This is a genomic window from Flavobacterium chilense, assembly GCF_001602525.1.
GTDB lineage: Bacteria > Bacteroidota > Bacteroidia > Flavobacteriales > Flavobacteriaceae > Flavobacterium > Flavobacterium chilense.
This window is the reverse complement of the sequence record NZ_LSYT01000002.1, coordinates 519,043-576,713: the sequence shown is the minus strand read 5'-3', so window position 1 is coordinate 576,713 and position 57,671 is coordinate 519,043. Positions and strand designations below refer to the sequence as shown.

The following is a 57,671-nucleotide window of genomic DNA, read 5'->3' as shown; positions in this document are numbered from 1 at the left end:
TGTCCAGATGTTCCTGTATTAACTGTTATAGATGTTGTTCCTGCTCCACTAGTAATACTCCATCCCGTAGGAACCGTCCAGTTATAACTAATTGCATTAGCCACGGGACTAATACTATATACCTGTCCGGTAAGTGACGGACATTGGGTAGCTGTTCCAGAAATTGCACCTGGTGTAGCCGGTGCAGCCGGACTTGTAATAAATGTAACTTCATTACTATCATTAAAAGTACAGGTTACTCCTACTGCATTAGTAGTATTAACAGTAGCTATTCGTTTATATTTTGTTACAATATTTGAACCTGTTGCATTAGGAATTGCAGGAGGATCATATGTTCTTGAATTACCATTAGAAGGCACATTAGTGTATGCACTGCCATTTGTTGAAACCTGCCATTGATAATTAATGTATGGATTATCTATTTCTGTGCCAGCATCATTGTACCTAAAAGTACCGTCGATTACGGCAGGATCTCCTCCAGCACAAAAATTAACTGTTGCAGGAGCAGTGATTATATTTGCTGTTGAATCGAAAGGGTCGATCTGAAAACTTACCTGATTATTACCTGTATTTTCATAATAGTCAAAAACCAAATCAGCATTGGCTGGTAAATTAACCAGAATATAATAATAATTTGTAGGCGATTGTTGTACCCATCTGTCAAAAACGAGTTTACTGTTTATATACAAACGTACTCCATCATCTCCTAAAATTTTGACTACATAACAACCTGCTGGTCGAGTAGATCGCATACGATAACGCACAGCAAAATTGTGTGTAAGTATACTAGCTCTTATATTTCCTTCAGAATAAACATTGAAACAAGTGGTATCATCATCTCCTCCAAAATTAAAACCTGTTGGAAACTGCTCAGAACCAACATCATAATATCCTGCATAATTAGCAGGCAAACCAGTAATAAAAGGAGTTGTAGTTTCAGAAAGTGTTGCGGGCGAAGGGTATCCTCCAGGTGGTGTTGCACCAGTAAAATTATAAATATGACCTTTCCATGTCCCTGTCCCAAATGCAGTTTGAGAATCTATAGTACTGTTATCCCCTACTGAGTTTAGAGTAAGCGTAATTGTCGATGTTGTAGTATCAGATGTAGTTGAACAATTATTATTCCTTAACAATAGAACTCTAATTTTTCCTGAAAGTGTTGCTGTCCATGTGATGCTAGCACCATTAGTACCATTGTTTTGGGCTAAATATGCATTACCAGTTGCATCATCAAATACTCCCAGAGATTCAATATTGCTACCTCCTGAACTTCCCCAAATATTCGGTACTGAAAAGGTATAGTTATATCCTTTTATTACATTTACAACAACATACCGTTGTGCGGCTACAGATCCAACTGTAAGAGGGTTCGTACCATCAATACAAAAAAACTGGTCAGCTCCAACTTTAGTTGTTCCTGCAGGATATGTTGTACACTGCCCATAGTTGTTTGATACTATGAAAAACATTCCTATGCAAAGCAGTTTTACACTTGGAATAAACGATTTTCCTGAAGAAGAAAAGGAATTTAATTTTAATAAAAAGAATGATCGAACGAACAAAAGTAGTTTTAGAATCATACAGATAGTGGTATTTATTTTTTGTTTTTGGGAATTGCATTTTTCTTACAAAAAAAGTGCTGATATTTAATATTTTACGCTTTTTCCGTTACTCTTGTTTTGCATTTTTATTTCAAAAAATAAATTCTATTTTTTTTGGAATCTTTTATTTACAAAAATAAAATTTAAAAAAAATAGACAAAACTTACCTCAACTACATCAAAAAGATAACTATCTTAATTTCAACACCTAAAAGAATATCCATTCTTTTTTTAAGAAATTACACTTCAAATAAACTATAAAAAAGAGTGTTTCGCAAGTCTTTTTTTTGAAAACATTGCTTTTCCGACAAACAACAAAAATATCCGACAAAATACATCATTTTAAAAATTATAAAAATGTTTCAGAAAAAAAAACTTACTTTTTAAAAGCTCGTTTTTTGATTTTTTGCATAAAAAAATCCATTTACAAGTATGTAAATGGATTTTTTTAACTGAAAAGTGAATTATTTAATAAATTATTTTTTTTGTTGAAGTATTGTTGTTATCTGAAACTACCTTTATCAGAAGCATCTGATGACTTGATTTTAAAGTACTTATTCTTAAAATATTAGATGAAATACCAGTTTCTTTATAAACCAATTGACCCGTTAAATCATAAACAAAAACTGTCTCAATATTTTCATCTCCAGAAGAATTAATTGTGATGATTTTGTCTTTTACCGAAACTTTCAAATTCTGACTTTTTTCTTCATTTTCTATTACCCCTAATGTAGCATTTGTATAACGCAGAACAAATCGATCTTTAAAAGTTCCTGTTGCTGATGTAAAAGTATAATTACTTGTACTCAGATCATGAATAACATTCGTCATTTTATCTTCAATATAAATCGCATGATTACTTAAATCTCCTTCTGCATGGTCTATTGCGATTGTAAAATCACCGGCAATTGTACTTCTATACCCTAAAGGAACGAAATCTGTATTTTGAAATGGTAATGCACGTCCCTGAATTACAAAATCAGTTCCGTTATTAATACTATAAAAATCTAAATATGGATTACCATCAAAAGTTTCGCCATCATACCTATTTTCATTATCATTTGTTGCCCCATCAATATAAGCTACCAACAGCTGTTTAAACGCTCCTCCATCATTTGTCATATTTAACCATAAACGATGTGTCTCTAATTCTGATTGTTTTACAGTATTTCCATTTTTAAAAAACTGACTATTATTTGTTCCTCCTAATCGCATTGCATTAGTGAATGAAATGGTTCCCGCAGCATTCGCACTAGCAAAAAAGGACTGTCCTGCTGCAATTTTACCTGAAGGGGTTGCATTATTATTGCCTGCATTTCCAGAAGGTGCTGGCGCGGTCCCTACACCACCACTAAGGTTGTAACTGGCATAATCATTTGAGTTATATTGATATGCCCCTTGTAAAACAACCGGAGTATTATGAGTCCAAAAATAAAGGGTTCCATCTAAAAATGTATTGGCTCCTAAAAAAAGATCTGCGTTTAAAGCCGAAGGATATGGATTTCCTACCAGATAAAAATTACCTGCTGAAACGGTCTCTCCTGATATGTTACCATCATTAGGCACCCCAATAAAAGAAGCAGTATAATCTGACTTTACAGTACTAGAGTAGTTTTGCGGACTACGAATAATATACCCCTTACCGATAACCATATTTGTATTGGGATCTATTGACGCCCATGCTCCATTATTAAATGCAAGATATTTATCACTTAAAGTTAGTGGAGAAACATCTACTAATCTTTGAGGATTAACTGGTGATGACCAATACACAAAATCTCCCAGAATAATTTGTGAACTAGTACGCATGTAAACAATATTACCTGTATTAACAGCATTTGATGTTTGTAACAAACTAGCATTATTTTGAAAAGTTAATGTTCCTCCATTATTTGTTAGTGCATTTGATAAAGTCATTGTATCTGAGGATTGAATCAGAATATTTACTCCAGAATTTACCGTACAACTACAGCCATTAATATTTCCTGCACCTCCGCCAGCAGAAGTAAAATTCCCTGCAAAGACAATATTCTGGTCTACTGTTGGTGTTCCGTTTGACCATGAAGTAGTATAAGTATTTGTAACCAATCCTGGCACTATTGCATTAGCAGAGTTTAGCGAAGTACAAGTTCCATTGCTAACTGTAAAAGTATATGTATTGGCAGAAAGTCCACTCACATTCGCTATTGTTCCTGAATAGGGTTTTACAATAGCTCCCGGATACATTGTGAGCGTTCCTCCGGAAGGAAGTCCGCTAAGAGCAACGGCACCTGTAGGCACAGCACAAGTTGGCAATGTTATAGTTCCTATTATGGGCGCACTTGGTAAAGGATTTACAGTTACAGTTGTAAAAGCAGAATTTGCAGTAATACAAGTTCCATTTTGTACGACAGCTCTGAATTGAGTAGTCTGTGTTAACGCTCCCGATGTATAAGAAGTAAGCCCCGCAGTAGCGGCGATATCAGTCCAGGCTGAAAAAGGACTAATAGAATATTGCCATTTAACAACTGTACCTGTTTCACCTGACAAAGCTAAAGTCGCACTTGTAGAACCACTACAAATTGTTGTACCTCCTGTTACACTTCCTCCTACACTTGCTCCTGACACTGTTAGACTTGCAACATTTGCTGTACTAATTGTAGAACTACAGGTGCCTGATGCAAGGTTTGTTATTGTTATAAGACTTGTTCCCACAGTTGTTAAACCTACAGCTGTAAAATTTCCTGTTCCGGCTGTAGTAACCGTCATAGCAGCAGTTAAACCTATAGCTGACGGGTTACTACGATTGTAAGTTACAGTATAATTACCAAGAGGTAAAAGAGCTGCACTTGAAGTTAATACTACTGAAGAATTTCCGTCAGTTGCACAAGCGTTACCAGCTGTTGTTCCCGTAATGTTATAAGTAGGGCAGGTATAGGTTATTTTGACCTGACCACTAGCGCCTATACCTCCAATTTGAGGAGATCCAGAAGCTGAATTTATAGCTCCGCTACCTCCACCTCCGGGAGCACTTCCCGGATTTCCGGGACTATTTCCTAAAAGTAAACTTGAAATAGCGGCACCACCAACACCACCGGTAGGATTAGCACCATTACCTCCTGCACCTGAAGAAAGACCTAATGTTAACAAAGCCGAGCTACCGTTTCCTCCTCCTGAACCTGCAGTTTTTGTAGTACCAAATGAAGCAGTAGTAGTACCACCAGAACCTCCCGATGGTGTATTTCCAGTTGTATTTGCAGATCCTCCTGCTCCACCGGCAGCTAGAACTACTGCCTCGTATCCTGTAATAGTTGAACTTCCGCCACTTGCTCCATCGGTAAGAGTTCCTGATGTTTGTCCTGCAACAACAACATTTAAAGTTGCGCCAACTCCTACCGTAATAGTTCCAGAAACATATGCACCACCACCACCACCGGCTCCTCCTCTACCCAGAAGTAAACCGGCACCACTTGCTCCACCACCGGCACCACCACCGCCCCATGCCTGAACAGACATGCTTGTAACTCCTGCAGGAACTACTAAAGAACCATTGGTTGTAAATGTAGTAGTGGTCTGAGACCATGAATAAATACTAATAAAAACGAATAACAAAGATAGTTTTAGTCTCATAATAGTAGGATTTAAGATTAAAAACAATAATTCTTCTGCGCTATTGATAGGAAATATTAAAAAAAAAGATTTTTTTTGCGACTTGAAGCTTAAATCTAAATTCCATTTTTATTTAAAAAAGCGCTACATCTAAGTTACTGAAATAAAGATACTTATAATATAAAAAGTGATATTTACTTACAAAAATTGTATTTCCTGAAATTATTTAACTTAGTTTTCCCAAAAAATTACTCTTTTAGTTGTATATTCTTACTTTTTGTAAAAAAAAGACAAAATTTTATCATTTCTAAAATTCAATACTCTAAACCATGATAAACCAAGAAGTTTTGTTAAAATTAGAACACTTTTGCGCCTATCAGGAGCGATGCCATGCAGAGGTTGTTACTAAACTATATAGTTTAAAAATCACACCCGATGAAATTGATGCTGTCATAGTGAGACTTATAGAAACTAATTTTTTAAATGAAACCCGCTTTGCATGCAGCTTTGCCAGAGGAAAACACCGTATTAAACATTGGGGAAAAATCAGAATTACCAATGAGCTTAAAATGAGACAAATTTCAACATTCAACATTGCGCTAGCACTAAAAGAGATATCAGCAGAAGAATACGAAACAACTTTTCAAGAACTTTCAGAAAAATGCTGGAATAGTATCCAGGAAAAAAACACGCTAAAAAAGAAAAAGAAATTCTGCGATTATATGTTACGGAGAGGATATGAAAGTTTTCTAGTTTACGACAAAGTTACTTTTCTCGAAAAAGAAATTTAATAATTTGAGATTTAAAAAAAGGTCAAAAAACCCACTAAATTTTCTTACTTTCTGCAAGTTCATTTTTTCGTTTATTTTGAAGAATAATCATCTTTCCTCGCTTTTTTTGAATAAAAAACTCAAAAAATCTTAAAATCAAGAGCTTAAATTGCGATTTTTCTTATATTTAAAAACTCCATTTTATAAGAAATAACATAAATTGACAATTTCTATAGTGTCTTTTATCGAGTATTTTAACATTTCATCGATTATATCCCCATTCTCAAAACCTCCATTTATTCAAACCCGTAGATGTATCTATATTTGCGCTGGCGTGAAGTACTATGCCAGCATAACAAGTTGATAGAAAACATTTAACATGAAAAAAATTTTACTTTTATTTTTATTTTTACCGTTTTTAGGATTTAGTCAGATTGACTTGGTAAAATGGAATGCTGCGAATGCTAATACTTTGAGTCCAACTTATTTAGTTTCTACTGTTACTTCCCAAAACTTATATTCAAATAACGGGATAAGTCTTAGTTATATTTCAAATAACAGCACAGATACTTTCTTTCAAACAGGAAACTGGCCAACTCCTGCAGATAATGGCGGTGAATATAATCCATCAAAATATATTCAATTTACAATAAAACCAAACACTGGCTACAAAGCTGACTTAAGCACTTTTACCTTTCAGGTAAGATCTGGTTCAGGGAAATTTAGAGTTAAATATTCTAAAGATGCTTCTTTTGCCACTGGAGTGAAGGATTTAATTACTGAAACTACAACTCCAAGTTCATGGACAACCTATAGCCCAGGTTTTTCGGCAGAAATTAATCCGGTATTAGAATCTGAAACTGTTTATGTTAGAATTTATTCATACAGCACCTACAACACTTTTGAAGTAAAAACAGGTACTGATACCAGCAATATTGTACCCCTTATCAAAGGAACCATAACAAGTTTTGACTCTTCCAAAATAATGGCTATCAATGACTATGTAAGTACAACAAAAGAATTAGCTGTAAATATTAATGCATTAAACAATGATGTTAAAAAAGAAACTGTTACATCCTTAACACTTTCTACCACTCCTCCTGCATCAGAGGGGACTGCACTTATCAATCCTGATAAAACGATAACTTTTAATCCTGCTCAGGGATTTACAGGAACATCTACTTTCAATTATACGATATCAGGACCAACAGGAACTTCTACAGCGACAATTAAGGTAACTGTTTCTGATCTTACAAATGATAATTTATCACTTTGGAACGGAGCTTCATCAAGCTATAATCCTGTTACCAATGCTTATGTCAACTCAAATTCACCAGTAACAACAACAGGAGCATCACTTAATTATATTTACCAAAACACTACAACAGCTTTTTTTCAAACAGGAAATTGGCCAACTCCACAGCAAAATGGAGGTAGCTATGATCCTAATAAATATATTCAGTTTAAGATTAATCCCGATTCGGATCATCAATTAAATCTTAAGCAATTTAATTTTGTTTACAGAGGGAACGGGAAATTTCAGGTACAATATTCAAAAGACCCTAACTTTGCTACAGGAGTAAAAGTTTTAATTCCAGAGACTAATAGCGCTTCATCCTGGGCAACTCTAACTAATAATTTAGCTACAGACATAAGTCCGGTTCTTGCCAATGAGACTCTATATATTCGATTCTATGTATATAGCACTAATAATACTTTTGAAATATTAAATGGAAATGGAAATAGTGTTGGGCCAGTTATCACAGGAACTGTAAAAGACATTAATACCTTAACAGCAAATAATGATGCTATTTCAACTCCTATAAATCAGGCAGTAACAGTACCAATTCTGTCAAATGATGTTATTGGTGGTTCTGCTTTACAACAAATAACAGTAACACAGCCAACAAACGGAACTGTAACGGTTAATGGTACATCAAGTGTAACTTTTACGCCTTCCAGTAGTTTTACAGGAACGACTTCTTTTACTTATACCTTGCGAAATGCTAATTCAAATTATTCATCAGCGACTGTTGGTGTAACAGGAACAGCTGCAGTTTGCTCTGCAACTCCAACAGCAGGAACTAATTACTGGAAAGGATTTGTATATACTTACACTGGAAATACGCCGGCAACAACTACTTATGTTGGATCTGTAGCCGAAAAAGCAATTTTTGACCGTAATGTAGGCGACGGTACAATTACAGGTGACTCAAGTGTAGAAGCAAATAACTTTTGTGGTACTGTTCCTAATGATAAGTTTTTTGTTCGTTATTTAATGAAAGCAACAACAACGGCTGAAACTTATAATATCACAATTGGTGGTGATGATGGAGTAAGATTGTACATTGATGGAACATTGGTTCCTTTTACTCCTGCAAATTCATGGACGGATCATAGTTATGTTACATATTCTGCACAATATACTTTTACTGCCGGTACACATGATTTTGTTTTAGAATATTATGAAAATGCTGGTTCTTCAAGAGTGTCATTTACTTATGGTGCGATAAAAGGCACTAATGCAACTCTTGCGTTTGGAGACAACAAATGGAATGTTTACGGTTTCAACTTACCAGATATATCATTGCCATCTGCTGCTTATGCCGGAACTTATGTTGACAATAATTTAAATATAAATACACAGGCATTTTGGGATAGAACCAAATCTCCATCTTATTACTCTGGCTGGCAAGGTGCTCCTATGAATGTGGACCAATTTGCAATTACATACAAGCGTCAGGGTTTTCCTTGTGGTCGCTACCAGATACAATTAGTAAATTGTGATGATGTTGGTGAAATTTACATTGATGGTGTAAAAGTATTTACCCAGGCAAGTTATACTAATACTGCAGTATTAATAAATGGCGGACAACAATATACTTTAAACAAAAATTCTAAAGTTGAAGTACGTCTTAGAGAAGATAATGGAGATGCTACTTTAGCTATTAATTTTATCGATGTGCCTTTTAATTATGATGGATCAACTGCTCCACCAACAGATTCGTCTATTATAATAAATAACAATCTTACATTATCAAATGATTTGCAAGTTTGTTCTTGTACAGTAGCCGCCGGAAAAACGCTTACAATTGCTACAGATAAAGTTCTTACTGTACTTGAAAACATTACTGTAAATTCTACTGGTAAAATAGTGGTTCAAAATAGTGGTTCTTTGGTACAAACAAATAACAATTCTACTTATACTGGTGACGCAACTTCATTTGAGTTATACAGAAATACTACTCCTGTAAATCGATTTGATTTTACATATTGGTCATCTCCTGTATCTGGTCAGACTTTATATAATTTATCTCCAAATACTCTATATGATAAATACCTTGAGTATGACTCATCAATTGATAATTGGAAATATTTAGAAGGAGGAAATTATGTTATGCAACCCGGAAAAGGATATATTGTTAGAGCACCTTCGTCTTATGCTGTTAGTGGCAATCCTCAGGTTTTTCAAGGAAAATTTGCCGGAGTACCAAACAATGGAATATTATCGACTCCTGTAACAAATAAGGCAGGTAATACTAGTACAACTAATTTATTGGGTAATCCTTATCCTTCAGCTCTAAATGCAGATCAGTTTTATGCAGATAACAGCTCTCTTATCAAAGGTACTTTTTACTTTTGGACACATGCAACTACTGTAATTCCGGATTCAAATGGTTATTACTCATATAGTGCTTCAAATTATATTTCTTATAACGCCACTGGTGCGACTGATACCGGAGATACTACAAACTGTACTACTTGTGGCGGAAGTAAGGCTAATGGAAACATTGCTTCTGGTCAGGGATTTTTTGTTGAAGCTAAAACTACAGGAAATGTTGTTTTCAATAATGCATTAAGAGTAAAAACAACAGCCAGCAATAACCAGTTTTCTAAGACAGCAAAAACTGCTACTGTAGAGAAAAACAGAGTTTGGCTGAATCTTAAAAATAATGAAGGAGCTTATAATGAAATGCTGTTAGGATATGTTACCGGAGCAACAAATGAACTGGATGATGCTTATGATGGTGATTCTTATGCATCAGGAACGGCTTTGTACTCTATTTTAGAAGATCATAATTTGGTCATTCAGGGACGTGCCCTACCTTTTGAAGAAGAAAAAGAAATAATTCCTTTAGGATACACTACAAGTTCAGCTACTCAATACACTATAGGTATTGAAAGTGTTGATGGACTTTTTCAGGATAAGAATGTTTACTTATTAGATAAAACTAATAATACAACAACAAATTTAGCCAGTCAAAGATATACGTTTACTACTGATGCAGGTACATTTAATGATCGTTTTGTTCTTTCATTTTACAAGAAAACGCTTGGAACTGGGGATTTTGAAAATGTTAAAGACGGTATTTTAGTTTCGGTAAAAAACAAAGTTATTAATGTGGTTTCATCTAAAGAAAGCATCAAGGATGTTACTCTTTATGATATAACAGGAAAACAGCTTTATAACAAAAACAAAGTTGACAATACCGAATTACAAATTCAAAACCTGTCATCAGCCAATCAGGTTTTATTGGTAAAAATCACTCTGGACAATGGCTTTATTACAACTAAAAAGATAATTTTTAATTGATATAATATAAATCAAATGTAAAAATCCGACAACGCAAGTTGCCGGATTTTTCACGTAATAGCAATTCTAAATTTTATAAAATATCCCCCTATAATATTCAAAAATGTACCTTTTTTAAACCCTTTTAAATTACTAGTTTGTCTATTACTAACCCTTGGTAAACTAAAATCAACCAACCTTTTTATGTCCCAAAAATCGCTTATTTCATTACATTCTTCTTTATTAAAAAAATCAATCCTGTTCTTACTTCTATTCTCTTCAAAATCTTACAGTCAGGTAGTTACCATTACAGAAATTCATACAGACTGGAAAGGATACTGGAAGTCTAATGCTATTACCGGAACAGGAAACCGACCTGATGATTATAATAATTTATTGGCTTTTAAATGGAATAATATTATTTATTCTACCGGAGTTGACGATAACACACTAACTACTAAAGGAGTAGTTTTCAGTTCTCAAAAGTTCAGATCTTTAAAAATAGGTAGTTTAGGATTAAACAGTAGTACCTATCTTTTGCAAGGCTCCATGATTGACAAATCTGCAACAATGGCAATTTTAGATCCGGCATTAGCGGGATCAGTTGCAACCGGTGCAGAACTGGCTTCCAGACTTACTGATGGTTCTAATGGTTTATCATTAGGAACAGGTGTTGCCAACATAAAAGCCGGTTCTGCCGAATTTAAAATTGGAACAAACAATCTAAACTTGCTTGGCATAGATGATGGTACTCCTGATTTAATTATAACACAAGTTGCAGATCCAGGGACTGTAAGCCAGGCTGATATTTTTAAATTTGTGGATATAAATGGAAACACAATCGGAAACGAAATATCTGTTGCATTTGGAGCTGTTGCTGCCGTAGGAACTTATAGTTTAGATTTGTTTAAAGCAGATGGAGGCACAAATGGTTTTTCTCCGGCATCTACAAGAGATATCAGACTGGTAGGAATTGAAACAAAAGCTTTTGGTATTACAAGTTCGAATGCTGCTCAGGTAGACCGTTTTGTAATTAATTTTACTGGTAGTTCAGATTGTGCTTTTATTGCTTTTAATACTAACTCATTAAAAATAGCCGAATTAAGTTTAATTAAAACAGGTTCTATGTCATCTTGTGGGAAAGTTGGAGATGAGATAACTTATACTTTTGATGTAAAAAATACTGGAGAGGTACCTATTAGCGATATTTATATTACAGATCCTCTGCCCGGAATGATCATTTCCGGAGGTCACTTCTCTTCTTTGGCGCCAAACGCCACAACAACATTTACCGGAAAATACAAAATAACTGCTGCAGATGTTACTGCTGGTAAAGTAGTCAATTCAGCAAAAGTTACCGGAACAGATCCTTCATTAAATATTGTAGAAGATATTTCAGGTAATACCTACACAGACAATATACCTACTACAACCAATTTACTTGCACCGCCTACTATTGGTACTATTACTCATGCCTCTTGTAATAGTTTAGGAAAAGTAGTTTTAGGTAATTTACCTTCTGGAAGCTGGATACTAACACAAAGCGGAACATTTTCAGCCACAATATCTGGAAGCGGAACATCTTTTACAGTCGAAGATCTGAGCGCAGGGACATATAACTTTAGAGTAAAAAATAGCAACGGTTGCGTTTCCCCAGCTACATTGGATGTTTCCATCAAAGATTTCTCATCTACAACCTGGGATGGTAATACATGGCTTGGCGGTGCTCCGGATGCCAGCAAAAATTTAATTATTAATTCGGTTTCTCCTAATCAGCCATTTACAGGAGATACTACAGGGTGTTCGTTAACCATTAATCCGGGTGTAATTGTAACAATTCCAACAGGAGTAACGTTAACCATTACTAATGCAGTAACCACAAATGGCCAGTTAATTTTTGAGAACAATTCCAGTTTAATACAAACAACTAATACAACCAATACGGGCAACATTACTTACAAACGTATAGCTCCAAAAATTCGTCAGGCAGATTTTGTATACTGGTCAACACCTGTGAATCCACAAAAGTTAATCAATGTTTCACCTAACACACTTTCAGACAAATATTATGGTAATGATGGTATGAATTGGGTTCAAACTGACCGAAACACAAATATGGTGGTTGGAAAAGGTTATATTATTCGTGGTCCGGAATCTTATTCTAACACTGCCAAACAAGATTATGAAGCTTCATTTATCGGAGTCCCAAATAACGGAGATTTACTAGGGGAATCTTTAAACAGTGACAAGTATTATCTGATAGGAAACCCATATCCATCAGCTTTAAGTGTAGATAAGTTAATTGATGGAAATACAATTTTAAACGGGACTGTTTATTTATGGACTCATAATACTCCTGTTAACCCAGTGGGATATTATCAATATAACACTAATGATTATGCCAGTTACAATCGTACAGGAAGTATTAGAACAGCAGCTCCAACAGGTAACATTGCAGGAAATAATAATGATAAACCAAACGGTTTTATAGCAGCCGGACAATCTTTTTTTGTTAGTACACTTTATTCAGGGCAAGTTATTTTTAAAAATTCAATGCGAGAGGGAGGAACAAACAACAATCAGTTTTTCAAGCCTGCTCAGGCTGCAAAAGAAACAGGTCTTGAAAAAAATCGTATCTGGTTAAACATGACAAATACAGAAGGCGCTTTCAAACAATTATTAGTAGGTTATGTAGAGGGCGCAACCAATAACTATGAAAATAAATTTGACGGAATAAGTTTAGACGGAAATCCGTATTTGGATTTTTACAGTATCGTTAACACCGATAAATTTGCAATTCAGGGACGTGCCCTCCCATTTGCTGATACTGATCTTGTCGCATTGGGATACAGAACCACAATCGATGGTGATTTTACGATTTCGATAGACGAAGTTGATGGAAAAATGAACAATCAGGCTATTTATATCGAAGATAAAACAACTGGTATTATACATGATTTAAAACAGAGTAATTATACTTTTAAAACAACAACAGGAACTTTTACAGATCGATTGGTATTGCGATATACAAACAAAACATTAGGAACAGGAGGTTTTGAAAATATTGAAGACGGTATCTTAGTTTCAGTAAAAAACAAAGTTCTCAATGTAATCTCATCCAAAGAAAACATCAAAGAAATTACTCTTTATGATATATCAGGAAAACAGCTTTACAGCAAAAACAAGGTGGGCAGTACAGAATTAAAAATTCAAAACATATCCTCAGGTAATCAGGTTTTATTGGTAAAAATTACCCTCAATAATGAGTTTACAACAACCAAAAAAATCATATTCGAGTAATAAAAACAAATCAGATCTCATAAATAGATTGTTTCAAAAGTCGAAACAATCTATTTATGTATTTCTTAGTTCTGCAGGAGCATTTAACAAGTAGAAATCATATTGTTATCAACATTTAAGTTCTATAGTAACGTTTGATTTTGACATCGTTTTTGAACAATCTGACGCACCTAAATCAAAACATCATGGCTTCTCAACCAGAACACTCACCGCATTTCCTCCAAAACCAACAGCATTCACTAAAATCTTTTTAAGTGGTCTTGTTTGTTTTTGTTGTTTCCCAAAAGGAACTCCAATAAAAGTATCCTGCTGAAACATAAAAAGAGCCAATTCTAAGCTCAATATTCCGGATGCTCCAAAAGTATGTCCAACCTTCCATTTATTAGTCGTTAATAAGGGCAATTTAGATCCAAAAACTTTTTCAATAGCACGCAATTCTGTTAAGTCTCCTTTTATTGTTCCGGGAGCATGCATAACAATTGCATCAACAGTTTGTAAATCTATTTCTTTTAGTGCCATCATCATTGATTTCTGAAAACAGGTCGCTTCTGCAGAAATCGAGATATTATGCTCTAAAATCTCTGTTGCATAACCAACACCTGCAATAAAAGCAATTGCATTTGATTGTTCTCCCGCTTCTAAACAACAAACCGCAGCTCCTTCTCCTAAAATCATTGTATTCTGCGTTTTCTCAAAGTCAAAAGCAAGATTTGGCCAGGGTTCTTTCTCCTGATCAATTCTTGAATAAATCTTAAGTGCCCGCATTTGAGCAATTGTAAAATCAGTCAGAGGAGCTTCACTTCCACCTACTAAAAATTTATTTGCCATTCCGGATTTTAGCCATGCTACTCCATTTAATAAAGCATGAAGCGCTGTTGAACAGGTTATAGAATGTGAAATTTCAGGCCCAACACTTTGCAAATCATGCGCAATCCAGGAAGATATATTTCCTAAGGTTGTAGTGGGCGATGCCAAAGTCTGTGCTTTTCCGGTATCGATGTATTCTTTATAGTGTTTTTCGAATAAGTCTGTGGCTCCACGAGAAGATCCGATATTGATTCCAAAAACAGCATCTGAATTCCATCCCGCTTGCTGAACTGCTTTTCGTGAAGCTGCAAGAGCAAACAAAACCGAATCATCCAGAAATTTATATTTAGAATCTGACTCACGGATTTCAGTTACAATTTGCTTCGATTCAGTACTTAAAGCTGCTACCGAAGTTTCCTGCTGATCCAGGAATTGCCTGGAAAAACAATGTTGATCGTCAAGATATTTATTCCAGATTTGCTCAGCATTGTTTCCTAACGGAGAAATGGATGAAAAAGCTGTTATGGAGATTTTATTGTTCAATGTAATGTTTTTACTGTAACGTTCAGGTTTTAAACTGAACTTATTTTTACTTCTATAGTTTATATTTACTATACCATTTCTATAGCTTCTTCGATAATCGAATACACTTTTTGAAGTTGTTTATCTGTCATAATATACGGAGGTAAAATATATACGATATTCCCAACCGGACGCAAGACAACTCCTTTTTCGATAAAGAAATTATAGAGTTTTGTTCGCATGGAACCATAATAACTTTCCTGTGAATCAGACTTTATTTCAACTGCAAAAATAACACCCAACGTTCTTGCTGTAACTACTTTTGAATGGTTTTCAATTTTCTTCTGAAAGTTTAAATGACTTGCATTAATTCTTTCAATATTTAATTGCATCTCCTCTGTTTGCAATAAATCAATGCTTGCTAATGCTGCTGCACAACCTGTTGGATTGGCTGTAAAAGTATGTCCGTGAAACAATGCCTTATTAATATCATCATCATAAAAAGCATCAAAAACCTCCTGAGTAAAAGTGGTTATTGCCATTGGGATTGTTCCTCCGGTTAAAGCTTTAGACAAACAAATCATATCCGGCTCTTCAGAAACATAATCCATTGCAAAGGTTTTACCTGTTTTACCAAAGCCTGTCATGACTTCATCGGCTATGGTTAAAACATTATTTTCTTTACAAATCCTGATCAGTTTTGCTAAAGCTTCCGGCTCATACATTACCATTCCGGCAGCTCCCTGCACTAAAGGTTCAAATATAAAACCTGCACAATTATGATTTTGAATTACATTTTTCAAGGCATCAAAACTTTCCTGTTCCTGCCCTTTTACCGGAACCGGAATTCGGACAACATCTATAAACATTCCCTGAAAAGCTTGTGTGTAAAAGGAAATTCCGCTTGCTGCCATTGCTGCAAATGTATCGCCATGAAAAGCATTTTCGAAAGCAATTATAGTAGTACGTTTTTCATTTTTATTGAAAAAATATTGCAAAGCCACTTTTATCGCAACCTCGACAGCTGTTGAACCATTATCCGAAAAGAAAATTTTTTGTTGGTTTTTCGGTAAAATCTCCATTAGCTTTTCTGCTACTTTTATGGCTGGTTCATGTGTAAAGCCTCCAAACAAAACATGTTCTAAAGTGGTCAGCTGTTTGTAAATTGCATCTGCAATAAATTTATTACTGTGTCCAAACGGATTTACCCACCAGGATGCAATTGCATCGATATATTCTTTACCATTTTCATCCCAAAGCAAAGCGCCATCGCCTCTGGAAATTGCAATTGGAACTTGTGCCGTTTTATGCTGTGTATAGGGATGCCAGAGATATTGGCTGTCTTTTTCTGTTAAAGTCATATCTAACGAAATGTTTTTTGTGAGATGTGAGATGTCTTACGTGAGCTAAAATCAGTTTACATCTTACAAATCACGTTTTTACAATTTTAATACGTTTTCACGAAACAAATCCGCATATTCACGAATTACATTTTGATCAAAATAAGGTTCTTCATCAATTCTTCCAATAGCTTTTATTCCGGTTTTATTTTGAATGATGTCTTCTGTCGATTTGTTTTCGCTTCCGCTAAAGATAATTCCCGCAACTTCAAAACCTCGATTTCGAATAGCTTCAATAGTCAATAAAGTATGATTGATACTTCCTAAATAATGCCTGGAAACGACAATAATTTTATAATCAGGCTGAATCAGATCGATAATAGTTTTGGTATTATTTAAAGGAACAAAAATTCCGCCAGCACCTTCGATTACTAAATGATTATCGGTTATTGGTTCCTGAATTTGTTTCAGATCAATTGTAATGTTGTCAATTTCTGCTGCCAAATGCGGACTTGCAGGTGTATTTAACTTGTAGCTGTTCTCAAAAATTTTAGTTTTTTGATTTGAAATTCCTGCTTTAATCTTATGACTATCTGAATGATCCAGATCTCCTGCCTGAATTGGCTTCCAATAATCAGCTTCCAGAGCTTCAACAATAATAGAAGAAGCAATTGTTTTTCCAACATCTGTAGAAATTCCTGTAACGAATATTTTCATAGTCTTTCGTTTCGCAAAGATTCCAAAAAGCTCAAAACACCACAAAGAATAAATAATTTTGTGAGCCTCTGCATTTTCACTGCGAATCTTTGTGTAATAATTTAATGAAACAAAAATACCAATAAAAACAACAAACCCATCAATTATGATGGGTTCTGTTTTATTCTTCTTTTAATTCGTCTATAACTTTTTTAATTTCTTTGGCATATTTCCCATAAAAATAGTGTACCCACCATTCCAGTGCCAATCCCATGAATAGTATAGAAAATGTAACTATAGTAAAAACGCTAATCAATTGAGAATTACTAAAATTGTTTATCTGAAATCCCGGATCCTGAGAAAAATCATTATATAAAAATCCAATTAAAAACAAAACGATGAAAGGTGTTAAGGCAAACCCAAAGGTTTTGTATAATTCCATGTTCAGTCTAATATCAAAATAAGTTTCATACAAACTGTCTTTTGTTTTTAAAGTGGTATTGCTTAACCTTTTGTAAAACCAATACAGTTTTAATAAATAATAGGCGCAAACTGCTACAAATATGCTATAGAACAAATAAAACGGCATAATCCATTTCTCATCAAAGGCAAATATAAGAGGTATGAATCCGTTAATAATTGTAGCAACTCCCTGAAGAATAAGTTCGTTTTTAAGATTTACTCTAATCCAGTCCAACGGTGTATTTGCAGATTGTATTTTTTCTAAGTTAGTAGGAACAACAACATTATCTGTTTTTTCGTTATTCCATGCGTTTTGTATATCGTTAAAATCCATATCCCTGATTTTTAATTATTTCTTTTAATTTCTCTTTTGCTCTGTTTAGTTTCACTCTGGCATTTCCTTCAGATATTCCCAGATTCTCACCTATTTCTTTATGAGAAAACCCTTCGAGCTGATAGAAAATAATCGCTTTATCAATTTTTTCAAGTTTTTGAACAGCTTTATAAAAATGATCGATCTGGCTTTCCTTGATATGCGAGTCGCCTTCCTCTTCTTTGATATTCTCAGAGGCAATTTCATATCTGTCCACTTTTCGTTTTTCTTTTTTTAAGAAAACAATTGCTGTATTTACTGCAACACGATACATCCATGTCGAAAACTGACTTTCGTTTCTAAAAGAATCATACGATTTCCAAAGCTGACAAATAATCTCCTGAAACAAATCTTTTTGATCATCATGATTATCCATGTACATTTTAGAAACTTTATATAGTATTCCTTTATGACTTTCGATCCGATTTAAAAATTCCTGTTCTTTCTCTTTCAAAACGATTTTATTTCATTACTGGTTCTACTTTATATCCTGCTTTTCTCAATAAATTAATTACTCCTTCTTCACCTCCTAAATGCCCCGCACCAACGGCAAAGAAAACACTTTCTTTTTTCATTAATTCAGGCATCATTTTTATCCAATTACTGTTTCTGTTATCAAGTATAATTGCTTTTGTTTTCTGACTCGTAAATTTATCATCAGTTATTATATTCAACAAACTATCAATATTTTCTGCTTTGTAAGCTGATACTAATCTGGCAGTTTCTTGGCTACTTGATTCTGATAACAGACCAATCATCTCATTATTTGAATACGCATTTTCAAGTATTGCAAATTGAGACTTAACCGTTTCTAATCCTCCAATTTCAATATTCTTTTTTTTCGCCTGCTCTATAAATTCCATTTCGTAAAGTTTCATATCTGTGCAGCCAAAAGTTTTCATCGAAATTAAACTCATCACTGTCATTAAGTTAAAACTGTCAACTTGCTGAACTGTCATTCCCGCAGTCTTTTTTAAAATTGCATCTAATTGAGACAATTCTTTCGGATTTAATTTTTTACTCAATGGCTCTTTTCCCATAGTCATTTTTTGCATGTCTGCCATTTCGTTCGGATCTGCAAAATTGATTTCTAAAACTAATTTATTAGAAGCTTCGAATGCTTTTTTTGTTTTTTCTGAAAGAAAATAATCGCCTCCACAAATCATATGAATTGTTCCGTATAAATAAGAAGGCTTTTCTAATCCGTTTCCTGACACTTCCCATAAAAGAGAGTTTTCTAATTTTGGAGATTTCTTCTGTGCTTGTGTTGCTCCGCCAAAAACTAATGTGATAGCTACGATTACTGATGTAAATAATTTTTTCATTTTGTTGATTGATTTTTTGATTGATGATAATTGATTTTGATTGACTTATAATCTGATTGATGACTGAAATCCGCTTATTTTTTACTGTATTTTTTTCTTTGCCACAAAGCTATCGAAGCAAGAAACAAACACAGCATTACCAGAAGTAAATCTTTATTAGATTTCTCTAAAATAAATTGGTTTACTAATGAATAGCCAAGTCCGGCAGAAGTTAAAAAGGTAAATACGAAATGGAATATTTTTTCGCTAACTGAAGTTGATGTTGTTTTCATAGTTATTTTGGTTTATTTGATTACGACTCGTAAGTAATCAAACATCCAAAACGTTACAAAAAAAATTCAACTTTTTTTAAAAGTGAGTAAATACGGGCAATGGCAACTGATATTTTTTATTTCGCAAAGGTTCACGAAAGAAAATATACAAAGATTCAAAAAGTTGTTTTTGTGTATCTCCGAGCAATTTCGTGTATCTCTGTGAAATAACTTAAAACAGAAAATCTCTTAATAACTCTAAAACCTGATTAATTTCTTCTTCTGAATTATAACTATGGATACAAAAACGCAAACGCTCTTGTCCTTCAGGAACAGTTGGCGAAAGTATGGGCTTCACATCAAAACCTTTGCCTTGTAATTGTTGCGCCAATTTCTTTACATTTTCGTTTCCCGGAACGATTGCCGATTGTATTGCCGATTTACTTCGAACAAACATGGGCTTTAAACCCAATAAGTTCTTTTGCTGATTAAACAATACAATGTTTTTACGTAATTTTTTGATTTCGATATTTTCGATTTCTAACTGCTGATAAGCAACTAAAATTGTAGCAACAGCATGCGGAGATAATCCTGTTGTGTAAATAAAACTTCTGGCAAAATTTACCAGATATTCTTTAAGCTCAATGCTTCCTAAAATTACAGAACCGTGACATCCCAAACCTTTCCCGAAAGTCATGATTCGCGCAAAGATTCTATGATTTAATCTCAATGTTTGTATTAAGCCTTCGCCTTTGTCACCAAAAACACCTAAAGTATGCGCTTCATCAACAATTAAATAACAATTATACTTTTCTGAAAGCTCCACTAATTCTTCTAGATTAGGACTATCACCATCCATAGAAAATACGGTTTCAGTAACAATATAAACATTAGTATCTCGAAATTTTTGAATGAGTCGCTCTAAATCTTCAAAATCATTATGATTAAATTTATACGATTTAGCATTCGACATTGTAATTCCGTCACGAATAGAAGCATGACTTAATTCATCATACAAAATAACATCATTTCGCTGCGGTACAGCGCTAAAAAAACCAACATTGGCATCGTAACCCGAATTGAAAATTAAAGTCGATTCAGCATCATGAAATTCACCAATAAAGCTTTCTGCAATTTGATACAAGGAATGGTTTCCGGAAATTAAACGTGAACCTGTTGCTCCATTTTGAAAAATTTCATTTTCTAATAAATAAGCATGAGTGAGTTTAAAAATAGATTCTGATTTCGAAAACCCAATATAGTCATTTGAAGAAAAATCAACTAAATTATTAAACACAGGTAATTTTCTAAGCGAATTATTCTGCTTTCTGGTTTCGAGTTTCTGAATCAGATTTTCCGGTAATTTCATAAAAGCAAAGTTATAAAATTGATTCTAATATAAAATCACAGCGGGTCATATCATATATCATAACCCGCTGCTTTTAGATAAACTATTTAAACGGCACTAATAAATGGTGATTGCCTGCTGAATTTTGATTCAATCATTTCTTCGACCATAAATCCCGCAATGTTTTGGGCACTTATTTTATCTCCCAAACAGTCTTCTGTATTTACTGAAATTTCAGTAATCAGATCTGTAAATTCAATAAACGGAACCCGAACCTGAGTCCAGTTAACTTCACTTTCGGTTAAAAACCCATATGCTTTTTGCCTGTCTTCCTGAATTAGAGGAAAGTTATTTTTCATCCATTCAGTAGCCATAAGCGTTTTAGGACTTTTTTTATCAAATGGGGTATCAATATTCAAACCGGCAAGCAAAACATAACGTTGAATGCTGTAATCTTTCATTGTTTTCAAAATGTTTCTGGTTGCCACACTTGCAACCAAAGATTCATTTTTTCTCTGACCAATTGTACTCATTACAGCCTGGCAATTCATGAGTAACTCTTGTATTGATTCTATGTCAAGGGCATCACCTTTAACAATCTCGATTTTTGTATCCTGAATGGTAAAATCTTTAGGATTTCTAAGCAAAAGTTTAACGCTAAATCCTTTTTTTAATAACTGGTTTACAAGGTATTTTCCAGTTCTTCCGCCACCGCCCAAAACGGCAACTTTTTCTATATTTTTCATATATTCTTTATAAAATTTGACATAAATATCTAAGCCATATCGCGCTGATAAAGCTTAACTACAAAAACTTACTGAGCTTTTATAAACGATCAATATTTTATAAAGAGATGTTAATACCCCAAATGTATATGATTTGTGGCAATAAAAAAAGCCAAACATTTCTGTTTGGCTTTTCATTTATTCTAAAATTGTCTTAGTCAACTAAAACAATTATTTTATTGTCTTTCATTTCGATAGTACCTGACGTGATCTCTAATGTATAAGTCTGGTCATTTACTTTCGTGAATTTGCTCGCTACATCTTTAGAAAAATTAAAACTTGGCGCTGCAATTTTAATAATTCCTTTTTCTAAAATAGAAACAATAGGAGCGTGATGATTCAATATTTGAAAGCTTCCATCAACTCCAGGCAATGTAACTGATGTTACTTCTCCTGAAAATAATTTTGCTTCTGGTGATACTATTTCTAAAATCATATTTTTTAAGTTAGAAGTTATTTGTTAAAAGTTAAAAGTTACAAAACAATAACCTTTAACTTCTAACTTTTAACTTTATTTTTATGCTTCAGCCAACATTTTTTCTCCAGCTTCGATAGCATCCTGGATTGAACCTTTCAAGTTGAAAGCTGCTTCAGGAAGATGATCTAACTCACCGTCGATAATCATGTTAAATCCTTTGATAGTATCTTTAATGTCAACCAATACTCCAGGAATACCTGTAAATTGTTCCGCTACGTGGAAAGGCTGAGATAAGAAACGTTGAACACGACGTGCTCTAGATACTGATAATTTATCTTCTTCAGATAATTCTTCCATACCAAGAATCGCGATAATATCCTGTAATTGCTTGTATTTTTGAAGAATTTCTTTTACTCTTTGTGCACAGTCATAATGCTCATTTCCTAAGATTTGAGGAGTTAAAATTCTTGAAGTAGAATCTAACGGGTCAACCGCTGGATAAATACCTAACTCAGCAATTTTACGAGATAATACTGTTGTAGCATCTAAGTGAGCAAACGTTGTTGCCGGTGCCGGGTCAGTTAAGTCATCCGCAGGAACGTAAACCGCCTGTACAGATGTAATAGATCCTTTGTTTGTAGATGTAATACGCTCTTGCATAGCTCCCATCTCTGTTGCCAAAGTTGGTTGGTATCCTACTGCAGAAGGCATACGTCCTAAAAGTGCTGATACCTCAGAACCTGCTTGTGTAAAACGGAAGATGTTATCAACGAAGAACAATACGTCTTTTCCTTGATCTGTTCCTGCTCCATCACGGAAATACTCAGCGATAGATAATCCTGAAAGTGCTACACGTGCACGAGCTCCAGGTGGCTCATTCATTTGTCCGAAAACGAAAGTAGCTTTAGACTCTCTCATTCCTGGCATATCTACTTTAGATAAATCCCATCCTCCATTTTCCATAGAGTGCATGAAATCATCACCATATTTAATAATTCCTGACTCTAACATCTCACGAAGTAAGTCATTTCCTTCACGTGTTCTTTCTCCTACTCCTGCGAATACTGAAAGTCCACCGTGACCTTTTGCGATATTGTTGATCAACTCCTGGATCAATACTGTTTTACCAACACCAGCACCACCAAACAATCCAATTTTACCTCCTTTTGCATAAGGCTCAATCAAATCGATTACTTTAATACCTGTGAATAAAACTTCTGATGAAGTTGATAAATCTTCAAACTTAGGAGCCTGTCTGTGAATAGGTAAACCATTTTCACCAGTTTTTGGCAATTCACCTAAACCATCAATCGCATCTCCAACAACATTAAATAATCTTCCATATACGTCTGGACCGATTGGCATTTGGATTGGATTTCCAGTTCCAACTACTTCATATCCTCTACTCAATCCATCAGTTGAGTCCATAGAAATGGTACGAACAGTGTTTTCACCAATGTGAGATTGCACTTCAAGAACTAATAAAGTTCCGTCTTTTTTAGTCACTTCTAGTGAATCATAAATTTTTGGAAGTTCAACATCTTTACCGTTGAAAACTACGTCTACTACTGGTCCAATGATTTGAGCAACTTTTCCTATTACTTTTGACATTACTTATGTATTTATTAAATAGCTATTTAGGTTTATCGAAAATACCTCTTTTTTCAGAGCGCAAAGATAATTTTTTAAAATATAAAATCAATTTTTTTTTATAAAAAATACTATTATTTTGTTTGATTCCTAAAAGTCAGGTCTCAAAAACCGAAAATAGCATTTTTTAACAAAAATAAAAAAAGCCACTACATTTTAGAAATGCGTGGCTTTTTACTAAAAAATTGGCTTACTATAACGTTCCTGGATATTGAATTGGATATAAAGCCAAATCAACATGACGCAATGTCGAACCGTATTTTGCGTTTATTGCATCTATAAAAATATTTGCAATTAGACCATATCCTCTTCCACTTGGATGAACTCCATCTAAAGAAAAAGCTCCTCCTGTAACATATGTAGATGACATGGTAAAATTACCAAATCTGTAACCACCACTTGATAATTGTGCCATAACAGCTTTTGTATCTACAAAAGCCAGGCCTTTTTCTGTAGCGATTGACTGAATCGCGGCATTGTAAGCATCTGTAGCTTTTTTTACTTCGGCAATTTCATCTTTTGTTAATACCCAGCTATCTGCTAATGGCACAGAAAGCCCATTCACTTTTGTTGGATCTCCGCCAACTGTAGTTCCAATAAATATTCTGGCCGACAAGACAACCAGATCTTCTTTGGTAGCTTGTCTGTAAGAAGGAAGCCCAAAACCTGAAAGATCTGTCAAGTAACTATCTACAACAACTACCGCATTAGCTCCTGCAACAAAATTAATCGTTCTTCTGTTTGCTTCGTCCTGACTTAATAGCTTATTAGCAACCATTTGTTTCAAACCTCCATTATAAACCGCATAACCAGCATTTAACTGAGTTGCCAACGCTGCAGTAAGTGTAGCAGGGTTGTAAGGAACGGTTGTAAAATAAGGCAATGCAGTTATATAAGGTAAATTTGCCACAACTCCTTTTGCACCATTTGCTGTTAAAGAAGTCACTAAACCTGAATATATATTTTTAAATACTGTTGGATCTGTAATATCATTACCGGAATAAGTCGCTGGATTCATATTTCCGGTTTGATCTTTTCCAACTCCTCCGGATGTAGCATAAGCTAAAACATCATTTCCTCCAATAAACAAAGAAAAGAAGGTTGGAGATTGCGATACAGCATCGGCCAAGACTGTTGTTGTTGGCGAACTTGAAAAGCGGGCAAAATAAGGATTTGCCGCTCCTGTTGCCACTCCGGCAACATTTCCATAACCTGGCGCTATCAAATGATAGGTTTTGGCTCCCGGCACTCCCAGATTTCCAAATGTACCGGTCAAATGCGAAGTAACTTCGGTAGTAGGTTTACCAGCAACATTAACCGGAGCTGATCCGTTAAAATATAAACGTGTTCCGGCAATTACATTTCCACCTAATAATAACCCTCCAATATTATCATTCATAAACGGAGTCGCAAAAGCTCCTCCACCGGCAGCTACAAATTGCTGCGCGAGTATATTGGTATACGATCCTTCCTGACCCTTTTTAAAAAGAGCATTGTCGCTATAACCTGCAGCAAAAGAGTCTCCCAGCGCTACATATTTTGTAAACACCGCAGACCCGGGAACAACCGGTACCTCTGCAGGCGTATCACTATCATCATTATTACATGCCATAAAGGTTAAAGAAACCAATAATAGCCATTTCATATTTTTTATCATCTTATTAAGTTTTAAAATTATTACTTCTTTCGATTTTTTGTTTTATATAAAAACTAAAAGAAAGAAACCTGTTTTCACCTAACCAATTTTATAATTATGGATTAATTGTCCAGGAAAGAAACCATTGCTGACCAATTGCTCCTGCTCCAATTACCTGAAGATAATCAGATCCAAAAAGATTTGTTGCCCCAACTTTAAAAACGGATTTTAGTTTTGGGAAAGCATAATTTATCTGAGCATCAAGAACGGTATTCTCCGGAATCATTCCGTCTCCAAAAGACGATTGCCATAAATACTCTGTATTCCATCTTACATTCACATTAAAACCTAAATTTTTAATCACTTTTGCATTTCCAAGAGAAGCTTTGATTCTGTGTTTTGGAGTATTAAATCCTGCCACAAAACTTGGATCATCTGCCTGGTTAAAATCAAATTGAGCGTAGTTATAATTCACACCTAATTCAAAATCTTTATATACTTTTTTAGACAAACCAACTCCAAAGCCTAATGAAGAAACCTGCGCTGTTGTGTTTGTATAAACCTGATACACTCTTCTGTCACCAAATGCTAATGCCTGGTAAGATTGTTGTACCGCAGGATTAGAAGAATCTGTTCCTACCGTTCCGTAGTAAGGAGATATTACTCTAGCAGTATTCATGAAATCATTATAAATATTATAATAAGCATTCAAGTCTATTGATAAATCGTTTTGAACTACTGAACGATATCCCACCTCAAAAGCCTGAACCTGTTCCGGCTTTACTAAACCTATATTAGCAACCTGAAGATCTGCCGGATTTGCTGAAGCAGCAAACGCCTGAACAGAAGCAACAGTATAAGCATTATGATAAGCATTTTGACCTGACATTCCTATTGTTGCAGGCTGACCCGCAATTGCCTGTCCTGCCGCACTTACATTTACTGTTTCTTTAAAACGATCTAAATTTTCAGGCGCAGAACCAATTAATGCAAATGGTCCTAAATCTAAACCAATATATTGATCTTGTGTTGTTGGGTTACGAAAACCTGTTTGATAAGACAATCTGAAGTTATGTCTTTTTGATTCACCTGCAGAATATACAAATGAAACTCTTGGAGAAATTTTTCCATCAAAGTTTTGGCTTTTATCATAACGTAAAGATCCCGTGAACTTTAATCTGTCTTCAAGAAACTTTTTAGTTAATTGACCATAAGCACCATATTCTCTATAACTAATTGGACCATCATAATCTGTAAAAATAGTTCCTTCAGAATTCATTATATATTCTCTCCAGGAACCACCAACCTGAATTTCTGCCCATTTTATCATATCTCTAAAGTTATAATTAACATCAGAGTGATATAATTTTGAATGGTCAATAAATTTAGCTCCCTGAGTTAAATCAGGATTTGAGAGCACTGTTGCCAATGCACTATTAAACTGAGCCGAGCCTGGTTCAAATCTTGCCTGACCTGTAGGTTTTGGAATAAACGAGATTTGCGCAGGAAGTATATTATAATCAGCAAAGTTTCTTGCAATAGCTGCAGATTCATTTGCATTTGTTCCCATCACAGCACCAGATAACTGATAAGCTGTAGCGTAATTGGTAAACCATTCCTGATCAGATTTTGCAGCTCTGTTTACGTTCCAGGCAGCAAATCTCATATCATAAGAATTTCCGGCATCTTCATCTGTAGCATAAAATCTTGCAAAAAAGTTTTTCCCTTTTACTTCGACTTTACCTTGTTGCATCATAAAATCTTTCAGTGCATATCTATTTGCTCCCTGATAAATCGTACTACCTAAACCTATTTTATATTGCAGAATAACTTCTGTATCATCAGCAAAAGGTCTGATGTGAGCAGAAAAATCTGCTTTTACGTTTTTAACTTTATTATCTGTCAAATCCTGTTCACGATATCCTGTTCTGCTTACTTGTCCAACATTTGGAATAAAAGTAGTAACCTCGTCACCATAGATATTTAATCCGTCATAATTTTGATTCATGGCATGACCAACAGAACCACCAGTCATACTTCTTGTATCGGCAGCAATCCATTCGGTTGCCTCCATATAGGTGAAGTTAGCTTTTAAAGCAAAGTGTTTTGTAAAAGCTTTTGCCGCTCTAATTCCAAAATCATTGTAATCATTTGTTCCGGCTGCTTTTTGACTAGTTTGTCCGTATTTGTAATAAACACTTATTCCTTCGTTTGTAAAAGGGCTTTTACTATTCATAAACATAATACCGTTAAAAGCATTTGCTCCATAAAGCGCAGAAGATGCACCAGGCAAAAGCTCAACATTGGCCACATCGATATCCGAAATACCTATTAAGTTTCCTAAAACAAAGTTCAATGCCGGTGATGAATTATCCATTCCGTCAACCAACTGCATAAAACGGGTATTGGCAACTGTAGCAAAACCACGAGTATTAATTGACTTAAATGAGATACTACTGGTATTGAAATTTACTTCTTTTAAGTTTTCTAAACCATCATAAAAAGTAGGAGCTGTTGTATTCCTGATTTCCTGAATTCCCATTCTTTCAATAGTAACTGGCGACTCAATTACTCTTTCAGGAGTTCTTGAAGCCGAAACTACTATTTCATCCAGCTTTGTTTCTTCGTCTTTTAAAACTACATCTATTTTTTGAGTTAAAGATGTAATGTTAATCGTTCTCGTTTCGAATCCTACTGCCGTCACCTTAATCGTAAAAGGCGGCTTAGAAGATGTGGTGAGTTTAAATGTCCCGTCAAAATCAGTAGAAACACCACTTGAGCCTCCTACAATTGTTACATTGGCACCAGGAATTGATTGTTTGTTACTATCGGTAACAGAACCCGTAATTGTATTCTGCGCAAAGGATATTCCGCTGAAAAACAACATAATTAGTAAATATACTCTCATTTAGGTTAATTTTTGGTTAGTTTATCTAGCCAAAATACAAATATTTTTAATATTAATAAAAAAATGTTAAAAAAAATTAATATTACACATCTTTTTAGCATCTATTTTAACTATTTGCTAATGAGTTTTATTAAATTAAAATCAATCATTAATCTTTTCGAAATATAATTACTATGCATACATATAATTTTATTTAAAAAAAATGAGGATTTAATAAAAATACAAGGGTCAGAAAAAAAATATGACAATAAAAAAAAGCGAGACCTAAATCTCGCTTTTTTAACATTTTTATATTTTAAAATATTACTCTACAGTAACAGATTTTGCCAGGTTACGTGGCTGATCGACATTACAACCTCTCATAACAGCAATATAGTAAGAAAGTAATTGCAATGGTATAGTTGTAATAAGTGGCGATAACGCATCTGAAGTTTCAGGAATTTCGATCACATAATCAGCTAATTCACGAACTTGTGTATCACCTTTGGTAACTACAGCAATGATTTTACCACTTCTGGATTTAATTTCCTGTATGTTACTTACAATTTTGTCATAATGACCTTGTTTAGGAGCAATTACAATAACAGGCATATGCTCATCAATTAAAGCAATGGGACCGTGTTTCATTTCAGCAGCCGGATAACCTTCTGCATGAATATAAGAGATCTCTTTAAGCTTCAAAGCACCTTCTAGTGCCACAGGGAAATTATATCCACGACCTAAATACAAGCAATTTGGCGCATCTTTAAAAGCAGCAGCAATTTCTTTTGCTCTGTCATTTGTTTCTAATGCTTCAGCAACTCTTTCCGGAATCAATTCTAATTCCTGCAAGTAAGCATGAAAATCAGGATTCGACAAAGTACCTTTAGCTTTCCCTAATCGTAAAGCGATCATGGTTAAAACAGTAATTTGTGTTGTAAACGCTTTAGTCGAAGCCACTCCAATTTCTGGCCCTGCATGTGTATAAGCTCCTGCATGGCTTTCTCTCGAAATAGAAGAACCTACTACATTACAAACTCCAAAAACAAAAGCACCATTTTCTTTTGCCAGTTTAATAGCCGCCATAGTATCTGCAGTTTCTCCAGATTGAGAAATTGCAATAACTACATCATTTTTATTAATGATTGGGTTTCTGTATCTAAATTCAGAAGCATATTCAACTTCAACCGGAATACGGGTAAACTCTTCAAAAATATATTCTGCTACTAAACCTGCGTGCCATGAAGTACCACAAGCTACAATTAAGATTCGCTGAGCGTTTAAGAACTTTTCAAGGTTATCCTCAACTCCAGCCATTTGAACTATCCCTTCATTAGCATGAAGTCTTCCTCTGTAAGTATCTTTTATAACACTTGGTTGCTCATAGATTTCTTTAAGCATAAAGTGATCATAACCTCCTTTTTCAATTTGCTCCAAATTCATCTGAAGCTGCTGAATATAAGGATTTACCAAAGAGTCGTCCTGAATTTTTCTAACTTTAAGAGGCTTATGCAATCTAATATTTGCCATTTCACCATCTTCAAGATAAATCGCATTTGAAGTGTACTCGATAAAAGGAGAAGCATCAGAAGCTATAAAGTATTCTCCTTCACCCACTCCAATCGCTAACGGGCTACCTAATCTTGCAGCTACAATTTCGTTTGGATTTTTTCTATCAAAAACCGCAATCGCATACGCTCCTACAACCTGATTTAAAGCAATCTGAACTGCTTTACCCAGTTTAATTCCTTCATTTTTCTGAACCTCTTCGATAAGATTTACTAAAACCTCAGTATCCGTATCAGACTTAAAAGTATAACCTCTTTTGATTAATTCTTCTTTAAGTGGCGCATAATTCTCAATGATTCCATTATGAATAATAACTAAATCTCCTGAATTAGAAAGATGCGGATGTGAGTTTACATCATTTGGCACTCCGTGGGTTGCCCAACGTGTATGTCCAATTCCTATAATTCCGTTTGTAGTTAAATTATCTTTTGCTTTTGCTTCAAGATCAGAAACTTTACCTTTTGTTTTACAGACTTTTACACCAGACTCATCATCATACAACATGACCCCGGCACTATCATATCCTCTGTACTCAAGCCGCTTTAACCCTTTTATAACAATAGGATAAGCCTCTCGATGACCGATATATCCAACAATTCCACACATATATTATTTATTAATTTGGTTTCGTGTAGTAAATTTCAAGTTGCAATTTTTTTCCGGCTGGAATATTTGAACTTGAAGACCCTCCGAATAATACTGTCCCTAACGGACTCATTACTGAAGCTCTTGGCACATCTGTAATAACGTCATTTTTAAGTTTTAATTTGCTTGAAGCTATAGTATTTATATCTCCTGTAACAACTAAACCTAATCTTACATTTTTTACAGTGGCATCTTTTATAATATTACGAATATGACTGGTTAACCTAATTTTATAAGTCGTACCTCGTTTAGTAGTAGCATCAACATTAATGATACCACTGTAAACAACCTTTGTCATTTTACTGTCAGTTGTTATACTAGAAGTTCCGTCTGATAAATAATCTGCAATTGGCAAATTATTATCAAGGTCATATAAATAAACCCGTTTTGGCTCCCAGGCTAAATTATCCGGGTTACTGCTAGGATTATAAGCCATTTTATCTGAATCAATAGAAAAAACTAAATTAGCTTCATTTACTAACCAGTTTTTAGTTCTTAATTCATTTAGCTTAGCTGCAAATCCGGTCAATTCGATCACAGCAAGCGACCCTTGGCCTCCTTTTAAGTAAAGCCTGTCATCTCCAGTTGTTTTATTTGGATTTTTTATAGCCGTATCAAAATCTGAAGTTCTGGAACCTTTTTGCAAACCAGCTGCAGCACCACCAGATAAATTAATCACCAGTGTCTTCTCTTCGGTTGTAGTATCAGGATCTGTTGTTACAGCCGTTTTTGCTTTATATTTGATCGTGATTACAGCACCAGTCTGGGCAAAATTTATTAATGCCATATTCACAGGATTACTACCTGATCGCTCTACTTTAAAATATAGTCCTCTGAAATATTCCTGAAAAATATCCGGAGAAGAAAGTTTTGAAGCATCGGCTTTAAGTATTTTATTCTGAAAATATGCTGTATTCAAATCCAATCGCATTTGAGGCGCCACGTAAGTGTATGTATATGTTTTTGTAGCGGCATTAGCATCAACTACAGTTGAATCTTTTCTTTGTGCTGCACTAAAAACAAATTCATCATTTTGTGACTTATCGCTGGAGTCATTTAATCTTGCTCCAATTTTGCTCGCATCAAAATTTATATCATCTGAATCCGGAGAATCCTGATTGGTATAATACAACTGAGGAAATTGTGACCCTCCGTTAATATAAGAACCGCGCATTTGAACACCTGATTCGTAAACACTCAGTTTAATTTTACCATTTTTTTTGTCTCCATATATAGAGTCCAAAGCATATACACTTCCGCCTTTTGGATCAGATGCAGTTACATGACTTAAATAAGGAACAGTTAATACTACACTTTCTATTTCAGGCGAATCACCTATAGTTGGCGCATAAGCACTCAAATTAACCTGAGTAACAAAACTTGAAGTAGTGCTTCCAAAAACCGGATTATCATAAATACCTAAGCCATATAGTGTCAGTCCATTTGACTGAACCGGAGTTACTTCCTGATTATAAGCTAAAACATCATATTTTTCAGACTCTAATCCAAAATGATCATCACCGATCAAACCATCACCAATCGCATTAAAATCTTTATCGCAAGAATACAAAAGAACAACTGTTGCGACTAATAGAATTTTCTTAATAAAAGAAGTATTATACATGTTTAATAATAAAGTTAATTTTTAAAGACCCATCGTTTTATAGAAATTTGTATACGCTTCAGCGAATGCATCTTTCCTGGCGAAAGGTAAAAAAGGTTTTCCTGAAGATTCTATAAATTTTGTTAAACTTGGAGATACATTTTCAGATGCTATTATCACGGCATCAGAATGTAAAACACTAGCCTTCATGATATTTTCGTAGTTAGGTGTTTCAAGATCAGCAACAGATTCATGCGGAACACCATCAAATTTCACCTTATTTATCATTTCTAAATCCAGATTTTCATCAAAAGACTGACCATAAACAGAGGTCACAATTTTAGTTTCAGAAAATAAAGCTTCGTTTTTATAGTAATGTTTCATGTAGATTGGTAACATTGCAGCTAACCAGCCATGAACGTGAATAATATCCGGAACCCAGTTTAGTTTTTTTACCGTTTCTACAACTCCTTTTGCAAAAAATATGGCTCTTTCATCATTATCAGGATACAGAACTCCCTCTTCGTCAGCAAAAGTTGCTTTACGCTTAAAGTATTCATCATTATCGATAAAGTAAACCTGAATTCTTTCTTTAGGAATCGAAGCAACCTTAATAATCAATGGCATATCTAAGTCATTCACTACCAAATTCATTCCTGAAAGTCTAATCACTTCGTGTAACTGGTGTCTTCTCTCGTTAATATTTCCGTATCTTGGCATGAAAATTCTTATCTGACCTCCCTGATCGTTAATCATTTTTGGAACGTCATAAGACATTAAAGAAACCTCATTTTCAGCCAAGTAAGGCACGACTTCAGATGATACATATAATATCCTCTTATCTTTCATAATAGTATTTTACTTAATTTTTGGTAATAAAAACGTTGCAAAATTACAAAAATTTATGCAGTTTATAACTAATATATTATGTTTGCACTAAATTTTAATAATACCGCCATGCATATTTTCTACGGTAAAGTAGCTTTGATAGCTTATTTGAAAACTATCAAAACTACAAATTCAACTATCGGATTTGTACCAACAATGGGCGCTTTACACCAAGGGCATTTGGCTTTAATGCAAAGATCACTTAAAGAAAACGACGATACAGTTGTAAGTATTTTCGTAAACCCAACTCAGTTTAACAACCCCGAAGATCTCGAGAAATATCCCCGAACATTAGAGGAGGATGTAAAGAAAATGAGAGGTTTAAGTGACAAAATGATTTTATATGCACCTTCTGTAGATGATATTTATGAAGGACATACAATTTCTCAATCTTTTGACTTTGACGGATTAGAGAATCAGATGGAGGGAAAATTCAGACCCGGACACTTTAACGGAGTCGGAACTATTGTAAAACGCCTGTTCGAAATTGTTACTCCAACCAATGCCTATTTTGGCGAAAAAGATTTTCAGCAATTGCAAATCGTTAAAAAAATGGTCGAAAAAAACCATTTACCTGTAAATATTGTTGGTTGCCCTATTTTTAGAGAAGACAATCAATTGGCGATGAGTTCCAGAAATGAACGCTTAACTCCGGAAGAAAGAAAAGAAGCTTCTATTATTTACAAAACCCTGACTGAAGCAAAAGAGATTTTTCAGACCAGCAGCCCTGAAGAGACGATCGAATTTGTTAAAAATTCATTCAAAGACAACAAAAAATTCGAGCTGGAATATTTTGTCATTGCTGACGAATCTACATTATTGCCTATAGATCATAAAAATAAAGACAAAAATTACCGTGCATTTATAGCGGTATTTGTTAATTCTATAAGGCTGATTGATACCATTTCATTAAATTAATTTACCTTTGCACCATGCAAATTCAAGTTATAAAATCAAAAATTCATCGAGTAAAAGTAACCGGAGCTGATTTAAATTATATTGGCAGCATTACTATTGATGAAACATTACTGGAAGCCTCAAATATTATTGAAGGCGAAAAAGTATCTATTGTAAACATTAATAATGGCGAACGTTTTGAAACTTACGCGATCAAAGGAGAAAAAAATTCAGGAGATATAACACTGAATGGACCTGCGGCAAGAAAAGTTCAAAAAGACGATATTATCATCATTATATCTTATGCAACCCTGGAATTTGAAGAAGCCAAAACCTTCAAGCCATGGATCATTTTCCCTAATGAAAACGATAATTCGCTAACTTAATCCTTCATTTACATTTTACTTTCCTTTTTATTTGTCAAAATTATTTTTGAACGAATCAGATTTGTTTTGCCTTAAATTAAAACAAATTATCCTATACTTTCAGTCCTTTTTTAAAATCCTACCACAATAAAAAAGCAAATAAAGTATTATATTGCTACACTATTTCAATACTTTTTAATTCACTGAAATGCCCCAACTCATGAAAAAAGTTTACCTACTCATTACTTTAATTTCTGTTTCTGTTTTCTCGCAGAAAAGATTCGACAACATCAAATCTGAAAAACTGGGAGAAGAACGAAGAATAACCATCGGACTTCCTGAATCTTACGAAGCCAATCCTGATAAAAAATATCCGGTTTTGTATTTACTGGATGGTGATTATCTGTTTGATCCTTTCTCCGGCGCTTTAAGTTACGGTGCTTATTGGGGAGATTTGCCGGAAGCAATTATTATTGGTGTTCATCAAAATAAAAATGATGAACGTGAAGACGACACAACAACTGATCAGAATACTGGACTTCCGTTTGAAAAAGGAGCAAACTTTTTTGAATTTATTGGTGCCGAATTGGTTCCCTACATCGAAAAAAAATATCGTACATCGCCTTTTAGAATTATTGCAGGTCATGACGTAACAGCAAGTTTTATCAATTTCTATTTATATAAAGAAAAACCTCTTTTTAATGCTTACATCTCTTTTAGTCCTGAGCTTGCCAATAAGATGGAAGTTCGAATTCCTGAAAAGTTCGCTAAATTAACAGAGCCTTTATTTTATTACTTATCTGTAGCAGACGGAGATAATAAAAAAATCAAAGAACCTATTGAAAAATTAGACAGTAATATTAAAATTGCTAATAATCCGTTAGTAAATTATAAATACGATTTGTTTAAAGGTACAACCCATTACACAGAAGTTTTACATGCTATTCCAAGTGCTTTATATCAAATATTTGAAGTTTACAGACCTATAAATTCTGCCGAATACAATAATAAGATTGCTGTTCTTGAAACAGGTTACGCAGATTATCTGGAAAACAAATACAATGTAATGTCTAAAGTTCTTGGAGTTCAGATTCCGGTAAGAATAAGCGATTTCAAAATTATAGAAACCCTTATCCTGAAAAAGAATGCCTATGACGAATTAGGCAAAATGGCTGAAATTGGAAATGTAAATTACCCTAAAGCGATGTTAGGCGAATACGAATTAGGATTGATGTACGAAAAAATGGGAGATCCAAAAAGAGCGTCAAAAAAATATCAAAACGCTTCGCAAATGGAGCCTATTGGAGATTTAAACAAAGATTTGATGTACGAGAAAATCGACCAGATGAAAACACTTGAAAAAACCAGTAAATAATGTCAAAAGTTAAAACTTCCTTTTTTTGTCAAAACTGCGGAACTCAATATGCCAAATGGCAGGGACAATGTAATGCCTGCAAAGAATGGAATACGATTGCCGAAGAAATCATTCAGAAACAAGAAAAGGTTGCCTGGAAAAGCGAACCCACTACAAGTGGTAAAGCACCACGCCCATTAAAAATTAACGAAATAGATTCTGCTCAGGAAATTCGAATGAATACTACTGACGGCGAGTTAAATCGTGTTTTGGGTGGTGGAATTGTTCCGGGATCTTTGACACTTTTGGGCGGTGAACCCGGAATTGGAAAAAGTACACTTTTGCTTCAGATCTCTCTAAAATTACCTTATAAAACCTTATATGTTTCCGGAGAAGAAAGCCAGAAACAAATTAAAATGCGCGCCGAAAGGATTACGCCAAACAGTGACAATTGTTATATCCTGACGGAAACTAAAACGCAAAACATCTTCAAGCAAATTGAAGCCATTCAGCCAGAAATTGTCATTATTGACTCTATCCAGACTTTACATACCGATTATATCGAATCAACAGCCGGAAGTATTTCTCAAATTAGAGAAACCACTGCCGAACTGATCAAATTCGCGAAAGAAACCAATATTCCGGTTATTTTGATTGGACATATTACGAAAGACGGAAATATCGCCGGACCAAAAATTCTGGAGCACATGGTCGATACTGTTTTACAATTTGAAGGCGACCGAAATCATGTGTACCGAATTCTGCGTTCTTTAAAAAACCGTTTTGGCTCAACTGCCGAATTGGGAATTTATGAAATGCTTGGAAGCGGCTTAAGAGAAGTTTCTAATCCGTCTGAAATATTGATTTCCCACAAAGACGAAGAAATGTCAGGAACTGCAATTGCCACAACCATGGAAGGCATGCGACCGCTGATGATCGAAATACAATCTCTGGTAAGTACCGCAGTTTACGGAACCCCACAACGAAGCACAACGGGTTATAATGCCAAAAGATTAAACATGATTTTGGCCGTTTTAGAAAAAAGAGCCGGTTTTCGTTTAGGTGCAAAGGATGTATTCCTGAATGTTACCGGAGGAATTTCTGTTGATGATCCGGCCATTGATTTAGCAGTTGTTGCCGCTATTTTATCTTCAAACGAAGATATTCCGGTTACAAAAGGTTTTTGTTTTGCCGGCGAAGTGGGACTTTCGGGAGAAATTCGTCCTGTAAACCGTGTAGATCAGCGTATTCAGGAAGCCGAGAAATTGGGCTTTACCACTATCTTTGTCTCTAAGTACAACAAAATTGCATTAAAAGATACCGGAATCAAGATTGAGCTTGTAGCCAAAATTGAAGATGTAGCAGGTATTCTTTTTGGATAATATTGTTCTAAATTTACTTTATGAAATTTCCAAAACAAAAAATATATAAAGCACTTTTAATACTTGTCCTGGTATTAGTAGTGCTTTTTTTAGGTTTCTACTTTTTTCGTGATGCTCTGTTAAGAAAAGCGATCACAAAAGTAAAAAGCAAAATGGATACCGAATACAATAGTACTTTTTCTGTAAAATCAGCTTCGTTTGATGGTTTGTCCGGAATTAAATTAACAGATGTTATTCTGGTACCCAAAAATGCCGATACACTTTGCCACATTCAAAAAATAGAAACCAGTATTAGTTTATCAAATTTATTAATTGGTGATGTCCAGATTGGAACTCTAAAAGTAAATAACGGATACATTCAATTGGTTAAAAAAGGAAATGTCCGCAACTTTGATGCTTTCCTGAAAAAAGACAAAGCCGATTCTGATAAAAATGAAAAACGCAAATATGCCACTTTTGCGTATCGTATTATTTCCAAATTGCTGAATCTTGTTCCAACCGATATGAAGTTGGAAAAGCTGAATTTCAGAATTGATGATAACGGCAAAAAAACGTCTGTCGCTGTCAATAAGCTTATTTTAGACAATAAACAACTTGAAACCAGCCTTCATGTTCAGAGCAAAGATTTTGATCAGCGCTGGAATATAAAAGGATTTGCAGATCCAAGAAATAAAAAAGCAGATATCCGTTTCTTTAATTTAGATACCGGAGCCATTCGCGTTCCGTATTTAGACGAGCGCTACAACCTGAAAGCAAGTTTTGATTCGATTCGTTTAAATGTGCAGAACATAGAAAAAGACGGAAGCGAATTACATATTGACGGGTATACTTCTATCGTTAATTTAAAAATCAATCATCCAAAAATTGCCAGTAAAGATGTTGTCATTAAAAATGCGCGTTTTGATTACCGATTTTTATTAGGTGATGATTTTATATCGATCGACAGCACCTCAACCATGCAATTAAATAAGATCAAAGTAAAACCATATGTTTCTTACAGTACCGAAAAAGATACGATTTATACTTTAAAAGTTCATATTCCAAAAATGCAGGCGCAGGACTTTATCGTTTCGTTGCCTGATGGATTATTTACTCATTTTCAGGGAATGGAAGCAACGGGAAATTTTGATTATAAACTCGATTTCAGGTTCAACAAAAACAATCCAAACACTTTAGTTTTTGACAGTAAACTAAACAAGGAAGATTTAAAAATCACCAAATACGGAGAAGCCGATCTTAACAAACTCAACGGTGAATTTGTCTATCGTGCCATCATACAAAACGTATTGCAGCGTCCGGTTCTGGTTGGAAATGCCAATCCGAATTATACCCCTTTAGATCAGATTTCTCCTTATTTGAGAAAATGTGTTTTAACTACTGAAGATCCTTCTTTTTTCTCACATCGCGGTTTTATCAATGAAGCCTTCAAACAGTCTATTCTGAAGAATATCAGAACTAAAAAATTCTCTCGCGGTGCAAGTACCATTAGTATGCAGCTCATTAAAAATGTCTTTTTAACCCGTGAAAAAACACTTTCGCGTAAACTGGAAGAAATTTTGTTGGTTTACATACTCGAAAACAATCGCGTGGTAAGCAAAGAACGTATGCTTGAAGTCTATTTTAACATTATAGAATGGGGTCCAAATGTTTACGGAATTGGCGAAGCAAGTCATTTCTATTTTCAGAAAAGTCCATCGGCTTTAAATGTAGATGAATGTTTGTATCTGGCCACTATTATCCCGAAACCAAGAAAATTCATGTATCAGTTTAATGACCAGGGAAATCTGAAAGACTACGCTATAAAAAATCAGCAATTTTTAAAGAATTTAATGTTTCGTCGCGGCCTTTTAATCCCTGAAGACACAATAGAGCAACTGCCGGTTTATATTTCCGGTAATGCACGTTCTTTAATCAGGATAAAAGCTCCGGATTCTACAGCAGTTAAAAACGATTCTTTGTCTATTGGGGATGAATTTGATTTGTAGTTTTTTGCTACGAAGGCGCTAAGACACGAAGTTTTTTTGTTTTTAATCCCGAAAAGTTGCAGAGTCACAAAGTTTTTCAATAATCCCTAGCTGAAGTTAGGGGGAATAAAATTAAGAAAGAAAAAGGCTTTAGCCAAACTTATTTGTTTGGCTAAAGCCTTTTTCTTTGCGTTCATATTTTCATCCAGCTAAAGCTGGACGCTATTGAACTTAAAAAAAGACTTTGCGAGCAAATTTCACAAGCTTTAATAAAAACTTCGTGTCTTAGCGCCTTCGTGGCAAAAAAACTATTTAAAATTCTTCAAAAACTCTTCTTTGTAAGTCGGCGAAACTTCAATTTCTGCACCATCATTCAGCGTAATGATTCCGCCTTTATTATATGATTTTACACAATTCAAATTAATGATGTGTGACTTATGAACCCGAATAAAAGGCAAAGGCAAAATTTCAGAAAAGTGTTTTAAAAATCGGCAGACCATTTTTTTGTTCCCGTTGTTCAGATATAAATCTGTAAAATTTCCGTTTCCGCGAAGGCGAACAATTTCTTCCATCTTCACGACTTCAAAACCTTCCAGTGTTGGCAGGATTACCTGTTGCTTTTCTGGTTTTTGTTCATGAAAATTGGCAACAATAATTTTATTTCTATTAAAGATTTCGTGATTCATAATCTGATGATGCACTTTGTTTACCGCCACAATCAGTTCTTCGATACTAATAGGCTTTAATAAATAATACGCAGCACTTTGATTTAAAGCTTTCAACGAATATTCTGAAAAAGCCGTTACAAATATGGTTTCAAACTGTAAATCTTTACAGGCTTCGAGAACATCAAAAGCATTTCCGAAAGGCATTTCAACATCCAGAAAAACCAATTGCGGCTTAATTTCATGCAACAACGGAACGGCTTCTTTAATGTTTTGTGCTTCTCCTACAACTTCGACCTGCGGACAATATTTACTCAAATAATTTTTAAGCACTTCTCTCGCAGCCAATTCATCTTCGACAATTACACTTTTTATTTTTTGAAATGTCATCATATGGTATCGATTAATGGAAAAACAATTTCAACTATTGTTCCGGATTCCGGTTGTTCTTTTTCTCTGATGCTAAAAGAAATATGCTTTTTATACAATTCATTTAGCAAGCCAATTCGTTCTCTGGTATTGTTCAGTCCGCGTGATTCATGTACTTTTTGATTGCTTGTTTTAAGTTCCTGACTTTTGGTTAAACCAATTCCGTTATCAGAAATAGTAACGGCAACTTTTTGGTCTTTAAGTTCAAATTTAAGTTCTAAAAATCCTTTTTGATCCAGATAACGCAAACCATGCCAAATCGCATTTTCTAAATGAGGCTGAATAATCATATTAGGAACCAAAACACTTTCGGCATCCAGACCTTCATCAACAGTAATAACAAAATCAAATTTATCCTGAAAACGCAGATGTTCCAGATCGAGATATTTTTTCAATTGCTCTACTTCTTTATCCAGTGAAATGAAATCTTTATTAGAATTTTCCATCATATTTCGCATTAAATTTGAATAAGAAGTCAGGTATTTATTGGCCTCTAATTCTTTATTTTCCGAAATAAACTGATTGACACTATTTAAACTGTTAAAGATAAAATGCGGATTCATTTCGCGTCGTAACGATTGCAGGGCAATTTCTTTATTCTTAGTTTTAATCGCATATAAGGCTTTTACTATGAACATAAACAAAAGCAAAAGCAGCAATATTGACCCCAGAAGAAAATAATTAAAGGTGTTTTTCTTTGTGATCAATTCATCTTTTAATGTTTTCTCTTTTTCAAGTTGGCGGATTTTATCTTCGGTAACCTGAAACGTTTTGGCATCAATCAAAGTGGTATCAGAATGGATTAGTTTTTCGAAGTTTTCAAAAAACTGTTCATAGAGTGCCATGCTTTCTTTATCCTGACCTTTGTTTTTGTAATATTTTATCAAAGAGGACAAACTTTTTCTGGCTTCCGCCGAATTTCCTTTTTGAAATGATAAGTTATAAGCTTCTTTCAAAGACGAAATTGCTTTTTCGGGTTCTTTCTTCTCAAAATAAAGTGACGAAAGAGACTGCAATTGTTTTATCTCTGTGGTGTAATCTTTATTCTTTCTGGCTTCGGCAAGTAATTTTTCATTGATAACAAGTGCCTTCTCAAACTGATTGTCTTCGACATAAACCTTGGCAATTTCATTTTTGATTTTAATGACATCTTCGGGTTTATCTTTCGCATATACCAAAGCTTTATTATAGCTTTCTATGGCAACCTTTTTGTCTTTTAGATCTAATGAATTTTGTGCTTTCTGCACATAAGCTTCTGTAACTTCCTGGCTCTTATTTTCTTTTTTCAGTAAATCAATATTCGAATCGACGTAATTGGTCTGACTTGCCGGATTTGCCTGATTTCGAAGTCGGTTAGCATCATTCAGATTAATTTTTTCCTGAACTTCATCCTTTGCAAGTGAGCCTGCTATTTCATAACTCTTAATGGCTGATCCAAAGTTTTTCTGATTTTCCTGTGCCTTTGCCAGACTTCTGGTGACCCGGGTTTTATCTTCTGTCTGTTTTAGTTTGGTATAACTGTTTAATGCTCTTTTAAAATACTCTTCTGCTTTGGCATTATCGCCATTATTTAAAAACTCATTCGCCAGTCTTTCATAATTCTGAGCAATTTTCGATTCATCATTTTCATCAATTGAGTTAGACAAATCTTCGGCAGCTTTGTTGATTTTAGCCTTTTTAGTATTTTCTGTTTTCTGCACAGGAGCTGCTTGTGCTGTTGCTCGCTGTGAAAACAATAGCACTAAAAAAAACAGACTAAAACCAATTATCAAATGACGTTTCACAAATACTTTATTTTGAAAGTGTAAAGTAACCTAATTTCAAATTCCTTTCCTATAGTTTTCACCAAGTCAAACGACCTGTTGACCCATTCTGTCAAAAATACGTTTTTTCACTCAATACATTTGCTTCATAATCTTAAAACCAAGAATCATGAAAAAACTATTCTTCTCATTTTTAGTAGCATTATTTTCTCCTTTTATAATGGCTCAGGTTTCCGGAAATATCAACTATCAGAATCAGCAGAATTACAACAATGATCTTATCAATGTAAACTTTCCTTCGAATGCTGATATTCTTGTAAATATAAAAGGACTGGCGAATGTTAAAGCAGATGCTTATACTGCCATTTTCAGCACTACGCAAACCGGTAAAACTACCAAAGAGGTAAACGAGTTAATTGACCAAAGAATTAAACAGTCGCTAAATGAAATCAATTTACAAAAAGGTGTTGAAACTTATGTAGACATGATTTCATTTGTTCCCGTTTATGAATACGAAACAGAAAAGAAAGTTTTTAATCGTAAAACATATAACGAAGTCCCGGCAGGGTTTGAAGTAAAGAAAAACATCCATATCAAATATACAGATCCCAATCAGTTAAATGAGTTTATTTCGATTTTATCCAATAATGAAATATACGATCTGGTAAGAGTTGATTATTTCTCAAATGCATTAGAAACCATTAAGAAAGAGATGATGAACAAAGCAAAACTTATGGTGCAGGAAAAGATAAAGAACTATCAGGAATTACTTGGAGAAACATTTACAACTGCTGAGAAAAGAATAACCGATGGTTATATCGTTAATGTACCTGTAGAAATGTATAAATCGTATGAAGCTTACAATAGCTCTTCTTTAAACTTAAAAAAAGCTTCAAACATCAATCAGGTTAACAAATCTGTGACACTTTATTATCAGCCTTTATTGAATAAAGAATTTGACTTTGTAATTAATCCTACTGTATTAGAACCTGTTATTCAAATACAATATGAAATTAAAATAGCAATTAACAGAGAAAAAAAGCCACTTTCGAAAACCGATAAAGAACTTATTCTGGTTACGCCAAACGGCGATTTAAAATCCCTGAACTCCAATACAGCCAAACCAATCTATTAATCTTAAAACAGCTTTTCACCAAGTCAAAACCCGGTTTCACCATTTGTACGAAAAACAGGCGTTTTAGTTTTCTAAGTTTGATCTGTAATCATCCAATTAAAACTCAAGAATTATGAAATCAAATCTTTTTATCTCGGCACTTTTTGCAGCCACATTATCCCTTGCGAGCTGCAACTCCTCTAATGCAACACCAAAAAAACATAAAACAGAAGTTGAAAAACCAGCTTTGGCTACTACCAAAATACAAGTTGCACTTTTACTGGATACTTCAAGTAGTATGGACGGATTGATTGATCAGGCAAAGTCAAGATTATGGAATATTGTCAATACTTTAACTACTTTAAAATATGAAGGCAGATCGCCAGATATAGAAATTGCTTTATACGAATATGGAAACGATGGTTTATCAGAAAAATCAAATTACATCAGACAAGTTACTCCCCTTTCTACAGATCTGGATTTGATTTCGGAAAAACTATTCGCCTTAAAAACAAACGGCGGAAACGAATATTGTGGCGCCGTGATTCAGGATGCAACAAAAGAATTAAAATGGGCATCAGAATCCAAAAACATGAAACTGATTTACATTGCGGGCAATGAAGAATTTAATCAGGGAAAAATCAGCTATAAAGAAGCAATTAGCAATGCCTTAAAAAATGATATATATGTTAATACAATCTTTTGCGGTAATAAAACGGAAGGTATAAATATTCTCTGGAAAGATGGGGCTGATCGTGGAAAAGGTAAATACTTCAACATCGATTCTAACCAGTCTGTACAATACATTGTAACTCCTTATGATGATCAAATTACCAAATGCGATGAGAGAATGAACAAAACTTACATTAATTACGGTTCACGAGGAACGGAGAAAAAGAGAAACCAGATCATGCAGGATGAAAATGCCAAAATGGTTTCAAGTGCAAATTATGCAGATCGTGCGGTAAGCAAATCAAAAGCCGTTTATAAAAATGAAAGCTGGGATCTTGTGGATAAAGTAAAAGATGATGCAGGAGCTATTTCGAAAATTAAAAAAGAAGAATTACCCAGTGAACTACAGAACAAAAGCACTGCTGAATTGCAAAAAATAGTAACCGAAAAAACAAAAGAAAGAGAAACGATTCAGAAAGAAATTGGTGTACTGGCAAAAAAACGTCAGGAATACATTGATAATGAATCTAAAAAAACCAAGAAACAAGACGATTTAGGCAACACTATCAATTCATCAATTGTTGCTTTTGCAAAAGTTAAAGGTTATACAGTTGAAAAATAACTCATGAAAAAGAGACTATTTATTTTGCTTTCATTCAGTATTTTTTGTGTGAGTTTTGCCTGCAGAAATAAAGAAGAAAAGATAGAAATCATTAAATATACAAAACCGGTTTACTCCTACGAAGAGAAACTAAAAAGTGAGACCGCTGAAATTAGAAGATTTTTGGGGAAGTCTTCTAAATACAATTCAGATGTTGTCTTTTTATTAGATATGAAAGTTGAATCTGGAAAAAATCGGTTTTTTATTTATGATTTAAAACACAATAAATTACTAGACAAAGGTTTAGTTGGTCATGGTTCCGGTTCAGAAACAGGAATTCCCGGAAAGCTGAGATTTAGCAACACAAAAGATTCTAATTGCAGTTCGTTAGGAAAATATGCCATTGGCAGCTCCTATACCGGAAGATTTGGAAAAGCCTATAAATTATACGGTTTGGACGAAACAAACAGCAATGCATTTGACAGAAATATAGTCTTGCACAAATATTCAGAAATTCCGTTTGAAGAACAAATCAATCCAATTTGTAATAGCCTGGGTTGTCCAATGGTCAACGAGAAGTTTTTTAGTGTAATTGAAAAACTGATTGATAACTCCAAAAAGAAAATGATTCTGGTAATGTATTACTAAATCAATTTTACTTTTAGATATTTGTAATCTATTCCTTGTAAGAAAAAAAAATCTTAAACTATAATACCATGATTAAAAAACAAGCAACAGCATTTTTCTTATTGTTATGCACTTTTGCCTTTGCACAAAAACCCATATTTACAACGGCAAAAGTAAAAGCTGCAACAGTTTATTTTAATGCTGCCGAAATTTCTCAAACCGCCAGTACTACTTTGCCGTTAGGTACCAGCGAACTTGTGATTAAAAATGTGGCTGTCAACCTAAACGAAAGTTCTATACAAATTGGCGCTCCGGCAAACGTAACAGTTCTTTCGGTTCAGTTTACCAATAATTATATTTCAGAATACGAAAACGATCCAAAATCTCCGTTATTAAAAAGAGTTCGTGACAGTATTGTTTTGGTTCAGAAAGAAATTCTGAAAGTGAGTAACAGCATTAATTCTGAGACTAAAACGATTCAGTTATTAGATAAAAACCAACAGATTTCGGGAGCAAATTCAGGATTGAATGTAGCCGAATTAATGAAAATGGTTGATTATTATAAAAACAAGCAGCTTGAACTTGCCAACAATATTAATAGCCTGACGGATAAAAAGCAAAAACTGGATGAAACGCTTCAAAAACTAAACAACAAACTTGAAATTGACGGTAACAAAGAAGAAAAAACATCTTCCGGAAAATTGATTGTGCAGGTTATGAGTAATGTTGCCGGACCAGTTCCGCTTGAAATATCATATTTAACCAATGATGCCACCTGGTCTCCTTTTTATGATTTACGAACTGAAAGTGTAAATGCTCCTATCAATATGATGTACAAAGCACAAGTAGTTCAAAATACAGGAATTGACTGGAAAAAAGTAAAACTGACTTTGTCCAGCGGTTATCCAAATCAAAACAATCAGGCGCCTATATTGAGTTCATGGTTTTTGAGAAATAATGCCAATTATGGCTACAACCAAAGAGCCGTTATGAATCAGTTGCAAAGTGCACGCGGAGCACTGAAAGATAAAAAAGTTAATGAAGAACTTAATTATGTTGCCGCACCTGTTATGGCAGAATCTACGGTTTCTGATTACACAACGGTTTCAGAAAATCAATTGAATGTTTCTTTTGACATAGATATTCCATATGATATTTTATCAAATGGAAAAATTCATAGCGTATCGCTGAAAGAAATAAAACTTCCGGCAACCTATAAATACTATGCCGTTCCAAAAGTAGAGAATGAAGCTTTCCTTCTTGCTGAAATTGCCGATTACAGCAAATACAATTTATTACAAGGCGAGGCAAACATTATTTTTGAAGGTATGTATGTGGGTAAAACATTTATTCAGCCAAACCAAACCAGCGATACACTAAACTTAAGCATGGGACGTGATAAAAAAGTGTCGATCAAACGTGAAAAAGTAGCTGACAAATCTGGAACTAAGTTTTTATCTGCCAAAAAAGAACAGACTTTTACTTATGATATAACCGTTAGAAACAATAAAAAAGAAGGTGTTGAATTATTGTTGAAAGACCAATATCCGCTTACAACAAATAAGGAAATTGAGGTAGAATTACTGCAAAGTGATGGTGCAAAAGTAAATACAGAAACAGGAATCCTAACCTGGCAATTGCAATTGAAACCAAATGAAACAAGGAAAATCCGAATCAGTTATAAAGTGAGATATCCTAAAGATCAGACTTTAAACTTATAAACCAATATCCTTTACCAATAAAAACACGAATTCCACAAATTTGCACGGATTTAATCTGTGTTAATTTGTGGAATTTGTGTTTGTTTAAAATCTTTATTAAGGTGCCGGATCAGGAATAATAGCCTGAACTGCTGCGATTTCAGTTAATATTTCTTTTGAAAGAAACACATCAATAGTATCGATATTTTCTTTTAATTGTTCCATTGTGGTTGCGCCAATAATGGCACTAGTCAAAAACGGCTGCTGTAATACAAATCCCATTGCCAGTTCTGTTAGAGTTAATCCGTGTTTATGAGCAATTTCCTGATATAACTTTGTAGCTTGTGTACATTGTTCGCTATTGTAACGTGTATATTGCGGAAAAAGGTTGATTCTCGCATTTGGATGTGATTCACCGGTTAAAAATTTACCAGTTAATACACCAAATGCCAAAGGAGAATAAGCCAACAAACCTACATTCTCATATTTTGAAACTTCGGCAGAACCAACTTCAAACAAACGATTGAGTAAATTATATGGATTTTGAACTGTTTTAATTCTTGGCAGGTTTTGGTATTTGCTTTCTTCCAGAAAACGCATCATTCCCCATGCATTTTCGTTAGAAACACCAATGTGTTTTATTTTACCTTCTTTGATTAATCCGTCAAAAGTTTCTAATACTTCTCTAAAATTATCTTCCCAGACATCATCGTGATCTTTAAAACCGCGTTGTCCAAAGTAATTGGTTTGTCGCTCCGGCCAGTGCATTTGGTACAAATCGATATAATCTGTCTGAAGACGCTTTAAGCTGTTTTCTAAAGCATATTTGATACTTGCAGGAGAGAAATCTCCTTTCTCACGCATGTAAGTAAAATTAGGATTTGGACCTGCAATTTTAGAGGCCAAAACTACTTTATGGCGATTTCCTGTTTTTTTGAACCAGGTTCCAATAATTTTTTCTGTGCTTCCGTATGTTTCTTCACGTGCCGGAACCGAATACATTTCGGCTGTATCAAAAAAATTAACGCCTCTTTCGAGTGCATAATCCATTTGCTGGTGTCCTTCGGCTTCTGTATTTTGCTGACCGAAAGTCATCGTTCCCAGGTTTATTTTACTAACTTTTATGTCGGTGTTGGGGATTGTAGTGTATTTCATTTTTTTTCTGAGGTTCTAAGTTTCTAAGATTCTGAGGCCCTAAGCCTTTCTGTTTTGAATATTTAAGAATACCAAAGATACAAAGGGATACATCAAATGAAAATATGACAAAAGTTAAAAAAACTACAAGATTTCTTTTTGAAATTCTGAGGGACTAAGGTTCTAAAACACTAATTTAGAGTCATAAAATAACAAAAGGCTCAAAGTAAAACTTTGAGCCTTCTATCTTAGAATCTTAGTCCCTTAGAGACTTAATTAATACTATTCAACATTTCAGCGATTTCATCTAATCTTGGTGTTAAGATGATTTCGATTCTACGGTTTTTAGCTTTTCCTTCAGGAGTTGCGTTGCTTGCAAGCGGAGAAAACTCGCTGCGACCGGCTGCTGTTAATTTTTGTTTGTTGATTTTATTGTTTTCACTTAAAATAGCTACAATTGCTGTTGCTCTTTTAGTCGATAAATCCCAGTTGTTTGCAATTGGTCCCGAACCTGCATACGGATCATCATCAGTATGACCTTCGATAAGCACTGAAAGATCCGGATTATCACCTAAAACTTTTCCTAATTCCACAACGGCTCTTCTACCTTCGGTTCCAACAGCCCAGCTTCCTGAGTTAAAAAGTAATTTGTTTTCCATAGAAACATATACTTTTCCGTTTTTTTGCTCTACTGTCAAACCTTTACCTTCAAAACCGTTTAAGGCTTTAGATAACGTTTCTTTTAGTTTTTTCATTGCTGCTTCTTTTGCGGCAATCATGGCTTCAAGTTCATTTAAACGACTTGCTGTTTTATCAAGACTTGCTTGTTCTTCGGCTAATTTTTTAGATTTTGCTTCTAATTGCGCCAACAATTCACGGTTTTTAGCCATGTTTTTTTCTAATGCATCATTGCTGTTTTTTTCAAGTGCATTGTATGAATCCTGCAAAACTTTAAACTTGTTTTGTGCTGCAGCTAAATCAGCTTTTTGTTTGGCTAATTCGTCTTTTGTTGCGTTTAAATCTTTGGTTAAATTGTCACGTTCTAATTCTAACTGATTTTTTGATTTTTGTAAATCGGCATTTTGATCTGCAATAGAACGGTTTTCTTTTTTAAGATCTGAATATTTTGTTTCAAGATCGTTGTAAATTTTCTTGGATACACAAGAAGTCATAGACATTGCTACAACCAGTAATCCGATGGAGGCCTTTTTAATCATTTTACTTTTTTAGTTTTTATTGGGGGCGTATTAATAATTCAAAACTTCTTGTTTAACGGAAAGCCCTAGCCCTGATGGGAACGGCATCCTTTTGTGGCGGGGTTCGCCACAAAAGATATAGTGAACAGCAGGAAAAAGCTCCTTCTTTCGAATTTACTCAGGATGACAACTATTAAACTATATCACGCTATTCTTTCAGCAAGAACAATACCAGAATTTATTCGATTTCGACTAAAACAGGACAATGATCAGAGTGTACAGCATCCGGAAGGATAACGGCACGTTTTAAACGATGCTCCATTGAATCGCTTACAAGATTATAATCGATACGCCAGCCTTTGTTGTTTCCTCTTGCTCCGGCGCGGTAACTCCACCATGAATAATGATGCGGTTCTTTGTTGAAATGACGGAAACTGTCGATAAAACCAGATTTCATAAATGCATCCAGCCAGGCGCGTTCTGCAGGTAAAAATCCTGATACGGTTTTGTTACGAACCGGGTCGTGAATGTCGATTGCTTCATGACAAATATTGTAATCGCCACAAATAATCAGATTCGGAATCGTTAACTTTAATTCATTTATATACGTTTGAAAGTCATCCATGAACATAAATTTATGGTCTAGTCTTTCGATATTTGTACCGGAAGGAAGGTATAAACTCATTACAGAGCAATCATCAAAATCAGCACGAAGATTACGTCCTTCAAAATCCATATGCTGAATTCCGGTTCCGAATACGACATTATTAGGTTTTGTTTTAGATAAAATTGCTACTCCGCTATAGCCTTTTTTTGTTGCGGGATAGTAATATTGGTAGGGATAGCCAGCGGCCGTTATATCATCAACGGGAATTTGTTCCTGTGTTGCTTTTATTTCCTGAAGACAAATAACATCAGGATTGGCTTGTTGCAGCCATTCGATAAAACCTTTAGTTATTGCGGCTCGTATTCCGTTTACATTATAAGAAATAATTTTCATCAGCGTTTTTTTTAGGATTCCAAATGTAATAAAAAAGTGGAAAGTTTATGATTGAAACTTCGAAAAGTAGAGTTTTTTGTTATCTTTGTTCGCTGCTCTAATAAATTAAAAATAGTACATGGGTTTAGTTACCGCGAAAGAAGTTGCAAAGGCAATAAATGTTGAGAAGTACGGTGTGTTTGGTACTTTTTCAGGCTGGATTCTTATGAAGGTTCTTAAGATCTCTACCCTTAATAAAATTTACGATCACAATAAACACCTGGAAGATGTTGCGTTTTTGAATGGAATTTTGGATGAGATGGAAATCAAATTCGAAATCCCGGAAGAAGATCTAAAACGTTTACCAAAAGAAGGTCCTTATATTACCATTTCAAATCATCCGCTTGGAGGAATTGATGGTATTTTGCTTTTGAAATTAATGCTTGAAAGAGAACCTAATTTCAAAATCATCGCCAACTTTTTGCTGCACAGAATTGTTCCGCTTAAAAAATACATCATGCCGGTTAATCCTTTTGAGAATCATAAGGATGCAAAATCGAGTGTGGTTGGAATCAAGGAAACTTTACGACATTTAAGTGATGGAAAACCTTTAGGAATTTTTCCTGCCGGAGAAGTTTCGACTTATAAAGACGGAAAATTAGTTGTAGATAAACCATGGGAAGAAGGTGCTTTAAAATTAATCAGAAAAGCTAAAGTTCCTGTAGTACCTATTTATTTTCATGCCAAAAACAGTAAATTATTTTATTGGCTTTCTAAAATTGATGACACTTTGCGTACGGCAAAATTACCATCTGAATTGCTTACACAAAAAGATCGTGTAATTAAAGTACGTATTGGAAAACCGATTTCTGTAAACGAACAAAACGAAATTCAATCTTTTGAAGAATACTCTGAGTTTCTAAGAAAGAAAACCTATATGCTGGCTAATCCGTTTGAGAAAGACACCAAACTGATTGATACGGCAAGTCTTAAAATTCCAAAAGCGCCTAAAAAAATCGTAACGCCTGCGAACGAATCAAAAATGATTGATGAAGTTCAGGCATTAAGAGGCAGCGATTGCCGACTATTGCAAAGTAAAAACTACGAAGTGTTTTTTGCGAGAGCAAAATCAATTCCGAATATTTTACATGAAATCGGGCGTTTACGTGAGATTACTTTTCGTGAAGTTGGCGAAGGAACGAATGAGTCTATTGACTTAGACGAATACGACAAATATTATCACCATATGTTTTTATGGGATGATGAAACGAAAAAAATTGCCGGAGCTTATCGTATGGGGTTAGGTTCTGAGATTTATCCAAAGTATGGTATTGAAGGTTTTTATCTGACTGATCTTTTTAGATTTGAGCCTGAATTGCACGATATGATGCATAAATCGATCGAAATGGGACGTGCTTTTATTATTAAAGAATATCAGCAAAAACCAATGCCTTTGTTCTTGTTATGGAAAGGAATTATTCATACTACTTTACGTCATCCGGAACATAAATATTTATTAGGAGGTGTGAGTATCAGCAATCAGTTTTCGGACTTCTCTAAATCATTGATGATTGAATTTATGAAGTCGAATTATTACGATCCGTATATTGCCCAATATATTCACCCGAAAAAGGCTTACAAAGTCAAACTGAAAGATGCTGATAAGGATTTTATCTTTGACGAAGCAGAATCTGATTTAAATAAATTTGATAAAATTATTGATGAATTAGAACCAGGAAATCTACGTTTGCCGGTTTTAATTAAAAAGTACATTAAACAAAATGCACGTGTGGTTGCTTTTAATGTCGATCCTTTGTTTAATAACGCTGTAGATGGCTTAATGTACATTAGAATCGCAGATATTCCGGAAAGCACTATGAAACCGGTTATCGAAGAGTTTCAAATAGAATTAGAGCGTAAATTATCTGAGAAAGAAGATTAACTTTACATAATAAAAAAGTCCCCATTGCTAAGCAACGGGGACTTTTTTATTATGACTTCGTTCAAAATCAATTTGAATTATTCTTTTCCAATTTCATTTATTTCACCCGATTCATTTTTAGGATCTGAGCCATATTGATTTGGTCCATTTTCGCCTTCTGTACAAGCTAAAACCAAATTATAAATTGGAAAAATAATATACCAACCACTTTTACCGACATCATGCATTCTTCTGACACCAACAGCAATTGAAGGAACTAAAACTGCTAAATTGTAAACACTGCTAACCAATGCAAGCTTAGGAGAGACAAGTCCTAAAATAAATAATAGGCCATAACCTATAATCGCATTAATTAAAACAAACATCCAATATTCTTTTCTTCTGGCTCTCCCATCAAAATTTGCGTAGTTTTCCATAACTACCTTTTTGTACATTTCAAACATAACTTAAAATCTTTTGTAAATTCACCCTACTCTTTTTGGATTTTCAGATACTCCTTTTTCTTTTTTTTAGAAGTACAAGATTAAGAAGTTTGAATTTTACAAAGATCCCCTATAAGTCATTATTGTGTCAGAAAAAGGCGTTTATTCTCAAACTTAAAGAACACCAATCACTCATTTACAAGTAATTGCAAATCACATTTAAAAAAGAAACCAAAAGATGTATTTTCTATTATAAAAACAAAACAACCTGTAAAAGCAATTATTTAGGAAAAGAAAAATCCCATTTCATCATTTTCTGAAATGGGATTTTTTATTTTTTATTTTTAAAACCAAATTGACTGATGTAATATGTCATCAAAAGAATTGTTTTTAATAAACAGAACTAATCTAATTAGATGATAAAAAGCTAAAAAGTAAGCCATATTATACGCCAGTTTTCTATTATACAAAAGACTTGTAAAGTATTCTTTTTTAGTAATAATTTCTGTTGTTAGTACTATGATGGTCAACCAGCAGAATACAATAACAAAAGGCCCTAAAATATGATAACTAAGAGATTTGTAAATATCGCCCTGATAGAAGTACACCAATGACTTGGTTATACCACAACCCGGACAAGGAAAACCGGTCACCATTTTAAAAGGACAGAACGACTGATCTGTTTCTAAATGATCATGGTGGTTGTTAAGCATTAAAAAAAACGGAACTATCAGTGTAATTGCTGCACCGATAATTCCGTAAATTTTACGTTTTATTCTACTATTATTTGTATAATCTGTTGATATCACCTTGTACAATCATCGCTGCTGCGATAGGGAAAAAGAACCCTAAAACAATTAATAAAGTTGATTGGTCTTTTTGAAGCTCTCCAGTTTTTTCATAAACTTTTGGCAATGCTTCTTTACCAGCCAAATAATAAAAATAAATATTTACTGGCATACAACAACCTGCAAAAATTGCGATAGGCTGAGAAATAACTTCTTTTTTAGCTACGGCATTAAAAACTTCCGCAACTTTGATATTCCAATAAATCAAATATAATCCGCAAGATAAAAATCCATAAAGCAATACCATAATTGGATCTACTTTAAATACCGGGATTGGATCATTAAAATCATTTGACGTTTCTTTAAAACTGTTTTCCATTTTTTATTAATTAAATTAAGGTTAATGTATTCTAATTTTTAAGCATTAGACAAGCTTATTTTTTTAAATTTATTTTAAAAGTGTGCAAAAATAACTCCCTATAAATCAGCAGGAGTACCTGATAAATTATTATTGTATTAAATTAAGGTATCTTTTACAGAAACTCAAAACTTGAGACAACTTCATCTAACTCACACTCAATGACTTTTACAAATTATTTTAACAAACTTATAGGTTCCTTTTAAAACGCTCTAATCTGATATTGAAAAGCAAACAGAGTAAAACTTGAAACAATATTATTAAAATTTAACAAAAAAAACTAATTATAGGCTTAAAAATCTACAGAAAAAACTCGTTATAAAATTGTAAAATTTTAAGAACTCCATTTTTTTCTGTGGTATGAAACTTATTTTGAATAGACTGCCTTAATTTTATCTACTATAACTTGTGCCAAACGTTCATGACTTTCAAAAGTCCAGCCTGCGATATGAGGTGTTAACAATACATTTTTGGCCTCAAGTAAATATTGAAAAGCTTCGGGTGTATTTTTATCCTGAAACAAGGTTTCAAAAGATAACTTTTCATACTCCAGAACATCCAGACCTGCACCAAGGATCTTTTTAGACTTCATCCCTTCGACCAAATCAGCTGTAACTATATTTTTCCCTCTCGATGTATTTATCATCCAAAATGGTTTTGCAAAGGCATTAATAAAATCCTGATTAACCATTTTATCTGTTTCCGGAGTCCACGGAAGATGTAAACTCAAAACATCTGCTTTTTGCTGTAATTCCTGTAAGGAAACTTGTCTGGCGTTTTCGTCTCCAATGTTTTCTAAAATATCGTGAAAGATAACCTCTACTTCAAAACCACGAAGTTTTTTAGCAAAAGCTTTCCCCATATTTCCGTAACCAATAATTCCAACCGTTTTTCCATCGAGTTCGTGTCCGCGATTACTTTCTCTGTTCCAGTGTCCGGCTTTTATTTCGGTGTCGGCCTGATTTAAATTATTAAATAAAGACAGAATCACGCCTAGCGAATGTTCTGCAACAGCGTTGCGATTACCTTCCGGAGCTGCTATTAAATGAATTTTTTTAGTCTCGGCGTAATCACAATCAATACTTTCTAAACCCGCGCCAACTCTGGCAATAAACTGTAAATTGGTCGCTTTGTCCAGAAAGGTTTTATCTATTTTAAAGCGGCTTCGAATTACGATTCCGTTATAATCCTGAATTTTAGCTTCAATTTCTTCTTTAGAAGATTTAAAATCGGCATGGTTTTCAAAACCGGCATCTTTCAGTTGTTGCCAAAGAATAGGATGATTGCTGTCGATATGAAGAATTTTTATACTCATTGCTATTATAATTTTATAAAACAAAAATACAGCTAATTATCTAATTGTTTAATTTACGTACTGCATTACTATGCTAAAAAACCGCTAAAAATAAGTGGTTTTTTCATTCTCCAAACCTCCTGATTTTTTATTGGTGACTTTTTTTTCTAACTTTGAAAAACAAGCCTCAAGAAAATATTTCTTCTAAATTCTCTCAACCTCTGTAAAAATGAAATTAACCAAGACTTTTAAAGCCTTTTTTGAAAACGAAAAATCAGGGGGATTACTCTTATTATTTGTTACAATCTTATCTTTATACATAGCAAACTCTTCTTATGCTGTTGAATATATTGCTTTTTGGGAAAAAGATTTGGGCGGACATTCGATCACACATTGGATTAATGATGGCTTGATGACAATTTTCTTTTTATTGATTGGGCTGGAATTAGAACGCGAAATTTATCATGGCGAATTATCGAATATAAAAAATGCTTCGCTGCCAATCATGGCGGCATTTGGCGGAATGCTGGTTCCGGCAGCAATTTTCCTTGCTTTAAATTTTGGAACTGCGACTCAAAACGGAGCCGGAATTCCAATGGCGACAGATATTGCGTTTGCAATTGGGATTTTATCTCTTTTAGGAAAAAAAGTTCCTTCATCCTTAAAAGTATTTCTGACTGCATTAGCCGTTATTGACGATTTGGGCGCAATAATCGTTATTGCCATATTTTACACAAGTTCAATTGCGTTTGTAAACCTTGCTATTGCTTTGGGAATTTGGGGCTTACTGTTTATTTTAAACCGAATGAAGGTTCAAAACCTGATTCCGTATTTAATTGGTGGAGTTGTTATGTGGTATTTTATGCTCAATTCCGGCGTTCATGCCACTATTACCGGTGTTATATTAGCTTTTGTGATTCCGTTTGGCAATGGCGACGAAAATTCTTCATCTTACAAACTACAGCACTTTTTACACAAACCTGTCGCATTTGTAATTTTACCTTTATTTGCCATTGCGAATACTTGTATTGCCATTGAATCAAACTGGCATGAAGGTTTAACGCATCGAAATGCATTAGGAATTATTTTAGGACTGGTTGTAGGCAAACCTTTAGGAATACTGCTTTTTTCTTCGGTTGGAGTAAGTGCAGGATTGTGTGCTTTGCCAAAAGGGCTAAGATGGGCACATATTCTGGGCGCAGGAATGCTAGGCGGAATAGGTTTTACTATGTCTATTTTTATCACACTTCTGGCTTTTAAAGATCCTGAAGTGATTGTTTTTTCTAAAATTGCCATTCTTATCGCTTCTTTACTTTCAGGAATTTTCGGCTTTGTGTATCTGAAGTTTATCCTGAAAAAGAAAAAAAGTATTTAGATTTTAATTGATATTTTACGCCTTTTGGATCAACTTTAAAAATATGGTATCAGCTTCTAAACTTTTCTGTTTCCTTTTTATCAATGCATTATTCAGTTAATTAAAGTCAGTTCAAAAAAATAAAAATTCCAATTCAATTCCTTTAGTATAATGAAGAAAATCAGACAAATATTGTTTTATTCAATATCTCTTATCGTTTTACTGACCGGAATTATATTTTATCAGATGAAAACATACGAACCTCCAGCCAGATGGTATTGTAACACTCCTGTCCTTTCATTTTGTGGAACTAATAATCCACCTTTAACGGAAAATCAATATAATGGAAAAGAAATTTTTAACTCTAATTGTGCAGCTTGCCACAAACTAGATGCCAAGAGCACTGGTCCGGCACTTCGCAACTTAGATTCTCTTGTATTTGTAAAGTGGATAATCGATAAAAATCACAAAATTGACAGCTCTAAAATTCATAAGTTAGGAATAGATTATCACAGAATGAAGTTTAAAGATTTTATAAATGAAGAAAATCTTCCTTCACTAATAGATTATTGCTCAAGAATACGCTATTAAATCTTAAAAAAAATCCAAATTCAGAAATTCCAAATTCCAATTATCCACAATATTGTCATTCAGGATCTAATTTCAAAAATAAAAAATTCCAAACTCCATTAAAAACTGGAATTTGGAATTTAAAATATTGATCCTTTATTAAAACTTATCCTTTAATTTGTTTCAAAGAAGTCTTGATTCCTTTTATTAGCGATGAGCTGAAACCATTATGTTCCATTTCGTTCAAACCTACAATAGTACAACCCTGAGGTGTTGTTACACGGTCGATTAATTGCTCCGGATGCACTTTTTCTTCCAGCAACATTTTTGCTGCTCCTTTTACGGTTTGTGCTGCAATAGCTAAAGCGGTTTGAGAATCAAATCCAATTTCGATTCCTGCCTGCATAGAAGCACGAATATAACGCAAAGCATATGCAGTACCGCAAGCACCTAAAACAGTCGCTGCATCCATTAGTTTTTCATCGATTACGGGAGCTGTTCCTAAATCCTGAAACAGATCTACAATAGGCAGGGCTTTTTCTATGTCTTTTTCCGGAAAAGAGATACAGGTTGCAGATTCGCCAAACTGCGCTGCAATATTGGGCATAATTCTAACTACCGGAAATTCGTTGTTTGTTTTTGACTGAAGCATATCCAAAGATAATCCGCTTACAGCCGAAGCTATGGTTTTTCCTTTTATAACGGGTAAAATTTCAGCCAAAACAGTATCAACCTGATAAGGCTTTATCGTTAAAATTACCACATCGGCTTCCTGAATATTATGTTTATTATCTGATGAAACTGTAATTCCATATTCTGTTAGATATTGAATACTGGCCGTATTTCGTCTGGTAACAGTAACCTGATTTTGTTTCGAAAATTTTGCGATTCCCAGAGCAATAGAAACTCCTAAGTTTCCTCCTCCTATAATGTGTACTTTCATTGCTGGTTGATTTTAATTTATTTTGGCTGTTTTAAGCAGATTTTTCGGCCTGTAAATTACAT

The 57,671-nt window shown here is 34.3% G+C and carries 42 protein-coding genes and 1 pseudogene (1 of these 43 running past the window's edge); 15 read left to right on the top strand and 28 right to left on the bottom strand.

Annotated elements, in window-relative coordinates:
* Both A4F88_RS07575 and A4F88_RS25155 read right to left on the bottom strand, forming a co-directional pair.
* Positions 1-1,469, bottom strand: partial view of a T9SS sorting signal type C domain-containing protein gene (locus A4F88_RS07575; protein WP_068841971.1) — the beginning only. The gene continues 2,905 nt to the left of window position 1, outside the view; the window shows 1,469 of its 4,374 coding nt (coding positions 1-1,469); it begins with the start codon at positions 1,467-1,469; its stop codon lies off the left edge, out of view.
* Between the two features lie 599 nt (positions 1,470-2,068).
* Positions 2,069-5,209, bottom strand: coding sequence for a T9SS sorting signal type C domain-containing protein (locus A4F88_RS25155; protein ID WP_082815718.1), 3,141 nt, complete (start codon positions 5,207-5,209; stop codon positions 2,069-2,071).
* Positions 5,210-5,517: 308 nt separating this feature from the next.
* On the opposite strand from A4F88_RS25155, the gene A4F88_RS07565 reads away from it, so the two are divergent.
* From A4F88_RS07565 to A4F88_RS07555, 3 genes are all read left to right on the top strand, one after another.
* Positions 5,518-5,979 (top strand): regulatory protein RecX, encoded by a 462-nt coding sequence (locus tag A4F88_RS07565; protein ID WP_068841970.1) that lies wholly within the window; start codon positions 5,518-5,520, stop codon positions 5,977-5,979.
* 358 nt (positions 5,980-6,337) lie between these two features.
* Positions 6,338-10,552, top strand: coding sequence for an Ig-like domain-containing protein (locus A4F88_RS07560; protein ID WP_068841969.1), 4,215 nt, complete (start codon positions 6,338-6,340; stop codon positions 10,550-10,552).
* A 183-nt stretch (positions 10,553-10,735) separates the two neighbouring features.
* Positions 10,736-13,831, top strand: a complete 3,096-nt coding sequence (locus A4F88_RS07555; RefSeq protein ID WP_068841968.1) for a DUF7507 domain-containing protein — start codon at positions 10,736-10,738, stop codon at positions 13,829-13,831.
* Between the two features lie 183 nt (positions 13,832-14,014).
* On the opposite strand, the gene A4F88_RS07550 is transcribed toward A4F88_RS07555, so the two are convergent.
* The 16 genes from A4F88_RS07550 to A4F88_RS07475 form a co-directional block, all read right to left on the bottom strand.
* On the bottom strand, positions 14,015-15,181 hold the full coding sequence (locus tag A4F88_RS07550) for a beta-ketoacyl synthase N-terminal-like domain-containing protein (protein ID WP_068841967.1): 1,167 nt from the start codon (positions 15,179-15,181) through the stop codon (positions 14,015-14,017).
* A 68-nt stretch (positions 15,182-15,249) separates the two neighbouring features.
* Positions 15,250-16,521: an adenosylmethionine--8-amino-7-oxononanoate transaminase gene (gene bioA, locus A4F88_RS07545; RefSeq protein ID WP_068841966.1), complete on the bottom strand. Its 1,272-nt coding sequence runs from the start codon at positions 16,519-16,521 to the stop codon at positions 15,250-15,252.
* A 78-nt stretch (positions 16,522-16,599) separates the two neighbouring features.
* Positions 16,600-17,217: a dethiobiotin synthase gene (bioD, locus tag A4F88_RS07540; protein ID WP_068841965.1), complete on the bottom strand. Its 618-nt coding sequence runs from the start codon at positions 17,215-17,217 to the stop codon at positions 16,600-16,602.
* A 160-nt stretch (positions 17,218-17,377) separates the two neighbouring features.
* On the bottom strand, positions 17,378-17,992 hold the full coding sequence (locus A4F88_RS07535; RefSeq protein ID WP_068841964.1) for a hypothetical protein: 615 nt from the start codon (positions 17,990-17,992) through the stop codon (positions 17,378-17,380).
* On the bottom strand, positions 17,982-18,485 hold the full coding sequence (locus A4F88_RS07530) for an RNA polymerase sigma factor (protein WP_068841963.1): 504 nt from the start codon (positions 18,483-18,485) through the stop codon (positions 17,982-17,984). The genes A4F88_RS07535 and A4F88_RS07530 overlap by 11 nt, the downstream gene beginning before the upstream one ends.
* 7 nt (positions 18,486-18,492) lie before the next feature.
* Positions 18,493-19,356 (bottom strand): TraB/GumN family protein, encoded by an 864-nt coding sequence (locus tag A4F88_RS07525; protein ID WP_068841962.1) that lies wholly within the window; start codon positions 19,354-19,356, stop codon positions 18,493-18,495.
* A gap of 74 nt (positions 19,357-19,430) precedes the next feature.
* Positions 19,431-19,628: a hypothetical protein gene (locus A4F88_RS07520; RefSeq protein ID WP_068841961.1), complete on the bottom strand. Its 198-nt coding sequence runs from the start codon at positions 19,626-19,628 to the stop codon at positions 19,431-19,433.
* Positions 19,629-19,839: 211 nt separating this feature from the next.
* Complete coding sequence (locus A4F88_RS07515) at positions 19,840-20,976, bottom strand: aminotransferase class I/II-fold pyridoxal phosphate-dependent enzyme (RefSeq protein WP_068841960.1); 1,137 nt, start codon at positions 20,974-20,976, stop codon at positions 19,840-19,842.
* Between the two features lie 86 nt (positions 20,977-21,062).
* Positions 21,063-21,701 (bottom strand): NAD(P)-dependent oxidoreductase, encoded by a 639-nt coding sequence (locus A4F88_RS07510; RefSeq protein ID WP_068841959.1) that lies wholly within the window; start codon positions 21,699-21,701, stop codon positions 21,063-21,065.
* A gap of 193 nt (positions 21,702-21,894) precedes the next feature.
* A complete protein-coding gene (locus tag A4F88_RS07505) occupies positions 21,895-22,176 on the bottom strand; it encodes a F0F1 ATP synthase subunit delta/epsilon (RefSeq protein ID WP_068841958.1) in 282 nt (93 codons plus the stop codon).
* Positions 22,177-22,257: 81 nt separating this feature from the next.
* On the bottom strand, positions 22,258-23,769 hold the full coding sequence (atpD, locus tag A4F88_RS07500; RefSeq protein ID WP_017495935.1) for a F0F1 ATP synthase subunit beta: 1,512 nt from the start codon (positions 23,767-23,769) through the stop codon (positions 22,258-22,260).
* A 232-nt stretch (positions 23,770-24,001) separates the two neighbouring features.
* Complete coding sequence (locus A4F88_RS07495) at positions 24,002-25,465, bottom strand: SGNH/GDSL hydrolase family protein (RefSeq protein WP_068841957.1); 1,464 nt, start codon at positions 25,463-25,465, stop codon at positions 24,002-24,004.
* Between the two features lie 94 nt (positions 25,466-25,559).
* On the bottom strand, positions 25,560-28,352 hold the full coding sequence (locus tag A4F88_RS07490; protein WP_068841956.1) for a TonB-dependent receptor: 2,793 nt from the start codon (positions 28,350-28,352) through the stop codon (positions 25,560-25,562).
* A 303-nt stretch (positions 28,353-28,655) separates the two neighbouring features.
* On the bottom strand, positions 28,656-30,506 hold the full coding sequence (gene glmS, locus A4F88_RS07485) for a glutamine--fructose-6-phosphate transaminase (isomerizing) (protein ID WP_068841955.1): 1,851 nt from the start codon (positions 30,504-30,506) through the stop codon (positions 28,656-28,658).
* Between the two features lie 10 nt (positions 30,507-30,516).
* On the bottom strand, positions 30,517-32,169 hold the full coding sequence (bamH, locus tag A4F88_RS07480; RefSeq protein WP_068841954.1) for a BamH family beta-barrel-assembly machinery protein: 1,653 nt from the start codon (positions 32,167-32,169) through the stop codon (positions 30,517-30,519).
* A gap of 21 nt (positions 32,170-32,190) precedes the next feature.
* Positions 32,191-32,997 (bottom strand): glycogen/starch synthase, encoded by an 807-nt coding sequence (locus tag A4F88_RS07475; RefSeq protein WP_068841953.1) that lies wholly within the window; start codon positions 32,995-32,997, stop codon positions 32,191-32,193.
* Between the two features lie 78 nt (positions 32,998-33,075).
* Between A4F88_RS07475 and panC the strand changes: the two genes are divergently transcribed.
* The 5 genes from panC to A4F88_RS07450 all read left to right on the top strand — a co-directional run bounded on the left by panC (position 33,076) and on the right by A4F88_RS07450 (position 39,019).
* Positions 33,076-33,954, top strand: a complete 879-nt coding sequence (panC, locus tag A4F88_RS07470; RefSeq protein WP_068841952.1) for a pantoate--beta-alanine ligase — start codon at positions 33,076-33,078, stop codon at positions 33,952-33,954.
* A 14-nt stretch (positions 33,955-33,968) separates the two neighbouring features.
* On the top strand, positions 33,969-34,319 hold the full coding sequence (gene panD / locus A4F88_RS07465) for an aspartate 1-decarboxylase (RefSeq protein ID WP_041520307.1): 351 nt from the start codon (positions 33,969-33,971) through the stop codon (positions 34,317-34,319).
* Between the two features lie 199 nt (positions 34,320-34,518).
* The gene (locus tag A4F88_RS07460; RefSeq protein WP_068841951.1) at positions 34,519-35,673 is read left to right on the top strand and encodes an alpha/beta hydrolase; all 1,155 of its coding nucleotides are present in this window, start codon (positions 34,519-34,521) and stop codon (positions 35,671-35,673) included.
* Entirely contained in the window at positions 35,673-37,034 is a 1,362-nt protein-coding gene (radA, locus tag A4F88_RS07455; RefSeq protein WP_068841950.1) for a DNA repair protein RadA, read from the top strand. Before A4F88_RS07460 ends, radA begins: the two co-directional genes overlap by 1 nt.
* Before the next feature lie 20 nt (positions 37,035-37,054).
* Positions 37,055-39,019, top strand: a complete 1,965-nt coding sequence (locus A4F88_RS07450) for a transglycosylase domain-containing protein (RefSeq protein WP_068841949.1) — start codon at positions 37,055-37,057, stop codon at positions 39,017-39,019.
* Between the two features lie 287 nt (positions 39,020-39,306).
* On the opposite strand, the gene A4F88_RS07445 is transcribed toward A4F88_RS07450, so the two are convergent.
* The gene (locus A4F88_RS07445; RefSeq protein WP_068841948.1) at positions 39,307-40,056 is read right to left on the bottom strand and encodes a LytR/AlgR family response regulator transcription factor; all 750 of its coding nucleotides are present in this window, start codon (positions 40,054-40,056) and stop codon (positions 39,307-39,309) included.
* Positions 40,053-41,876, bottom strand: a complete 1,824-nt coding sequence (locus A4F88_RS07440) for a tetratricopeptide repeat-containing sensor histidine kinase (RefSeq protein WP_068841947.1) — start codon at positions 41,874-41,876, stop codon at positions 40,053-40,055. Before A4F88_RS07440 ends, A4F88_RS07445 begins: the two co-directional genes overlap by 4 nt.
* A 148-nt stretch (positions 41,877-42,024) precedes the next feature.
* On the opposite strand from A4F88_RS07440, the gene A4F88_RS07435 reads away from it, so the two are divergent.
* The 4 genes from A4F88_RS07435 (at position 42,025) to A4F88_RS07420 (ending at position 46,590) form a co-directional block, all read left to right on the top strand.
* Complete coding sequence (locus A4F88_RS07435) at positions 42,025-42,990, top strand: SIMPL domain-containing protein (RefSeq protein ID WP_068841946.1); 966 nt, start codon at positions 42,025-42,027, stop codon at positions 42,988-42,990.
* Between the two features lie 112 nt (positions 42,991-43,102).
* Entirely contained in the window at positions 43,103-44,263 is a 1,161-nt protein-coding gene (locus A4F88_RS07430; RefSeq protein WP_068841945.1) for a vWA domain-containing protein, read from the top strand.
* A gap of 3 nt (positions 44,264-44,266) precedes the next feature.
* Positions 44,267-44,890 (top strand): murein L,D-transpeptidase catalytic domain-containing protein, encoded by a 624-nt coding sequence (locus A4F88_RS07425; protein WP_068841944.1) that lies wholly within the window; start codon positions 44,267-44,269, stop codon positions 44,888-44,890.
* Positions 44,891-44,958: 68 nt separating this feature from the next.
* The gene (locus A4F88_RS07420; protein ID WP_068841943.1) at positions 44,959-46,590 is read left to right on the top strand and encodes a DUF4139 domain-containing protein; all 1,632 of its coding nucleotides are present in this window, start codon (positions 44,959-44,961) and stop codon (positions 46,588-46,590) included.
* Between the two features lie 96 nt (positions 46,591-46,686).
* Here the strand turns inward: A4F88_RS07420 and A4F88_RS07415 are convergent, their stop codons facing one another.
* The 3 genes from A4F88_RS07415 to A4F88_RS07405 form a co-directional block, all read right to left on the bottom strand.
* Positions 46,687-47,724 carry an NADP(H)-dependent aldo-keto reductase gene (locus A4F88_RS07415; RefSeq protein WP_068841942.1) on the bottom strand — a complete coding sequence of 346 codons (1,038 nt, stop codon included), beginning with the start codon at positions 47,722-47,724 and terminating at the stop codon, positions 46,687-46,689.
* Positions 47,725-47,975: 251 nt separating this feature from the next.
* The gene (locus tag A4F88_RS07410) at positions 47,976-48,920 is read right to left on the bottom strand and encodes an OmpA/MotB family protein (RefSeq protein ID WP_068841941.1); all 945 of its coding nucleotides are present in this window, start codon (positions 48,918-48,920) and stop codon (positions 47,976-47,978) included.
* Between the two features lie 217 nt (positions 48,921-49,137).
* Positions 49,138-49,899, bottom strand: coding sequence for an exodeoxyribonuclease III (locus tag A4F88_RS07405; protein WP_068841940.1), 762 nt, complete (start codon positions 49,897-49,899; stop codon positions 49,138-49,140).
* Between the two features lie 118 nt (positions 49,900-50,017).
* On the opposite strand from A4F88_RS07405, the gene A4F88_RS07400 reads away from it, so the two are divergent.
* A complete protein-coding gene (locus A4F88_RS07400; protein WP_068841939.1) occupies positions 50,018-51,820 on the top strand; it encodes a GNAT family N-acyltransferase in 1,803 nt (600 codons plus the stop codon).
* 77 nt (positions 51,821-51,897) lie between these two features.
* On the opposite strand, the gene A4F88_RS07395 is transcribed toward A4F88_RS07400, so the two are convergent.
* The 4 genes from A4F88_RS07395 to A4F88_RS07380 form a co-directional block, all read right to left on the bottom strand.
* Positions 51,898-52,263 (bottom strand): DUF805 domain-containing protein, encoded by a 366-nt coding sequence (locus A4F88_RS07395; protein WP_068841938.1) that lies wholly within the window; start codon positions 52,261-52,263, stop codon positions 51,898-51,900.
* A gap of 323 nt (positions 52,264-52,586) precedes the next feature.
* Positions 52,587-53,051 (bottom strand): DUF2752 domain-containing protein, encoded by a 465-nt coding sequence (locus tag A4F88_RS07390; RefSeq protein WP_068841937.1) that lies wholly within the window; start codon positions 53,049-53,051, stop codon positions 52,587-52,589.
* Positions 53,026-53,409, bottom strand: coding sequence for a DUF4234 domain-containing protein (locus tag A4F88_RS07385; protein WP_068841936.1), 384 nt, complete (start codon positions 53,407-53,409; stop codon positions 53,026-53,028). The genes A4F88_RS07390 and A4F88_RS07385 overlap by 26 nt, the downstream gene beginning before the upstream one ends.
* A 406-nt stretch (positions 53,410-53,815) precedes the next feature.
* Positions 53,816-54,763, bottom strand: a complete 948-nt coding sequence (locus A4F88_RS07380) for a 2-hydroxyacid dehydrogenase (protein WP_068841935.1) — start codon at positions 54,761-54,763, stop codon at positions 53,816-53,818.
* A gap of 208 nt (positions 54,764-54,971) precedes the next feature.
* On the opposite strand from A4F88_RS07380, the gene nhaA reads away from it, so the two are divergent.
* Together nhaA and A4F88_RS25835 are read left to right on the top strand one after the other, a co-directional pair.
* Positions 54,972-56,117, top strand: coding sequence for a Na+/H+ antiporter NhaA (nhaA, locus tag A4F88_RS07375; protein ID WP_068841934.1), 1,146 nt, complete (start codon positions 54,972-54,974; stop codon positions 56,115-56,117).
* A 321-nt stretch (positions 56,118-56,438) separates the two neighbouring features.
* Positions 56,439-56,687: pseudogene (locus A4F88_RS25835) on the top strand (c-type cytochrome); the annotation flags it as partial.
* A gap of 145 nt (positions 56,688-56,832) precedes the next feature.
* Here A4F88_RS25835 and proC read toward each other — a convergent pair.
* Positions 56,833-57,609 (bottom strand): pyrroline-5-carboxylate reductase, encoded by a 777-nt coding sequence (gene proC / locus A4F88_RS07365; protein WP_068841932.1) that lies wholly within the window; start codon positions 57,607-57,609, stop codon positions 56,833-56,835.
* Positions 57,610-57,671: the final 62 nt, after the last annotated feature.

Coding starts and splice junctions, on each gene's coding strand:
- A4F88_RS25155 (WP_082815718.1), bottom strand. CDS start 5,209: ATGAGACTAAAACTATCTTTGTTATTCGTTTTTATTAGTATTTATTCA.
- A4F88_RS07565 (WP_068841970.1), top strand. CDS start 5,518: ATGATAAACCAAGAAGTTTTGTTAAAATTAGAACACTTTTGCGCCTAT.
- A4F88_RS07560 (WP_068841969.1), top strand. CDS start 6,338: ATGAAAAAAATTTTACTTTTATTTTTATTTTTACCGTTTTTAGGATTT.
- A4F88_RS07555 (WP_068841968.1), top strand. CDS start 10,736: ATGTCCCAAAAATCGCTTATTTCATTACATTCTTCTTTATTAAAAAAA.
- bioA (WP_068841966.1), bottom strand. CDS start 16,521: ATGACTTTAACAGAAAAAGACAGCCAATATCTCTGGCATCCCTATACA.
- bioD (WP_068841965.1), bottom strand. CDS start 17,217: ATGAAAATATTCGTTACAGGAATTTCTACAGATGTTGGAAAAACAATT.
- A4F88_RS07535 (WP_068841964.1), bottom strand. CDS start 17,992: ATGGATTTTAACGATATACAAAACGCATGGAATAACGAAAAAACAGAT.
- A4F88_RS07525 (WP_068841962.1), bottom strand. CDS start 19,356: ATGAAAAAATTATTTACATCAGTAATCGTAGCTATCACATTAGTTTTT.
- A4F88_RS07520 (WP_068841961.1), bottom strand. CDS start 19,628: ATGAAAACAACATCAACTTCAGTTAGCGAAAAAATATTCCATTTCGTA.
- A4F88_RS07515 (WP_068841960.1), bottom strand. CDS start 20,976: ATGAAATTACCGGAAAATCTGATTCAGAAACTCGAAACCAGAAAGCAG.
- A4F88_RS07510 (WP_068841959.1), bottom strand. CDS start 21,701: ATGAAAAATATAGAAAAAGTTGCCGTTTTGGGCGGTGGCGGAAGAACT.
- A4F88_RS07505 (WP_068841958.1), bottom strand. CDS start 22,176: ATGATTTTAGAAATAGTATCACCAGAAGCAAAATTATTTTCAGGAGAA.
- atpD (WP_017495935.1), bottom strand. CDS start 23,769: ATGTCAAAAGTAATAGGAAAAGTTGCTCAAATCATTGGACCAGTAGTA.
- A4F88_RS07495 (WP_068841957.1), bottom strand. CDS start 25,465: ATGATAAAAAATATGAAATGGCTATTATTGGTTTCTTTAACCTTTATG.
- A4F88_RS07490 (WP_068841956.1), bottom strand. CDS start 28,352: ATGAGAGTATATTTACTAATTATGTTGTTTTTCAGCGGAATATCCTTT.
- glmS (WP_068841955.1), bottom strand. CDS start 30,506: ATGTGTGGAATTGTTGGATATATCGGTCATCGAGAGGCTTATCCTATT.
- bamH (WP_068841954.1), bottom strand. CDS start 32,169: ATGTATAATACTTCTTTTATTAAGAAAATTCTATTAGTCGCAACAGTT.
- A4F88_RS07475 (WP_068841953.1), bottom strand. CDS start 32,997: ATGAAAGATAAGAGGATATTATATGTATCATCTGAAGTCGTGCCTTAC.
- panC (WP_068841952.1), top strand. CDS start 33,076: ATGTTTGCACTAAATTTTAATAATACCGCCATGCATATTTTCTACGGT.
- panD (WP_041520307.1), top strand. CDS start 33,969: ATGCAAATTCAAGTTATAAAATCAAAAATTCATCGAGTAAAAGTAACC.
- A4F88_RS07460 (WP_068841951.1), top strand. CDS start 34,519: ATGAAAAAAGTTTACCTACTCATTACTTTAATTTCTGTTTCTGTTTTC.
- radA (WP_068841950.1), top strand. CDS start 35,673: ATGTCAAAAGTTAAAACTTCCTTTTTTTGTCAAAACTGCGGAACTCAA.
- A4F88_RS07450 (WP_068841949.1), top strand. CDS start 37,055: ATGAAATTTCCAAAACAAAAAATATATAAAGCACTTTTAATACTTGTC.
- A4F88_RS07445 (WP_068841948.1), bottom strand. CDS start 40,056: ATGATGACATTTCAAAAAATAAAAAGTGTAATTGTCGAAGATGAATTG.
- A4F88_RS07435 (WP_068841946.1), top strand. CDS start 42,025: ATGAAAAAACTATTCTTCTCATTTTTAGTAGCATTATTTTCTCCTTTT.
- A4F88_RS07430 (WP_068841945.1), top strand. CDS start 43,103: ATGAAATCAAATCTTTTTATCTCGGCACTTTTTGCAGCCACATTATCC.
- A4F88_RS07425 (WP_068841944.1), top strand. CDS start 44,267: ATGAAAAAGAGACTATTTATTTTGCTTTCATTCAGTATTTTTTGTGTG.
- A4F88_RS07420 (WP_068841943.1), top strand. CDS start 44,959: ATGATTAAAAAACAAGCAACAGCATTTTTCTTATTGTTATGCACTTTT.
- A4F88_RS07415 (WP_068841942.1), bottom strand. CDS start 47,724: ATGAAATACACTACAATCCCCAACACCGACATAAAAGTTAGTAAAATA.
- A4F88_RS07410 (WP_068841941.1), bottom strand. CDS start 48,920: ATGATTAAAAAGGCCTCCATCGGATTACTGGTTGTAGCAATGTCTATG.
- A4F88_RS07405 (WP_068841940.1), bottom strand. CDS start 49,899: ATGAAAATTATTTCTTATAATGTAAACGGAATACGAGCCGCAATAACT.
- A4F88_RS07400 (WP_068841939.1), top strand. CDS start 50,018: ATGGGTTTAGTTACCGCGAAAGAAGTTGCAAAGGCAATAAATGTTGAG.
- A4F88_RS07395 (WP_068841938.1), bottom strand. CDS start 52,263: ATGTTTGAAATGTACAAAAAGGTAGTTATGGAAAACTACGCAAATTTT.
- A4F88_RS07385 (WP_068841936.1), bottom strand. CDS start 53,409: ATGGAAAACAGTTTTAAAGAAACGTCAAATGATTTTAATGATCCAATC.
- A4F88_RS07380 (WP_068841935.1), bottom strand. CDS start 54,763: ATGAGTATAAAAATTCTTCATATCGACAGCAATCATCCTATTCTTTGG.
- nhaA (WP_068841934.1), top strand. CDS start 54,972: ATGAAATTAACCAAGACTTTTAAAGCCTTTTTTGAAAACGAAAAATCA.
- proC (WP_068841932.1), bottom strand. CDS start 57,609: ATGAAAGTACACATTATAGGAGGAGGAAACTTAGGAGTTTCTATTGCT.